The organism is Halomonas sp. 72 (assembly GCF_052379785.1).
Lineage (GTDB): Bacteria > Pseudomonadota > Gammaproteobacteria > Pseudomonadales > Halomonadaceae > Vreelandella > Vreelandella citrativorans.
This window is the reverse complement of record NZ_JBQSYY010000007.1, coordinates 1-57,671: the sequence shown is the minus strand read 5'-3', so window position 1 is coordinate 57,671 and position 57,671 is coordinate 1. Positions and strand designations below refer to the sequence as shown.

53 protein-coding genes and 3 tRNA genes (1 of these 56 running past the window's edge) are annotated in these 57,671 nt (G+C 52.9%); 16 read left to right on the top strand and 40 right to left on the bottom strand.

All coding sequences use genetic code 11. The features are described 5' to 3' along the window. Together ACT3T6_RS09160 and ACT3T6_RS09155 are read left to right on the top strand one after the other, a co-directional pair. Positions 1-1,449: the end of an ExeM/NucH family extracellular endonuclease gene (locus ACT3T6_RS09160; RefSeq protein WP_193055013.1), read on the top strand. The gene continues 3,231 nt to the left of window position 1, outside the view; only the last 1,449 of its 4,680 coding nucleotides appear in the window; its start codon lies beyond the left edge, outside the window; the stop codon is at positions 1,447-1,449. Between the two features lie 191 nt (positions 1,450-1,640). Beyond that, positions 1,641-3,074, top strand: coding sequence for a phosphomannomutase (locus tag ACT3T6_RS09155; protein ID WP_193055012.1), 1,434 nt, complete (start codon positions 1,641-1,643; stop codon positions 3,072-3,074). Positions 3,075-3,522: 448 nt separating this feature from the next. Here the strand turns inward: ACT3T6_RS09155 and aspT are convergent, their stop codons facing one another. The 4 genes from aspT to ACT3T6_RS09135 all read right to left on the bottom strand — a co-directional run bounded on the left by aspT (position 3,523) and on the right by ACT3T6_RS09135 (position 12,126). Further along, on the bottom strand, positions 3,523-5,214 hold the full coding sequence (aspT, locus tag ACT3T6_RS09150) for an aspartate-alanine antiporter (RefSeq protein ID WP_193055011.1): 1,692 nt from the start codon (positions 5,212-5,214) through the stop codon (positions 3,523-3,525). Positions 5,215-5,291: 77 nt separating this feature from the next. Continuing rightward, entirely contained in the window at positions 5,292-7,988 is a 2,697-nt protein-coding gene (locus ACT3T6_RS09145) for a beta-eliminating lyase-related protein (RefSeq protein ID WP_193055010.1), read from the bottom strand. 725 nt (positions 7,989-8,713) lie between these two features. After that, complete coding sequence (locus tag ACT3T6_RS09140) at positions 8,714-11,293, bottom strand: ABC transporter permease (RefSeq protein ID WP_193055009.1); 2,580 nt, start codon at positions 11,291-11,293, stop codon at positions 8,714-8,716. Then, positions 11,290-12,126 (bottom strand): ABC transporter ATP-binding protein, encoded by an 837-nt coding sequence (locus ACT3T6_RS09135; protein WP_407647903.1) that lies wholly within the window; start codon positions 12,124-12,126, stop codon positions 11,290-11,292. The genes ACT3T6_RS09140 and ACT3T6_RS09135 overlap by 4 nt, the downstream gene beginning before the upstream one ends. On the opposite strand from ACT3T6_RS09135, the gene ACT3T6_RS09130 reads away from it, so the two are divergent. After that, positions 12,125-12,796, top strand: coding sequence for an arylesterase (locus ACT3T6_RS09130; protein WP_193055008.1), 672 nt, complete (start codon positions 12,125-12,127; stop codon positions 12,794-12,796). The genes ACT3T6_RS09135 and ACT3T6_RS09130 overlap by 2 nt on opposite strands. 140 nt (positions 12,797-12,936) lie before the next feature. On the opposite strand, the gene ACT3T6_RS09125 is transcribed toward ACT3T6_RS09130, so the two are convergent. Both ACT3T6_RS09125 and ACT3T6_RS09120 read right to left on the bottom strand, forming a co-directional pair. Beyond that, the gene (locus ACT3T6_RS09125) at positions 12,937-13,824 is read right to left on the bottom strand and encodes a DMT family transporter (protein WP_193055007.1); all 888 of its coding nucleotides are present in this window, start codon (positions 13,822-13,824) and stop codon (positions 12,937-12,939) included. Further along, positions 13,821-14,090 (bottom strand): SelT/SelW/SelH family protein, encoded by a 270-nt coding sequence (locus tag ACT3T6_RS09120; protein WP_287077975.1) that lies wholly within the window; start codon positions 14,088-14,090, stop codon positions 13,821-13,823. Before ACT3T6_RS09120 ends, ACT3T6_RS09125 begins: the two co-directional genes overlap by 4 nt. An 82-nt stretch (positions 14,091-14,172) precedes the next feature. Here ACT3T6_RS09120 and ACT3T6_RS09115 point away from each other — a divergent pair, with 82 nt between their 5' ends. The 3 genes from ACT3T6_RS09115 (at position 14,173) to ettA (ending at position 17,850) form a co-directional block, all read left to right on the top strand. Continuing rightward, on the top strand, positions 14,173-15,486 hold the full coding sequence (locus tag ACT3T6_RS09115; protein WP_193055006.1) for an MFS transporter: 1,314 nt from the start codon (positions 14,173-14,175) through the stop codon (positions 15,484-15,486). Between the two features lie 303 nt (positions 15,487-15,789). Beyond that, on the top strand, positions 15,790-15,996 hold the full coding sequence (locus ACT3T6_RS09110) for a PA3496 family putative envelope integrity protein (RefSeq protein ID WP_087107752.1): 207 nt from the start codon (positions 15,790-15,792) through the stop codon (positions 15,994-15,996). A 192-nt stretch (positions 15,997-16,188) separates the two neighbouring features. After that, positions 16,189-17,850 carry an energy-dependent translational throttle protein EttA gene (gene ettA, locus ACT3T6_RS09105; protein WP_193055005.1) on the top strand — a complete coding sequence of 554 codons (1,662 nt, stop codon included), beginning with the start codon at positions 16,189-16,191 and terminating at the stop codon, positions 17,848-17,850. 138 nt (positions 17,851-17,988) lie between these two features. Here the strand turns inward: ettA and ACT3T6_RS09100 are convergent, their stop codons facing one another. From ACT3T6_RS09100 to phaR, 7 genes are all read right to left on the bottom strand, one after another. After that, positions 17,989-18,147 carry a DUF1328 domain-containing protein gene (locus tag ACT3T6_RS09100; RefSeq protein ID WP_018918588.1) on the bottom strand — a complete coding sequence of 53 codons (159 nt, stop codon included), beginning with the start codon at positions 18,145-18,147 and terminating at the stop codon, positions 17,989-17,991. A gap of 196 nt (positions 18,148-18,343) precedes the next feature. Then, on the bottom strand, positions 18,344-18,985 hold the full coding sequence (coq7, locus tag ACT3T6_RS09095) for a 2-polyprenyl-3-methyl-6-methoxy-1,4-benzoquinone monooxygenase (protein WP_193055004.1): 642 nt from the start codon (positions 18,983-18,985) through the stop codon (positions 18,344-18,346). 76 nt (positions 18,986-19,061) lie between these two features. Further along, entirely contained in the window at positions 19,062-19,403 is a 342-nt protein-coding gene (locus ACT3T6_RS09090; protein WP_087107757.1) for a histidine triad nucleotide-binding protein, read from the bottom strand. Positions 19,404-19,454: 51 nt separating this feature from the next. Beyond that, the gene (locus ACT3T6_RS09085; protein WP_087107760.1) at positions 19,455-20,327 is read right to left on the bottom strand and encodes a phosphoribulokinase; all 873 of its coding nucleotides are present in this window, start codon (positions 20,325-20,327) and stop codon (positions 19,455-19,457) included. After that, a complete protein-coding gene (locus ACT3T6_RS09080; protein WP_193055003.1) occupies positions 20,327-20,767 on the bottom strand; it encodes an acyl-CoA thioesterase in 441 nt (146 codons plus the stop codon). Before ACT3T6_RS09080 ends, ACT3T6_RS09085 begins: the two co-directional genes overlap by 1 nt. Positions 20,768-20,829: 62 nt before the next feature. Continuing rightward, positions 20,830-22,116 (bottom strand): phosphoribosylamine--glycine ligase, encoded by a 1,287-nt coding sequence (gene purD, locus ACT3T6_RS09075; protein ID WP_193055002.1) that lies wholly within the window; start codon positions 22,114-22,116, stop codon positions 20,830-20,832. Positions 22,117-22,183: 67 nt separating this feature from the next. Then, complete coding sequence (gene phaR, locus ACT3T6_RS09070) at positions 22,184-22,645, bottom strand: polyhydroxyalkanoate synthesis repressor PhaR (RefSeq protein WP_087107767.1); 462 nt, start codon at positions 22,643-22,645, stop codon at positions 22,184-22,186. 132 nt (positions 22,646-22,777) lie between these two features. Here phaR and ACT3T6_RS09065 point away from each other — a divergent pair, with 132 nt between their 5' ends. Then, positions 22,778-23,491, top strand: a complete 714-nt coding sequence (locus ACT3T6_RS09065; RefSeq protein ID WP_192527954.1) for a 16S rRNA (uracil(1498)-N(3))-methyltransferase — start codon at positions 22,778-22,780, stop codon at positions 23,489-23,491. 10 nt (positions 23,492-23,501) lie between these two features. Here the strand turns inward: ACT3T6_RS09065 and rloA3 are convergent, their stop codons facing one another. The 20 genes from rloA3 to ACT3T6_RS08965 form a co-directional block, all read right to left on the bottom strand. Continuing rightward, a complete protein-coding gene (rloA3, locus tag ACT3T6_RS09060) occupies positions 23,502-24,053 on the bottom strand; it encodes a retropepsin-like aspartic peptidase RloA3 (protein ID WP_172116101.1) in 552 nt (183 codons plus the stop codon). 45 nt (positions 24,054-24,098) lie between these two features. After that, on the bottom strand, positions 24,099-25,277 hold the full coding sequence (locus ACT3T6_RS09055) for a lytic murein transglycosylase (protein WP_412767874.1): 1,179 nt from the start codon (positions 25,275-25,277) through the stop codon (positions 24,099-24,101). A 323-nt stretch (positions 25,278-25,600) separates the two neighbouring features. Beyond that, complete coding sequence (gene mnhG, locus ACT3T6_RS09050; RefSeq protein WP_193055000.1) at positions 25,601-26,005, bottom strand: monovalent cation/H(+) antiporter subunit G; 405 nt, start codon at positions 26,003-26,005, stop codon at positions 25,601-25,603. Beyond that, positions 25,998-26,267 carry a monovalent cation/H+ antiporter complex subunit F gene (locus ACT3T6_RS09045; RefSeq protein ID WP_192527952.1) on the bottom strand — a complete coding sequence of 90 codons (270 nt, stop codon included), beginning with the start codon at positions 26,265-26,267 and terminating at the stop codon, positions 25,998-26,000. The genes mnhG and ACT3T6_RS09045 overlap by 8 nt, the downstream gene beginning before the upstream one ends. After that, positions 26,267-26,740, bottom strand: a complete 474-nt coding sequence (locus ACT3T6_RS09040) for a Na+/H+ antiporter subunit E (RefSeq protein WP_172116098.1) — start codon at positions 26,738-26,740, stop codon at positions 26,267-26,269. Before ACT3T6_RS09040 ends, ACT3T6_RS09045 begins: the two co-directional genes overlap by 1 nt. Further along, positions 26,737-28,332 (bottom strand): Na+/H+ antiporter subunit D, encoded by a 1,596-nt coding sequence (locus ACT3T6_RS09035; RefSeq protein WP_193054999.1) that lies wholly within the window; start codon positions 28,330-28,332, stop codon positions 26,737-26,739. Before ACT3T6_RS09035 ends, ACT3T6_RS09040 begins: the two co-directional genes overlap by 4 nt. Next, a complete protein-coding gene (locus ACT3T6_RS09030) occupies positions 28,329-28,676 on the bottom strand; it encodes a Na+/H+ antiporter subunit C (RefSeq protein ID WP_192527950.1) in 348 nt (115 codons plus the stop codon). Before ACT3T6_RS09030 ends, ACT3T6_RS09035 begins: the two co-directional genes overlap by 4 nt. A gap of 18 nt (positions 28,677-28,694) precedes the next feature. Further along, positions 28,695-29,126, bottom strand: a complete 432-nt coding sequence (locus ACT3T6_RS09025; RefSeq protein WP_087107785.1) for a Na+/H+ antiporter subunit B — start codon at positions 29,124-29,126, stop codon at positions 28,695-28,697. Beyond that, positions 29,119-31,470: a putative monovalent cation/H+ antiporter subunit A gene (locus tag ACT3T6_RS09020; protein ID WP_193054998.1), complete on the bottom strand. Its 2,352-nt coding sequence runs from the start codon at positions 31,468-31,470 to the stop codon at positions 29,119-29,121. The genes ACT3T6_RS09025 and ACT3T6_RS09020 overlap by 8 nt, the downstream gene beginning before the upstream one ends. A gap of 371 nt (positions 31,471-31,841) precedes the next feature. Beyond that, positions 31,842-32,921, bottom strand: a complete 1,080-nt coding sequence (hemH, locus tag ACT3T6_RS09015; RefSeq protein WP_193054997.1) for a ferrochelatase — start codon at positions 32,919-32,921, stop codon at positions 31,842-31,844. Between the two features lie 477 nt (positions 32,922-33,398). Then, complete coding sequence (locus ACT3T6_RS09010) at positions 33,399-33,701, bottom strand: DUF6482 family protein (protein ID WP_172116093.1); 303 nt, start codon at positions 33,699-33,701, stop codon at positions 33,399-33,401. 145 nt (positions 33,702-33,846) lie between these two features. Further along, complete coding sequence (locus tag ACT3T6_RS09005; RefSeq protein WP_087107793.1) at positions 33,847-34,140, bottom strand: hypothetical protein; 294 nt, start codon at positions 34,138-34,140, stop codon at positions 33,847-33,849. Positions 34,141-34,201: 61 nt separating this feature from the next. Beyond that, on the bottom strand, positions 34,202-35,587 hold the full coding sequence (dnaB, locus tag ACT3T6_RS09000; protein ID WP_193054996.1) for a replicative DNA helicase: 1,386 nt from the start codon (positions 35,585-35,587) through the stop codon (positions 34,202-34,204). A 264-nt stretch (positions 35,588-35,851) separates the two neighbouring features. After that, positions 35,852-36,298 (bottom strand): 50S ribosomal protein L9, encoded by a 447-nt coding sequence (gene rplI / locus ACT3T6_RS08995; RefSeq protein WP_172116091.1) that lies wholly within the window; start codon positions 36,296-36,298, stop codon positions 35,852-35,854. 15 nt (positions 36,299-36,313) lie between these two features. Then, positions 36,314-37,165 (bottom strand): hypothetical protein, encoded by an 852-nt coding sequence (locus ACT3T6_RS08990; RefSeq protein WP_087107798.1) that lies wholly within the window; start codon positions 37,163-37,165, stop codon positions 36,314-36,316. Positions 37,166-37,177: 12 nt separating this feature from the next. After that, a complete protein-coding gene (rpsR, locus tag ACT3T6_RS08985; protein ID WP_009097135.1) occupies positions 37,178-37,405 on the bottom strand; it encodes a 30S ribosomal protein S18 in 228 nt (75 codons plus the stop codon). A gap of 33 nt (positions 37,406-37,438) precedes the next feature. Continuing rightward, positions 37,439-37,834: a 30S ribosomal protein S6 gene (rpsF, locus tag ACT3T6_RS08980; RefSeq protein WP_087107800.1), complete on the bottom strand. Its 396-nt coding sequence runs from the start codon at positions 37,832-37,834 to the stop codon at positions 37,439-37,441. 240 nt (positions 37,835-38,074) lie between these two features. Further along, complete coding sequence (gene rlmB, locus ACT3T6_RS08975) at positions 38,075-38,872, bottom strand: 23S rRNA (guanosine(2251)-2'-O)-methyltransferase RlmB (RefSeq protein WP_172116090.1); 798 nt, start codon at positions 38,870-38,872, stop codon at positions 38,075-38,077. 2 nt (positions 38,873-38,874) lie between these two features. Further along, positions 38,875-41,265 carry a ribonuclease R gene (gene rnr, locus ACT3T6_RS08970; protein ID WP_193054995.1) on the bottom strand — a complete coding sequence of 797 codons (2,391 nt, stop codon included), beginning with the start codon at positions 41,263-41,265 and terminating at the stop codon, positions 38,875-38,877. Then, positions 41,262-41,489, bottom strand: a complete 228-nt coding sequence (locus ACT3T6_RS08965) for a hypothetical protein (RefSeq protein ID WP_172116088.1) — start codon at positions 41,487-41,489, stop codon at positions 41,262-41,264. The genes rnr and ACT3T6_RS08965 overlap by 4 nt, the downstream gene beginning before the upstream one ends. Before the next feature lie 33 nt (positions 41,490-41,522). Between ACT3T6_RS08965 and ACT3T6_RS08960 the strand changes: the two genes are divergently transcribed. The 3 genes from ACT3T6_RS08960 (at position 41,523) to ACT3T6_RS08950 (ending at position 41,902) form a co-directional block, all read left to right on the top strand. After that, positions 41,523-41,609 (top strand) — tRNA-Leu (locus tag ACT3T6_RS08960). Positions 41,610-41,687: 78 nt separating this feature from the next. After that, positions 41,688-41,774 (top strand) — tRNA-Leu (locus ACT3T6_RS08955). 41 nt (positions 41,775-41,815) lie between these two features. Next, positions 41,816-41,902 (top strand) — tRNA-Leu (locus ACT3T6_RS08950). Positions 41,903-42,096: 194 nt separating this feature from the next. Here ACT3T6_RS08950 and ACT3T6_RS08945 read toward each other — a convergent pair. Then, a complete protein-coding gene (locus ACT3T6_RS08945; protein WP_193054994.1) occupies positions 42,097-42,960 on the bottom strand; it encodes a DNA/RNA non-specific endonuclease in 864 nt (287 codons plus the stop codon). Positions 42,961-43,041: 81 nt separating this feature from the next. After that, positions 43,042-43,317 carry an Lrp/AsnC family transcriptional regulator gene (locus ACT3T6_RS08940; protein ID WP_172116086.1) on the bottom strand — a complete coding sequence of 92 codons (276 nt, stop codon included), beginning with the start codon at positions 43,315-43,317 and terminating at the stop codon, positions 43,042-43,044. 278 nt (positions 43,318-43,595) lie between these two features. On the opposite strand from ACT3T6_RS08940, the gene ACT3T6_RS08935 reads away from it, so the two are divergent. After that, the gene (locus ACT3T6_RS08935) at positions 43,596-43,910 is read left to right on the top strand and encodes a high-potential iron-sulfur protein (protein ID WP_193054993.1); all 315 of its coding nucleotides are present in this window, start codon (positions 43,596-43,598) and stop codon (positions 43,908-43,910) included. 64 nt (positions 43,911-43,974) lie between these two features. Here the strand turns inward: ACT3T6_RS08935 and ACT3T6_RS08930 are convergent, their stop codons facing one another. From ACT3T6_RS08930 to ACT3T6_RS08910, 5 genes are all read right to left on the bottom strand, one after another. Beyond that, on the bottom strand, positions 43,975-45,537 hold the full coding sequence (locus ACT3T6_RS08930; protein WP_193054992.1) for a SpoVR family protein: 1,563 nt from the start codon (positions 45,535-45,537) through the stop codon (positions 43,975-43,977). A gap of 25 nt (positions 45,538-45,562) precedes the next feature. Then, the gene (locus tag ACT3T6_RS08925; protein WP_193054991.1) at positions 45,563-46,852 is read right to left on the bottom strand and encodes a YeaH/YhbH family protein; all 1,290 of its coding nucleotides are present in this window, start codon (positions 46,850-46,852) and stop codon (positions 45,563-45,565) included. A 40-nt stretch (positions 46,853-46,892) separates the two neighbouring features. Next, entirely contained in the window at positions 46,893-48,815 is a 1,923-nt protein-coding gene (locus tag ACT3T6_RS08920) for a PrkA family serine protein kinase (RefSeq protein WP_172116082.1), read from the bottom strand. 369 nt (positions 48,816-49,184) lie between these two features. Beyond that, positions 49,185-50,240, bottom strand: a complete 1,056-nt coding sequence (locus tag ACT3T6_RS08915; RefSeq protein WP_193054990.1) for a threonine aldolase family protein — start codon at positions 50,238-50,240, stop codon at positions 49,185-49,187. A gap of 144 nt (positions 50,241-50,384) precedes the next feature. Next, entirely contained in the window at positions 50,385-52,406 is a 2,022-nt protein-coding gene (locus tag ACT3T6_RS08910; RefSeq protein ID WP_193054989.1) for an NADPH-dependent 2,4-dienoyl-CoA reductase, read from the bottom strand. A gap of 160 nt (positions 52,407-52,566) precedes the next feature. Here ACT3T6_RS08910 and ACT3T6_RS08905 point away from each other — a divergent pair, with 160 nt between their 5' ends. From ACT3T6_RS08905 to ACT3T6_RS08885, 5 genes are all read left to right on the top strand, one after another. Further along, complete coding sequence (locus ACT3T6_RS08905) at positions 52,567-53,478, top strand: DMT family transporter (RefSeq protein ID WP_172116079.1); 912 nt, start codon at positions 52,567-52,569, stop codon at positions 53,476-53,478. A 47-nt stretch (positions 53,479-53,525) separates the two neighbouring features. Further along, positions 53,526-55,091 carry a bifunctional GNAT family N-acetyltransferase/carbon-nitrogen hydrolase family protein gene (locus ACT3T6_RS08900; RefSeq protein ID WP_193054988.1) on the top strand — a complete coding sequence of 522 codons (1,566 nt, stop codon included), beginning with the start codon at positions 53,526-53,528 and terminating at the stop codon, positions 55,089-55,091. After that, entirely contained in the window at positions 55,081-55,362 is a 282-nt protein-coding gene (locus ACT3T6_RS08895; RefSeq protein ID WP_226913667.1) for a nuclear transport factor 2 family protein, read from the top strand. The genes ACT3T6_RS08900 and ACT3T6_RS08895 overlap by 11 nt, the downstream gene beginning before the upstream one ends. A 176-nt stretch (positions 55,363-55,538) precedes the next feature. Next, a complete protein-coding gene (locus ACT3T6_RS08890) occupies positions 55,539-56,141 on the top strand; it encodes a TetR/AcrR family transcriptional regulator (protein ID WP_193054987.1) in 603 nt (200 codons plus the stop codon). Beyond that, the gene (locus tag ACT3T6_RS08885) at positions 56,134-57,384 is read left to right on the top strand and encodes a multidrug effflux MFS transporter (protein WP_193054986.1); all 1,251 of its coding nucleotides are present in this window, start codon (positions 56,134-56,136) and stop codon (positions 57,382-57,384) included. The genes ACT3T6_RS08890 and ACT3T6_RS08885 overlap by 8 nt, the downstream gene beginning before the upstream one ends. Positions 57,385-57,671: the final 287 nt, after the last annotated feature.

Here is a 57,671-nt window from a genome sequence, read left to right as displayed (position 1 = left end):
CAGGCCATCAAGCTACCTTTTGCCAACAAACAGGGCCTGGAAGCGTTTGAAGGCATGCGTGTCGCCATTAAAGCACTCGATGGCGAGCCGCTAGTGGTTACTGAGCTTTACGAGCTAGGCCGTTACGGTGAAGTTACGCTTTCTGCCAACGGCCGCCTGGAGCAGTTTACTGAGGCCAACGCGCCGAGCGTGGAAGGCTATAGCGCTTGGCTCGAGGACGCAGAAGCCCGCACGATCAAGATCGATGATGCCAACTCGTCGCAAAACCCGGACCCGATTATCTATGGTCGTAACGGTGAAGAGCTCTCTGCTACCAACCCGCTACGCGGGGGCGATATGCTGGACACCCTGGAAGGTGTACTGGACTTCAGCCATGGGGAGTGGAAAGTACAAAACGTTGATGGCTTGGATTTCTACGGCCCCGACCGCCCCGCCACACCGGATACCGATGCTTTGGGCGATGCTGAAATCAAGGTTGCCTCATTCAACGTACTTAACTATTTCAATACTCTGGATGAGAACAACAATAAAACAACCACCCTTGACGGCACTGAGCACTCACCGCGTGGCGCCAATAACGCTGAAGAGTTTTCCCGTCAGGAAGCCAAGATCGTTAACGCAATCAATACCAGCGGTGCCGATGTAGTGGGCCTGATGGAAGTTGAAAACAACGGCTTCGGGGAAGACAGTGCCATTGCGGCCCTTGTTAATGCCTTAAATGCCGATGCCCAGCTAAAAGGTCTTGACGGTGTCACATGGGACTACAGCACTCCAAAGGATGCTGAAGGTAATATCGCAAGCCCTGGTACTGATGCAATAGCGGTGGGTGTGATTTATAACAGCCAAGCGGTGACACCTGCCGGTGACGCTGCCACCAAGACCGACGGCGCGTTTGCCTATGGCAGCCGCCCTCCGGTCATGCAGACCTTCACCGACGATAACGGCGAGCAGTTCTCCGTAGTCGTCAACCACTTCAAGTCAAAGGGCAGTGTGATCAATGGCGAAAGTGCCATTGGTGACGGTCAAGGCAACAACAACCCGACACGCGTTGAAGCAGCCAAGGAGCTCCTTGAATGGCTGGAAAGCAATCCAACAGGCAGTGACGATCAAGACGTACTCATCCTGGGTGATTTGAACGCTTATGCCATGGAAGACCCTATCACGGCGCTGAAAGAAGCAGGGTTTGAGCTGCTCGATGACGACTATAGCTATGTCTTTGATGGCTTCTGGGGGTCGCTGGATCATGCATTGGCCAGCGAATCACTGACCCAGCAGGTTACCGGAACCACGACTTGGCATATCAATGCAGACGAAGCGACTGCATTGGATTACAACACGGAGTACACCTCTGAGCGCCAGGTCGAGAACCTGTACGCACCGGACCCATTCCGCAGCTCTGACCATGACCCTATTTTGGTGGGCTTAAACCTAAGTGCGGCAGAAGCCTAAAGAGTTCCACAACAACCATTCTTAAACGCTCATTATTGATGGCCTCCGCTTGCGGGGCCATTTTTTTACGCCTTCGAATAACTCCCCGGCTACAGCTAATCCATGGCTCCGGCTTTACAGCGTGTTAAATTCATTGCGTAAACTTATTATGCTTACTATTTCACACCGGCTTTTAATTCTGGAGAAACACGTTGAGCTCAACACGTTTAGCAGCGGCCATTATTGCTGACAGCGGCATTGCCTTCGGTACCAGCGGCGCACGAGGACTAGTAGAGCAATTTACTGACGAGGTATGTGCCGCATTTAGCGTGTCATTCATTTCTGCCATGCAGTCAAGCTTTGACGTAAAACGGATTGCAATCGGCATGGACCTCCGCCCCAGCAGCCCAGCCATGGTAGCAGCGTGCACTGGCGCCGCCCACGCCATGGGTGTTGAAGTTGATGACTATGGCGTACTGCCCACCCCTGCACTTGCGTTGCAGGCCATGACAGATGGTATTCCCTGCATAATGATTACCGGTAGCCATATACCTTTTGATCGTAATGGGATTAAGTTCTATCGGCCTGATGGCGAAATTACCAAACAGGATGAGGATGCGATCTTTACCTCAACTGCGCGAATGCCAGCAGAGGTGCATCCAGTACGCAATGTCGTTTCTGATGCAGCCAGCGAGACATACGCCCGGCACTTTACCTCGTGGTTTACCGGCGAGCCGCTAAAAGGATGGCGCATAGGGCTATATCAGCACTCTGCTGCTGGGCGTGATTTAAACGTCCATATATTGGCCGAGCTAGGTGCCGATGTGGTTATACTCGGTCGTAGCGAAACCTTTGTTCCAGTGGATACCGAGGCAGTAAGCGAAGAAGATCAGGCAAAGGGCAGCGCATGGGCAAAACAGTACCAGCTGCATGCCCTGCTCTCTACTGACGGTGACGGCGATAGGCCTCTGGTCGGCGATGAGACAGGTACTTGGCAACGTGGTGATGTGGTGGGCTTACTGTGCGCGCGAGCGCTGGGGATTGAAGCACTTGCTGTTCCAGTAAGCTGTAATACAGCCATTGAAGCATGCGGTGCGTTTAAAAAGGTTGAACGAACACGCATCGGTTCGCCCTATGTATTGGCCAATATGGCAACGCTCAGTAAGCAGTTTGATCGAGTCGCAGGCTTTGAAGCCAACGGTGGCTTTTTGCTAGGTAGTGAGCTGGAAGTAGACAACCGTGCACTAGCAGCACTCCCCACCCGCGATGCACTTTTACCCGCGTTAACCCTGATGATAACAGCTGCCCAACAAGGTATCAGGCTGTCGCAGTTATTTGCCAACCTTCCTTTACGATATACCGCAAGCGACCGACTTAAGGGCTTTCCTACCTGGCAGAGCAATGCTCTGTTAGCAACGTGGCGAGAAGCCCCTAAAGAGATGCAGGAAGCTTTAGGCTTCGCAGCGCCCATTAAAGATATAACTACAATTGATGGCTTACGCATAACGCTGGAAAACAACGATATTGTGCACTTGCGCCCTTCCGGCAATGCCCCGGAACTGCGCTGCTACTGTGAATCAGACTCACAGGCAAAAGCATCTGCCTTGGTTCAGAGAAGCCTGGCTAGCCTCGCTGCCCTTGCTTAAGCCAATCGATTTACAGTAAGAAAGCAAAACGAGAGAGGCTCCTTAGAGCCTCCCGCGCGTTGCGGCCATCCATAGCCGGAGAACCATTTGTTCAGTATAGCGATTTATAAAGCCGACAGCGACCACACACCACTGTCGCGTTCTTTATCACCCACAATTCAATTCAGGAAAGAAATCAGACCGCTATCATAACGCAGCCTGAGGTGACTTTCATCGCATCCGCGTCAGGTACTGCATGAATGCCGTTCATGGCGACTAGATCAATTGCTTTGCTGGGTTGAGCTTTCGTCAGTTCTCTTACTATGGATTGTTGACGTTTCATGTTACTCGCCAAAAGATCCCACTCGCCTTGGCAGCACCGCATCTTAATTAAAATTAACACCTTCTAACAGATCCGACAGCGATATAGCTCTACTTTTCACACCCCCTGCGCAGGGCCACGTCGTCGCTATGATAATAATATAACGATAACCATGCCCCACAGTGTTAAGAACGTATTACTGACAGCGTAGGGCACGGTATATCCAAGCATGGGCACATTGCTTTTTGCTTGTTCAGACACCATAGCGACAGATGCCGTGCTCGTTCTCGCTCCACCGCAACAGCCAAGATTAACAGCAGGATCGAAACGAAAAATATATTTACCAATCAGTGGGGCGAGGATCATCGGAACAGAGGTTGCAAATAGCCCCCAAAAGAATATCTCGAAGCCGACTTGTTGAAGCCCAGCAATAAACGTGGGACCCGCCGTAATCCCCACTACAGCAATAAATATATTTAAACCTACCGAATTCATAAACCATAGCGTTGCACTTGGTACTGTACCCAGCTTCGGTATAAAACTACGTAACCAGCCAATAAGAATACCCGCAATCAACGCGCCGCCCGAAACGGAAAGCGTGATCGGGACTCCATCGATTGGAACAGTTATAGCACCAATTAAACCGCCCAAAACGATACCGGCACCCACTAACACCATATCCGTAATACTGGTAGGGCGATCAGCAAAGCCATATTCACCAATTATGTCGTCAATATGTTTCTTCGTACCGTTAATAGTTACGATATCACCACGATGTATTTTAGTTTGCGCATATAAAGGGATATCTACGCCCATTGAGCCTCGCCGAACACGTGTAACGTAAACACCTCGAGCCATAGGCTGCTGAGCGAGCTCAATGAGTTTTTTCCCATTTGCTTTTTTATTGGTAATAAAAACATCAACCGATTCAACAGGTATATTCAAAAGCTCTGGATCAGCAACTTCCTTAGCCCGATTGCTCCACTCAACTAACGCTTCATGATTACCTGAGACAGCAACAATATCGCCTACTTGTAGAACGGTATCGCCATCAAAGGGAATAATCTTTTCTCCACGGCGCAAGTTTTCCAGGAACAGGCGCCCATCAACACTGGCTTCTGCTTCTGATACCGTTTTACCGGCAATCAAGCCGGGCGTGCTAAGTTCATAAGCTCGAATGATGTATTTATGCCATGCGGAATGCATACCATCTTCGGAAGCGCCGACTGACATCTCTTTTTCGTAGCGCTTACACTCTTCCTGTAGGTTAATGCGTAAAAGCTTTGGACCCAGAAAAGCGATGATCCACCCGGTACCCACTGTTCCAAATAAATACGTAACGGCATAGGCGACGGGGATGAGATCTAATTGCTGCTGAATTTCCTCAGGTGAAAGGTCAAGTTGACTTATCGCATTAGTCGCAAGGCCTATTGAGGCGGAGATAGTTTGTGTTCCTGCAAGCAAGCCTGCCGCCAAGCCCGGACCATACCCTGAAATAGAAGCGGCGATATATACAGAAGCCAGGCACAGCATCGATATTACAATGGCAAAAATTGCCTGGGGAAGTCCATCACTTGCAATACCGCGTACAAACTGAGGGCCAACACCAAACCCGACAGCAAAGAGAAACATAATAAAAAAGATGGATTTAATTTGTGAGGATATATCAATACCTAACTGCCCGATAAGCACTCCCGCTAGCAGCGTTCCCGTGACAGCGCCCAAGCTGAAATTACCAAGCTTAATCCCGCCTACCCAATAACCGATTGCTAAAGCTAAAAATATTGCTAGCTCCGGACTTCCTCTTAGAATAGCTACTACCCATTCCCAAGTCGCCATATCAAACAAGCTCCGAAAGTTCGCCCCTTTCATCTATTATGAAAGGGGCGTAGTCAAAGAAATACGTAGAAGAAATATTAGGGGGTATCAGATGAAGAAAGCTTTAAAAGCTGAAGACCTCTGTTGGCTTCATAGCCGTGCACCTCTTTAACATCCAGCTTGCGCATGAAAGATATTGTTTCTTTACTAATAACTTGCCCTGGAACCAATATAGGGAAACCAGGCGGATAAGGGATTACCAATTTCGCTGACACCATGGGCGGGCCATCTTGTAAACGACGGTCACATTCGTCGCTAAATAAACCGACATATTCGCAATTCTCGGGGCTCCAGCTTTTGAAAAATGCATCACGAATATCTCCCTCAACCGCCACACCTGCAACGTCGTTTCGGTATGTTTCGTGAAAGTAGCTAAAATTAGGCAGGTCAGGCACATCACTCATCAAACTGTAGACGCGTTCGTTAAAGCTTTTTTTACCCTCTTCCCCTAAATGACTTAGTTTCTTCCCAAGTTCCGTTACAATTTCAAGTAAAACGTGTACCAGTTGCGCTACATCGCTTCTCGTATTATTGATATTGGTTTGTAAAAGCACCGAGTTACGTGATGTTTTGTTAACCTGAATTTCATATTTATCGGCCAGCAAACTCTTGAACTGTGTTCCATCGAACCCAGCTGTGCCGCAAATTAGAGTGATACGTGTAGGGTCCAAAAAGAATTCATCGTCGCGAATGGCGAGTACTGCATCGCTCCAATTGATGCCTTGGGCTAAAAAGTCCTCAAAACCGCTCGAGCGAAATTCTCTCGGAATCATTTCATCGGCACCTAGTACGCGGAAGTATTTCGATATTAACGGATGTTTATTTATTTGATTGCGAATATCTAACGCCATTTGAATCGAATTACTGACTAACCCGTACCCCTCCAACTCCATTTGCCTGCGCGCAACGTCCATTGATGCAATTAGCTGCTGGTTGGGGCTTGTTGTCGAATGAGTAAACACAGCTTCATGCAGCTGGGGTTCAATACCGTAGAAATCCACGTCTTTAACAAGAATCATGGACCCTTGTCGGATCGCTGACATCGACTTATGCGTAGAGTTCGTTTGATAAACACGCAGCTTCACTTTACGAGGATCAGGTATTAAACGCGTATTGAGTAATGCCTCATCATTAGGTTGTTCTCCTAGCTCCTCCTGCTGTTGCTCGTAGGCGGTGATTGAAGCAGGATCGTCCAGCCATGCTTCAATATTGCTGGCTGCTCCCATCGCCGTGCGCGGGCGCAAGAAAGGCGACCAGTGAGCAAAACCAAACCAAGCTTCATCCCATAGGAACACAAGGTCGGGCTTAATGGCGAGACACTCTTCCATCACGCGTCGTGTATTATAAACGTGACCGTCAAATGTACAGTTAGTCAAATCAACGACACGAACACGGTCTAACTTCCCTTCTGCTTTTAATGACAACAGTGCTTGTTTGATGGTCCGTAACGAAACAGCGCCATACATCGAATACTCTTTCATGGGAAAGGCTTCGACATAATAGGGCAGTAATCCGCCTAGCACAGCGCCATAGTGATGCGACTTATGGCAATTGCGGTCAACAATAATAATGTCACCTGGCTGGGCAACGGCCATTAGTACTATTTTGTTTGAGGTGCTGGTGCCATTCGTGATGAAGTAACAGTGATCCGCCCCAAATGCCCTTGCTGCCTTTTCTTGTGCGCGCTTAATATTACCGGTTGGCTCTAGCAAACTATCTAAACCGCCTGTTGTTGCCGACGATTCAGCTAAAAATAAGTTGCGTCCATAAAACTGCCCCATGTCGCGAATCCAATCGGAGTGAAAAACCGATTTACCTCGTGCAATGGGTAACGCATGAAAGGTGCTAACAGGACGTTGGGCATAACGTTTTAAATTGTCGAAAAAGGGCGTTTCGTAGCGAACGCGTACCCCTTCAAGAATGGCCAGATGTAACTCAATAGGCTCTTCGACCGCATAAAGAACGCGACGTATACAGATTGAACGAGGGTCACTTGCAATATTTTGGGGACGTTGATCCGACATCAGATAAATATCAAGCTCTGGCCGATGTGCTGACAACGTTGTTGCTAACTGTAGCGCCAAATGATCGTCATCCTCATGTATATTGAGGTCTGACATCATTCTTTCTAGCTGCGGTACAGGCTGGTGGCTCGCGAAATCAAACCCGTCGAAAATAGCGACTGCACAGATATTACTATTTACCGCGATAGCACAAAATGCGTCTTGAAAATTATTGACAACGAGTGGCTCGTAAATAAACTCATCTTCTTTTTGGCGCTGGCTGCGCATCAGCCTGATATTACGATTGATGAGATCGCCGTTGTCAGGCGCTACCACTAATACTTCAAAATAGGGGCGATCCGCTGTCGTTGTGGACGATGTATTCCGGTCAATATCTTTCTCAGTGTGAGGTAAAACCTCCCATTCGTGGGGGTCTTCTTTGTAATATCGAGCTAAAATTGAAAAAGAGATCCGCCCGACCAAAGCATTAAATGCTTCCTTTTGGTCGGTCTCAATATAAGCCGCCAGCGCTTCTATTAATTGTGCACCTGGGTATGCATGTAGCATTTCGATAGCGCTCAATTGATCAAACACACGTTTCACTTGATCGACACTCGCTTTGTCTGATGACCACTTTCGTGCTACCGCGAGTAACTCGCGCCAGTGATCTGATCGCAGCCCACTCAGTGTAAAAATTTGATCAATATTTGAGTATGTAACATCAGTATGCATTTTCTAGTCCCCTTACTGGCTTTGTTTGAGGTATTGATACGCTTCGTGCCTTGGGTGCACTAGAAAAGCCGTGACCCGTCAGAATAAGAAATCTTTAAACAAGACAAACACTGTCACCTAAAAACTTTACTCTAACTTATCAACCGCTTACTGAACTTTATGATCCTTCAAGCAAGACCCGTCTTTTTTTTGATACGTAAATTACTATGTTCTTGTTTTTTTAATACGCTTCAGCTACTAGCTCATAGCATTAACAAACATTAGAAAAAATTCACATTTAGCTAAAAGTAAACGATCTTTTCAATTTGCGCAATTCCTCTTCAGCACTGTAAAAAGCAGTCACTGCAGTGGTTTAATAACGCCGGACGTACACTCAAGTGGTAACATTACTATCCTAATAAAAATATAGAATGATCAGTCAACGGTGTAGTCTTACGATTGAATTTAAACAGGAACTTTCCAGCCCGATAGTGGATCGAGAGTAAATCTGTTCCCGGCCATGTGCCTCATTGGGTTTCAGTGATAGCACTGAGTATTCGCTAACGGGTCGAAAACAACTCCCAGCGGCTGTCGCTGCCGATAGCGTTGTCGACTATATTCGATATAAACCTGACACATTCGCTTTAAATTAATCCTCATGTTTTCCGCTGTTAATAGCGGAGACACTTCATGGCCGCCATGAAGTGAAAGCTCCTCTGGCTACCCGTGTAAAACTTCAAAATCCCCTAGGCCTCCCCAAGCAACCCCAGGCTCGCTGCGGGCGCCTGACGGCGTAGCCCCCGCGATAGCGCATGGCCGATAAATCCGATCAGTAGCGCGCCTCCAAGGGGTAACGCTAACCATAAGGTGAGGTGAAAGCGCGGCGATAGCTCTAGCCAGTAGAGATAGAGTGCGGCGGTCGCGACTTCAGCCAGTACAGCGCCCATTAAACCGCTGGTAAAACCCAACAGGGCATACTCAGCCCCTTGGACCCGGGAAATCATTCGCTGGCCTGCTCCAAAGACACGCAGTAGGCCACTTTCATGGGCGCGTACCGGCTGGCTTGCGGTCAAGGCAGCATAGAGCACGCTGACACCCGCCAACAACACCAGTACCAGTACAAGCTCGATGGCACGCGTCACCTGAGTTAGCACATCACGTACCTGGCCTAAAATGGCATCAACGTTTATTAACGATACACCGGGGAAGTCGCTCACCAGTTGGCGAATTAGGCCTTGCTCCTCGTCAGGCAGATGAAACGCAGTGATATAGCTATGTCCAAACGACTCCAACACGCCCGGCGGGAAAATCAAAAAGAAGTTGGGCTTAAAAGTGTCCCAATTGAGGCTGCGCACGCTGGTGATACGTGTTATCAGCTCATCACCGCCCACAGAGAAGGTGAGCGTATCATTGAGTGATAGTCCCAGCCGGTCAGCCAGGCCTTCTTCAATGGAAACAGGCACAGTATCGTCAGATACTGCATCAACCGCGCCTAGCCAGCCTTGTGGTTTATAAACGGAAAGCTCATCAACGGGTGCTTCACTTGTGAACCACTCCCCCGCCACTATCTGGTTATCTTCCGGTAGTTCGGCCTGCCAAGTCAGGTTCAGTTCGCGGCGCAGAGAGCCGTCGCCTCTGGCATCCTCAGGTACCGCTTCCATGGGAGGCTGCTGATTAATAGCGGTAATACGGCCACGTACCATGGGATACAGCGTGCTTTGGATATCAACACGGGGCGCCACGGCTTGCTCAAAGGGGTCTCGCTCATCAGGTTGGATATTAATGGCGAAGTAGTTGGGCATGTCATCGGGCAACTGGGCCTGCCAGGTTGAAAGCAGGTCACCACGCACCAGAACGATCATCGCCATGGCAAAGAACGTGACAGAGAATGCCAGTAGTTGGCCCACGCCTGCCTGACGGCGACGCGCCAGTTGGCGCCCGCCCAGGCGCAGCGCCTGTATCCACTCGCTTGTACCCGTTAGCTTTTTTATGCCGTAAAGAATGCTATTGAGTAGCAGCGCGCTGATGCCCCAAAGCGCACTAAGCATGATACCTCCCCCCAATAGCAGAGCGACCGCCAAAGGCGCACTACCGGAATAGAGCCATAGCAGGCCGCCAAATACGGCAGCGGCAACACCGGCTACCCACCAGGCGGCAGGAGGCAAAGGGTCCAACTCTCGACGCAGCACTTTCAGCGCACTGACCTGTTTAATGCGTAATAGCGTTGGCCCGGCAAACCCTACCAGCACCGCCATCGCCGTTAATACGCCCAGCCATAGCGGCATAATGCCCGGCGGCGGTAGCGTAATAGGTAAAAAGCTGGTCAAAAGATGCAGCAACAGCGCCTGTCCCGCTACGCCGAGCAGTGCGCCAAGCAAGGACGCCGCCAACGCCAGCCCGATCAGCTGTAGGCTAAACAGCATGACAAGCTGTTGCTGGCTAGCGCCAAAGCAGCGGAGCAATGCTGCCGTGTCCAGATGGCGTTCAACATAGCGCTTTGCTGACATAGCGACCGCGACCCCGGCCAGCAGTACGGCGGCAAGCCCTGCCAACCCCAGGTAGCTGTCTGCACGTTGCAGTGCGTTACCTAGTTGCGGCCGGTCCACCCGAACATCACGCACCTCGACCCCTTGCTGGCGCAACTCGGTGAGTAATCCTTGCACGTTGTCGATGGCTTGAGGAGGCCCGGCCGCCAATAATTCGAACTCGACACGCGAGCCTTCCTGAACAAGACCGGTTGCTTCCAGGTCCGCCGTATTGAGCATCAAGCGGGGATTAAAATTACTAAAGCCAGCGGATTGATCCGCTTCGCGTTCGATAATGCCGCTGATGGTTAACTCGGTTCGCCCTACCTGTACACGGTCGCCAAGCTCTATCTCAATCAACTGTGCCAAGCGCGGGTCTGCCCATGCCTGGCCCGCTGGTGGCCCCGAGGCTATCTGTTCGGCCCCCTCCCCTAAATCGACACGCGATACGCCATAGTGCGGGTACACGTCGTCCACGGCTTTAAGGCTAGCGGGTTGAAAACGGTCCCCCAAGCTGATCATGGAGACCAGCCCGACCTGGTCGCTTAGCGTAAAGCCTGCCTCTTCCAGCGTCGTGCGTAGCGCTTCTGAAAAAGGGGTGCGCTGCTCCAATACGATATCCCCTCCCAGCATTTGCCCAGCCTGACGCTCAAGGCCGCGCTCTAGCCGGTCGAGAAAAAAAGCGATCATGGTGGAGGCGGCAACCGCCAGCACAAGGGCGACAAAGAGCGCACGAACATCCGCCGAGCGTAAGTCACGCCTTAAGCTTCTGGCGGCCAGCCGCCATGGCATATCGCTCATTGCCCCTCTCCTGCCACGCTGGATTCAGCAGGTACATCAGCAGGTACAAAGGGGATTAGTTGCCCTTGGGTTAATTGCAGGCATCGATCACAGCGGCGTGCCAAAGCGTGGTCGTGGGTGACCAGGATAAGCGTTGTTCCAACCTCATGATTCAAGGTAAACAGCAGGTCGATCACCTGAGCGCCGGTATCAGGGTCGAGGTTGCCGGTCGGCTCATCCGCAAACACCAGTTCAGGATCGGTGACAAACGCCCGGGCAATCGCCACTCGCTGCTGCTCGCCGCCCGAAAGCTGCTTGGGTAGATGGTCTACGCGTTCACCCAATCCCACTTTAGCAAGCCATGTTTGGGCAATATGGTCTTCTCCGGCGCGCGGTGAAAGCTCCAAAGGCAGTAACACATTCTCTAGCGCGCTTAAGGTGGGTAGTAGCTGAAAGTTCTGGAACACAAAGCCCACGCGCCCAGCTCTTAACGCCGCACGGCCATCCTCATCCAAACGACTAAGCGCCTTACCAAACAGCGTGAGTTCGCCATCGCTGGGGGTATCCAACCCGGCGAGCAGGCCCAACAGGGTTGATTTTCCAGCCCCGCTTTTACCTAAAATGGCGACGCTTTCCCCAGCTGCTACGCTTAACGACAGTTGATCCAGAATAGTTAGCGTGCGTTCGCCACTGGTCACTTTCTTCGATAGCATTTCTGCATGCAGTACAGGCCGACTCAACGGGGCATGGGGAACCTTGCCCTGTGCAGTGGCGTCGGTAATAGAGTGGCTGTCTGCTTGTGGCGATGCATCAGCGTTGGACGAGTATGCAGCTTTATCTGAGGAGTAAGGCATGAAGCGAGGCATCCCTGTGGCATGGCAAAAACGTAACGGTATGGTAACTGGCTACCTAGTGGTTCTGATAGTCACCTTAAGCGCTCCTGCGATCAACGCAAGCGAGCCCCCTACCGTACTCATTATGGGCGATAGCTTGAGTGCTGCTTATGGTATCGAACATGAGCAAGGCTGGGTCACCCTGCTGGAAGAGCGCTTGGACGACCAGGCAACGGTGGTAAACGCCAGTATTAGCGGCGAAACCACCTCAGGGGGATTACAGCGGTTTAGCGCCATTTTGGAGAAACAACAGCCTGATATCGTGCTATTGGAGCTGGGTGGCAACGATGGTTTGCGTGGCCTTGCGCCCAATCAAATGCGTTCAAACCTGGCCAGTATGATTGAGCAAAGCCAGGAGATTGATGCTCAGGTACTGCTGTTAGGTATCGATATTCCCCCCAACTATGGCCAGGCCTACCGGGATGCCTTTACCGGCGTTTACTACTCCCTGGCCGAAGAGTATGACGTGCCGCTGTTGCCGTTCTTATTAGAGGGCGTGGCACTTAACGAACAGCTTATGCAGGAGGATGGCATCCACCCCACGGCCGAGGCACAGCCCCTGATTCTAGATAACGTGTGGCCTGAGCTTGAACCACTTTTGGGCGGTGGTTATCAGGCATCGGCCAACTGATCACAAATGGTCTTCGCCGCCCAAGGTTGAGGCAAGGAAAGCTACGCTGGCCACAGAGGCTCCGACACATAGAGCGGCTTGATGGCGCATCATGCTTTTCCTGTACCCAACCCATGCGCAGCGGGCGATAAAAATGGGACTTATTGCTCGACAGCAACAGGCTTCACCTGAAGCTGCTGAAGTGCCAACCCAAATAAAATCAATCCCAATCCAATAAACGTAGAGAAAAGCAGAGGCTCATCAACCACTAAATAAAGCAGCATCAGCGAAACCGGAGGCGAAAGAAAAATCAGGGTCGAGACTTTCGCTGTGCGTGAAACCTTATGAACGGCCATTTGCCACAGGACAAACGCGATCCCCATTTCGAACAGCCCAACATAGACCCCGGCACCAAAACCTTTCCAGCCATGCCATTGAAGCCCAGGCCCCATAAGCAATAAAACGGTTAACACCGGTAGTCCAACGGTAAAGTTCTGCCACTGCCCGACGATAGGCTTGCGACAATCACGTGCATTAAACAACCAGTAAAGCGCCCATAACAGAGTCGATGAAAGCGCGAACAGCACGCCAACAGGGTCCGCAAACGACACATTGAGTACCGCGCCCCGTGTCGCAATTACCCATACGCCCGCATAGGCCACCACACCTGCCAAAACATCCACCCGAGTTAACCGCTGCCCCAGTATGGGAACCGCTAGGAATGCCATCGCTAGCGCCCATGTATAATTAAGCGCCATCGCTTCCTGGCCAGGCAGGCGATCATAAGCAGCAAACAGCACCAAGTAGTAAGCCACGGGATTCATGATCCCCGCCCATAAGGCGGTTTTCCATCCGCTGGTTAACGCCTGCCTCATAGCACCTTGTTTAAGCACCAGAGCGCCCATTAAAAGCCAGGAAACCAACGCCGCAAGCCACATTAATTCAACTGGCCCCATCAAACCCAGGCCGACTTTAAAAGCAGTCGCCACCGTTGACCACAGCGCCACAGCACCTAACCCGTAAAGAATAGCCTGACGATCCTGGTTCATCGGTCGATATGCCCCAGGTCACGGTGCGGCTCGATCTGGTCGCGAACGCGCTGTTTCAGCACTTTGCTGTCCGGAAAGCCACTATCACGCTTGCGTTCCCAAATTAAGGTGTCATCACACCAAATTTCAAAGGTACCGCCATGCGCAGGTGCAAGGGCCACCTCATCTAAATCCTCCCCAAACGTGGAGAGTAGTTCCTGAGCATACCAGGCACTGCGTAAAAGCCATTGGCATTGCGTGCAATAGCGAATCTGGATCCGTGACACTTTCGGTCTCCTTACCCATATAATGGTGGCATTCTGTCGCTGCATTTTGTCATTCCAGGAGTATAACCGCCAAGGAGCTGTCATGGCTGGACCCAATATTTCTCAAGCGCGTGTTTTTGAGTGGCTAACGGGCGATGAGGACAGTCGACTCTGTGCTGATATTCCGGAGCAGGCCTGCGCCGAACAACCACGTAATTTTTTTCTGCACTTATGGGCCTCCCTGGGGAATAAGCTTGCTGACGAGCTATCCAGCGCACGCTTGGTGCTTCCCTGGCTAATGGGGATTATCGGCACACCCATCTGGATGGTGGGGCTGTTGGTGCCTATCCGTGAGTCTGGTGCCCTGTTACCCCAGATATTCGTGGCGGGCTTTATTCGTCTAAAACCCAAGCGTAAAGGCGTTTGGGTTTTAGGTGCGCTGTTCCAGGCACTTGCCGCATTTGCACTTGCTGTTTTGGCACTTGTGGGGAGCGGAAGCCTGGGTGGCGCTGCGGTGTTAGCTGTACTTGTGCTGCTCTCCTTGGCACGCGGGCTTTCATCAATTGCCAGCAAAGATGTCATGGGCAAAACCATTGCCAAACGCCGCCGAGGCGCCCTGATGGGGTGGAGCGGTAGCCTAGCGGGCGGCGCAACCCTGGCGGCGGGTGGCGTGCTGATGTTGCTGGGTAATCAACCAGGCAACCTCGCCCTCGCTGTACTTTTAAGCATTGCCGCCTTCAGTTGGCTACTAAACGCGCTCTGTGTTGCACGTATTAAAGAAGTACCAGGTGCAGTGGAAGGTGGAGAGAGCGCTTGGGACAGCATCAAGCTTGGCTTATCGCTCTTAAAAAAGGATCGCACGTTTCTACATTTCAATGTTGCCAGAGCATTGCTGCTCTCCAGCGCACTGGCGCTACCCTACATTGCGCTACTCGGCCAGCAGCAAAGCGGCTCTGATTTGGGTGGGCTTGGTCTGCTTGTCGTGGTATCGGGTCTTGCAGCAATGGTGGCAAGCCCTATCTGGGGTAAATTAGCCGACCAATCCAGCCGCCGTGTAATGCGTAATGCGGCTATTGGCACCGTTACCTGCTGTTTACTAGGTGCTGGCTTGGCCTGGCTACCCGGCACTTGGACTCAGAGTGTTTGGCCATATGCCTTGGTGTATGCGTTGCTGGTGATCGTCCACCACGGTGTCCGCCTGGGGCGCAAAACCTATATTGTAGATATGGCGAGTCAGGATGACCGGGCTCTGTATGTTGCTCTTTCCAATACCTTAACCGGCCTGCTCATGCTCGTCGTCGGCGGCGTTATTGGCGGGCTGGCCCAATGGCTAGGTAGTGCGGCGTTGCTGTTGCTTTTGGCGCTTACGGCGGCTGGGGCGGTGCTTAGTGCGCTGAAACTGCCAGAAGTGGAATAACAAACATGATTGCAATGCAACGCTCTCCACAACGCCCGTTTTGATGAAACAGGCCACCTGGTGTATTTCATCGGCGTACAAAAAGATGTTACTGAGCGCGTGGAGGCACAACTGGCTTTGGCTGAATGACAAAGCAGTGATAACACCGCTCATCAAGCACAGGACTCATTAATTAACAGCTAGCTCTTGACCTTCAGCCCATGTAGCGTTATATAGCGGCTAGGCGCTGCTACAGCGTTTGGCGCTTCTTTCAAAAGAAGCCATCGTGACGCCGGCCTGCCGGCTTGGGTTGGAGGGCATACCATGAGCCGTGACCCCTTAAATCGTGAGAACTACTCAGCAGAAAACCTTGAAGCTGACGAATTCGATAATCTTGATGCCGTAAACGATGATCAATACGGCAAGCATAAACCAAGCAAAGCCGACTCGTTACGCGCCCGCCGACAGGTAGAAGCATGGCTTGAAGAGCGTCGTTTACAGCGTGCCATTGAAGATGATTGGGATGCGTAAATAGCTCCTGTAAGTGGGCAGCGAGCCAGTTGCCCTCTTCGTCACCATCCAACGCATCACAAAACCCACGCTTTCTTTTTATAGCCATTGGATGTTGCCCGGTGGCATCTTCTGGCCTTTCCAAGCACAGAGCACTATCATCTGAGGCTACTCAGCACTTTGCTGTCTCATTCATCAACCTAACGGATTTCCATGGCGCAATACGTATTCACCATGAACCGGGTTGGCAAAGTTGTGCCACCCAAAAAACAAATTCTCAAGGATATTTCGCTATCGTTTTTCCCGGGCGCCAAAATCGGCGTTTTGGGTTTAAACGGTGCCGGTAAATCCACACTGCTGCGCATTATGGCGGGTGTCGATAAAGAGTTTGAGGGTGAAGCTCGTCCGATGCCGGGTATCAATGTCGGTTATCTCCCCCAAGAACCGCAGCTTGATGATGAGAAAAATGTCCGCGACACCGTTGAAGAAGCACTAGGCGCTATCAAGGAAGCGCAGGAGAAGCTGGACGCTGTTTATGCTGCCTACGCTGAGCCTGATGCCGACTTCGATGCACTAGCAAGCGAGCAAGCACGCCTTGAAAACATCATTGAAGCCGCCGATGCCCACAACCTTGAGCGTAAGCTTGAAGTCGCCGCCGAAGCGCTTCGCCTACCGCCTTGGGATGCCAAAGTGGGCAATCTTTCAGGTGGTGAGCGGCGCCGTGTCGCGCTTTGTCGCCTGCTGCTTTCAAGCCCGGACATGCTGCTTCTGGATGAGCCCACCAACCACCTGGACGCCGAATCGGTTGCCTGGCTGGAGCGCTTCCTGCATGACTATAACGGTACCGTTGTGGCGATTACCCACGACCGTTACTTCCTGGACAACGTAGCGGGCTGGATTCTGGAGCTCGACCGTGGTCAAGGCATCCCGTTTGAAGGCAACTACTCTCAGTGGCTAGAGCAAAAAGAGCACCGCCTGACCCAGGAAGCCAAGCAGGAAGCATCGCGGCAAAAAGCCATCAAGCAAGAGCTTGAGTGGGTGCGTAGTAACGCTAAAGGTCGTCAGGCCAAAAGCAAAGCGCGCCTTAACCGCTTTGAAGAAATGCAGTCCGGCGACTTCCAGAAACGCAATGAAACCAACGAGATCTATATTCCGCCTGGCCCGCGCCTGGGTGATAAGGTCATCGAGTTTCATAATGTCTCCAAGCGCTTTGAAGACAAGCTGCTGTATGAAGACCTTTCCTTCACTATTCCCCAAGGTGCGATTGTCGGCATCGTCGGCGGAAACGGTGCGGGTAAATCGACCCTGTTTAAACTCATCACCGGTAAAGAGCAGCCAGACACGGGTGAAGCGGTCATCGGGGACACGGTTGAGATCGCTTATGTTGAGCAGCTACGTGATGCACTTGATGACAAGCAGACGGTTTGGCAGGCGGTGTCTGGCGAGCAGGACATTCTCAACATCAACGGCTACGAAGTGTCTTCACGTGCCTACGTTGGTCGCTTTAACTTTAAAGGCAATGACCAGCAGAAGCGCCTGGATGAGCTGTCCGGCGGTGAGCGTGGACGCTTGCAGCTTGCCCAAACGCTCAAACAGGGCGCCAACGTACTCCTGCTGGATGAACCTTCTAACGACCTTGATATTGAGACACTGCGTGCGCTTGAAGAAGCCCTTCTTGCCTTCCCAGGCTGCGCCATGGTGATTTCTCATGATCGCTGGTTCCTGGACCGTATTGCCACGCACATTCTGGCGTTTGAAGGTGATTCTGAAGTCGTCTTCTTCGACGGTAACTATACCGACTATGAAGAAGATCATAAAAAGCGGGTAGGTAACGATACGCCCAAGCGCATGAAGTACAAGCGTATTGATGCCTGATTTTTAGCGTTCCATACCCGGTAACAGTACGGCTGACCCGTATGCAAAAAGCCCCAAACGGGGCTTTTTGTTTAGCTGGTTCTATCCAAAGTCTTTATGACAAGTCTTTATGAAAGGTCTCTATGAGCAGCCCTTATGCTAACGGCGTCGCCCTGTAAATAGCGATACCACAAACAGGATGAGAAACAGAACGAATAGAATTTGCGCGATGGTTGATGCAACCCCCGCGATTCCCGAAAACCCAAGCACACCGGCGATAATCGCAATAATCAAGAATAGCATCGCATTGCCTAGCATCGTCTTTCTCCTTTTCCCTGGTGACGCTTTTCTGCTTTAGAAAACGTACGCTACCTTACGTACGATTAGCATTGACCTGATTAAGCGTTGGCGATAACTCGCCATTCGTCAAGAGATTAAGGAGAATTTGCTTTCCTTGCTGACGCTTTTCATCCGCGATGCCGGTATTCAGCAATAGCACGTCAGAAATAGCACATCAGAAATAGTAGGCACCTTTAGTGGCACTTTGAGCGACAAACCGTAACCCCCATTTAATCGGCGCGGGGAAACGCAGGCCACCCGACTCTATCGCTAAATGCGCCTGGTGCGCTTCATCGGCAGCCATTTGGCGAAGCAGCGCAAGCGAGCGCTGATCATCTGCCATCAGTCTGGCCTGTTGCTCTTCAAAGTGTTTGCCCGAAAGCTCACAGGTAGCGGCAATCATGCCCAGGCTTAGACGCTCACTGGTGATCCCAGAGACAGCCCCAACCCCAAATGCAGCGGCATAAAAAAAGAGCGTAAAGTAGCTGGTGCGACTATTCAGTTGCGCCAGCCGCTCTTCACACCAGGCCAAGTGATCAAATGCCTCCACAGCGGATTTCTCCATTTGCACACGCGCATGGGGGAGCGCTGCGGTAATACTCTGGCCCTGATACAGCGCCTGATTCGATACACCAATCACATGATTAACACGCATCAGGCCTGCGGCATGACGTCGTTGGTGGCCATCAAATGCCCTATCCTCAAGCTTACTGGCGGGATGGTTACGCTGTGATGTAGCGGCGCGAGGCATCAGCGACCGTAACGCTGTATCAAACTGATGAATTAAGCAATCAGACCGACTAAGCTGGCGCTTCATGGCTTACTCCGCTTAACAGCAAACTGTCTTAAAGTCTGCCTTAAAGGTAGCTTGAAGATATTTCGAAGGCCGTCTGTTAGCCCGCAGGCCACGTAAACTGACGACCACCTAATAAATGCATATGTATATGGTAGACCGTCTGACCGCCCTTTTCGTTGCAATTCATCACGACACGATAACCGTCTTCGGCAAAGCCCTGCTGCTTGGCAAGCCTGGCAGCAGTGAACTGCAAACGGCCGACCAGTTCAAGATCATCTGCTTCAATGTCGTTTAAGGTGGCGATGTGCTTTTTGGGAATAATTAGCTGATGAGTGGGCGCCATAGGGCTAATGTCGTTAAAGGCGAGAACGTGCTCGTCTTCATAAACGATATCAGCCGGGATCTCACGATTGATGATTTTACAGAATAAACACTCCATACCCACTCCTTGTTATCGTTGCAGCTTGTCGCCCCGCATTTGCAAACGCGGTTAACGAAAGCGGCGCTGGGATAATAAATGGCGCACCAGGGGTGCCAAAATCAGCTCCATGGCTAATGACATGCGCGCGCCAGGCACGACCAGCGTATGTGGCCGCGTCATAAAGGCATCCTTGATCATTGCAAGAAGCCAGGGAAAATCAACGGTTGATGGATCACGAAATCGTATCACCACAAACGATTCGGCATCTGTGGGGATATCCTGCACTTCAAAGGGGTTGGACGTATCGACGGTAGGCACCCGTTGAAAGTTGATATGGGTGCGGGAGAATTGCGGCTGAATATAGCGCACGTAATCGTTCATGCGGCCCAGAATCGTATCGATCACCGCTTCCTGGGAGTAGCCACGCAGCTTGGTATCACGGTCAATTTTCTGAATCCATTCAAGATTCATGGTCGGCGCAACGCCTACCAACAGATCCACATGGCGAGCAATGTCGTACTCCTGGGTTACCAACCCACCATGTAAGCCTTCATAGAACAACAGGTCGGTACCACATGGGAGCGACTGCCACTCCGTAAAGGTGCCTACGCGGCACCCTGCTTCGATTTTCTGCTTGTCTTCCGCGTGGATATAGTGCCGAAACGTGCCCGTACCGTGTTCGCCATACTCGACAAATACCCCTTCAAGGCGGTCAAGCAGGTTGGCTTCTACTGCAAAATGCGAAAGCTCATGCTTACGCTCGGGCTCTTCACGAAACATGCGGTGAAGATCATCACGTGTATACCGGTGAAAAGCGTCACCATCCACCATGGCCGCATGTACATCTTCGCGTAGAAACATGCGCTCAAAGCTTCGTCTGACGGTCGTTGTGCCCGCACCCGAAGAGCCCGTCACGGCGATAATGGGATATTCCCGCGACATTAAGCACTCCTCGCTTGGGCCAAGGCCTGCTTGATGGGCTCAGGTATCGCCACCGGCCGCCCAGTATTGACGTCAATGAGCAACTGGTTAACGCGGGCGGTCGCCACGATATGTTCGCCGTCGCGCTGCAAAATACGCTGGTAAACGGTTAATGCCTTGCCCTGCGGCTCAGGCACCGCCGTTTCAATGATCAACGCATCAGGCCAACGCGCTTCACGTTGATACTGCACGGCCAAGTCGGCCACCACGCTTGGATAGCCGTGCATGTCCCATTCCGATAGCGCCAGGGCGGAAAAAGCGTGAACGCGGGCTTCATGTAGCAGCGAAACCACTGTGTCATGCCCCAAATGCCGACCGTAATTCATATCGGTTACCCGCACCGTTAAAGGGTGACGATGAATAACCGCGTTAGCGGGAAAATCCAGCGTGACACGTTCCATACCTGTTTCCTTTCGGTGGTGATAAGTGGCCCGCCCCTTGCGCTACGGTATCAACGCGCTTATTACGCTTTTTCTCTCGCAATAGCACGGTAAGCGATATCACGGCGATATTCAGCGCCCTCCCAGCGAATCTCCTTGACGCCTTTGTAAGCCTGCTGCTGTGCGCTAAAGACACTCTCACCCAGTGCCGTCACACACAGTACACGACCGCCGGAGGTCGTTACCTCGTTGTTCGCGTTCAGCGCGGTGCCCGCATGGAACACCTTGCTGTGCTGCTCGGCTTTTGCCAAACCATCAATGACATCGCCTTTACGGTAGCTGGCTGGATAACCGCCCGCCGCCATGACCACACCCACCGCGGCACGTGAATCCCAATGGCACGTTTTACCCGCCAACTGCCCCTGGGCACCGGCAAGGCAAAGCTCAGCAAAATCAGACGTCAGGCGCATCATGATGGGCTGAGTTTCGGGGTCACCAAAGCGGCAGTTATATTCAATCACTTTGGGCTGCCCGGTCTGGTCGATCATCAACCCGGCATACAAAAATCCGGTATAGGCATTGCCTTCAGCGGCCATCCCTTTAACCGTGGGTACGATGACCTGTTCCATGATGCGGGCATCAACGTCTGGCGTCACGACCGGTGCAGGTGAGTAAGCGCCCATGCCGCCTGTATTTGGGCCTGTGTCGCCATCGTAGGCGCGCTTATGGTCCTGGCTTGTGGCCATGGGAACGATGTTTTCGCCATCGACCATGACGATAAAGCTCGCTTCTTCGCCTTCAAGAAACTCTTCAATGACAACGCGAGCACCGGCATCGCCAAAGGCATTGGCTTCGAGCATATCGCGAATGGCGGCTTCGGCCTCCACTTCACTCATGGCAACGATCACGCCCTTACCTGCCGCCAAGCCATCTGCCTTGATGACGATAGGCGCACCGACCTTGTGTAAATATGCCAACGCAGGCGTTACCGTGGTAAACGTCTGATAAGCCGCCGTTGGAATAGCATGGCGCGCCAGGAAGTCCTTGGTAAATGACTTGGAGCCTTCAAGCTGGGCCGCGGCCTGGGTAGGGCCAAAGATGGTCAGGCCAGCCGCTTGGAAGCGATCAACGACGCCTTCGACCAGAGGCGCTTCCGGACCGACGACGGTCAAGCCAATACGCTCCTGGAGCGCAAATGCTTCCAGCCCGGCCAAGTCGGTGGCCGCAATATCGATATTGGTCAGCTTATCTTCGGTCGCCGTACCGGCATTGCCGGGCGCTACGAATACCTGCTCAACATTATCAGATTGCGCTAATTTCCACGCCAACGCATGTTCGCGGCCGCCGCCACCTATCATCAAAACCTTCATGTTCTTCCTTCTCGAACGGGAGAGCGATTATGCGCCGCATTATGCCACAAGGTGACCACTCGTGGCGTTAGGAGGATTTATCCTCATCCTTGTCGCTGGTGGAGGGCGGCTGGTTCAAGGTGTTTTGCCAAAAGCGCATATTTTCTTCGGCCAGCTCGCGCATAAACTCCATCGGCGTATGGCGCATGGCCTGCTGCCATTGGCTTTGTAAACGCTTTTGCTGCTCCAGCATAAGCTGCGTGCCTTGTTCAAGATAACGCGCCAGCGGTAAAGGCGACGACATATCATAAACCCGGATGAGCTGCGCCAGCAGGTCGTTAGAGAATACTTCGGCTTCGTTATCCGACTGCTCCTGCTCAATAATGATGGAGAGCAGAATGGTACGCGTCAGGTCTTCACCGCTTTTGGCATCCTCAACCCGAAACGGCGCTTCTTCAATAATAAGATGGCGCAGATCTTCAAGCGTGACATAACGGCTTTGCTGAGTGTCGTACAACCGGCGATTGGCATACTTACGAATTACGCGCACAGCGCATCTCCTTAAACGCGATAGGGGTGTTCCCCAATGCTATTATTGTGCCTGCACCACGCGCCCATGCAAGCCATGTGAGTAGAATATTGCGCAACAGCGTGCCCACCCTTCGACCAATAGATGCCGATTATGAACTTGATTTTGCTTCACCCCAGCGACCTCGACCACCAGGGCCATGCGTGTATAACAGACGCACGCAGATTAGCGCATTTACGCGACATCCATCGCGCTGCCCTCGGTGACCGGTTAACGGTGGGTGTTCAGGGTGGCTTAATGGGAAAAGCACAGCTGGTCGAATTAACCACTGAGCTTGCCGTATTTGCCCTTGACCCGTTAGCAGACGTGCCTCCCCCCGCTCTTCCCGTGCATTTGGTACTCGCGCTACCTCGACCACGCATGCTGGCGCGAACGCTTGAGCATGTGACAGCGCTAGGGGTGAAGGAAATTACTTTACTGCATACCAAGCGCGTAGAGAAAAGCTATTGGCAATCACCAGAGCTTCTTCCCGAGAAAATTCATCAGCACCTGGTGCTGGGTCTGGAGCAATCACGTGATACCCAACTACCGAGCGTGACACTGACCAAAGGCTTTCGGCCCTTTCTTGAAGAGCAACTGCCTGCTTTACTTCGCGGTCGCCGTGGCCTTGTGGCTCACCCGGGCATGCCGATGGCCTGCCCACGTGGCATCAGCGACAATACGCTGCTGTTGGTCGGCCCAGAAGGTGGGTTTATCCCATGGGAAGTTGAGAAACTGCTGGACGCGGGCTGTGAGGGGATGCATCTTGGGCCGCGCATTTTACGCGTTGAAACAGCCGTCACAGCGTTGCTGTCACGGCTGTTTTAGAGCTCAATACCTAGGCTTGCTGGTCTTCTGGATCGTGAGGCACTACCTCAGCATCGTCACTGCAGGATGGCTCTTGCTGGAATGTTTCGCGCACGTCCAGCAAGCCTAAATGGCTGATGGTACGCCGGCCAAGCAGCAGTGGATAATGCATTTCTTCGCGATCACGTAGGCTAAATTGCTCTTCGTAAACCGTATCGCCCATGCACACATTCATTAATACAACGGGGCGCTCATCACGTCCGCCCGCACCGCGCACTGCCAACTCACGATAGAGCGGCCGTTCAAGACGGTCGCTAAACACTTCGTCGTTCTGCTGGTCTGTTAGCTTTAAGCGAAAGCGCACCCACTCCTCGCCCTCTTTCTCAAACACTTCGATATCACGTGCATCCAAAGATGACGTCAGGGCACCACTGTCAAGCTTGGCCTTCACCATAATGCCCCAGGGCTCTATGGTGGCATTTTCAACCCAGCCAAACACTTTATCATCATCGCTTGCCACTGCGCTGGCGGCTAATGCACTTACCAGCACACTACTTAACAGCGTTTTTGCCACAAATCCCATAGCATCATCCTTGGTGAAATAAGTGATTAATCGTTAACTACGCACCTAGCGCAGCCTTTCAAGCAGCGCCTGAGTAGCGAAGCCATCCGGCGTTAGCCCTTGGCTGCGTTGAAAGTCACGCACGCCTTGGCGTGTATTGGGTCCCATCACACCGTCAGCCCCGCCTACCGAATAGCCCGCTTCATTCAAGCGCCGCTGGAGTTCTTTGACATCGTCGCGGGTTAAAGGTGTCTGCCCTCGCGGCCATGCCTGGCGTATTCCCTCACGCCCGGCAATTTTATCAGCCAGCGTCGCCACGGCCAGGGCGTAGCTGGTGGCGTTGTTATAGCGCAAAATCGCTCGAAAATTAGCGCCTACCAAAAAGGCGGGCCCTTCCGCCCCGGCCGGAATGACGATGGCCGCGCTCTCGAAATTGGGCAGTTCACCCTGCAGGGCGCGTACACCTTGACTCGCCCACTCAGCGCTACTGCGGCGCTCGGTCTGTGAATAATCAAACGATGCAGGAAGCGCTAACTCAACCCCCCAGGGTTCGCCTGCTTGCCAACCTGCCCGCGCCAGATAGTTGGCGGTGGAGGCCATCACATCGGGGATACTGCCCCAGATATCACGGCGGCCATTATTATCACCATCCACGGCATAAGCTTCAAAGCTACTGGGGATAAACTGGGTATGCCCCATAGCACCCGCCCAGGAGCCTTTCATTTGCTCGGCTGCGATATCGCCCTGGTCAATAATACGTAACGCCGCAAGCAGTTCACCGCGTGCGAAATCCCGGCGACGCCCGTCGTATGCCAGGGTAGCGAGCGCCTCAAGGGTTGAGAAATCACCAAAATTGCTTCCGTAATTGCTCTCGATGCCCCAAATCGCCACGATGATTTCTGAGGGCACGCCGTAGCGTTGCTGCATTTCTAATGCCGTCTGGCGGTGGGCGTCAAGTTTCTCACGGCCTGCATTGACGCGCGTATCGGAGGCGGCGGTGTCGAGATATTCCCAAATAGGCCGCACGAATTCCGGCTGGTAGCGATCCAGTTCAATCACCCGTTCACGGTAGCGCACGCTGTCCAGTGCGGTGGCTAGCGTTGATTCACTGATCCCCTGAGCAGCTGCATAACGACGGAACTCATTGCGCCACTGTTCAAAGTTGGCATAGCGTAGCTCTTCGGCACCGCGTGCATCCACTTCTGTCATCAACTGCGGGTTAGCGTAGAGGCTTCCGCTAAACATTACCGATAGCACCCCGGCAGTAACTACCAGTGATGTATGACAAAAAGCGCGACGTAATGGCAAATTAATCTTGGGCAACATGGTGTCTCTTCCTAGGCTGTCCTTGGCATGCCTGATGATGGCCTGGAAAACAAGCAGATACCAGAATTTGTACGAAAACAACGCGTGCTTAGCCGTTGTGGCGTAAACCCTGCCTACCAACCTTTCAGCAGGTAAAGTCACGGCGCTGACATTTCCTGCTGATACATTGTGTTATAAAAAACCACCCGAAGGTGGCTTCTTACCGATTAGTTATTTACTAGCCGCTAAATTAGTGCAATACATCAATCGGGATCCGTCGCTCGTGGCTGACGTTTAGCATTTTCATTCGTTTCCATACCGCTTTTTAATTCATGGGTTAACGGGTCGTAGTTGGGACGAAGCTCATCCTTGACCGTACCACTCCAAAGTCGAGAGCCCACAAAGTAACCCGCCCGTCCTATCACATGCGCCGCAACGGGGGCTGTCATCAGGATAAACACGATAATCGCAAAGGAGCGAGCGACCACGCCTACCTCAGAAAAATGCATTGCCGATGCCAGCATGATCAAAATAACGCCTAATGCCGCCGCTTTGGTAGTGGCATGCATACGCGTTAGTAGATCCGGCAAACGTAGCAAGCCAATAGCCGCCAGGAGCATAAATAAAGAGCCTGTCAGCAATAGCGCACCTTTAATCGTTTCAATCATCGCGAGGCCCTCCCCGTTCCAAAAAGCGTGCAAAGCCAATCGCGGCCAGAAAGCCCATTAGCGCAATAACGATCGCGGCATCCAGAAAGCTGGCTACCCCGGATTGAATGGCGTAAACGCCTACCAGCCCGACCACCGTAGTAGAAAAAAGCTCAAGCGCCACCACTCGGTCAGGCAGGCTTGGCCCGCGCACCACACGCACAAATGTCAACACTAGCGCCAGCCCCATAATGATCTGGCTAATCAAGAGAACCGTATCCATTAGCGAAATAACTCCAAGGCTCGATGCTCCATTTCTTTTAAGTTGCGTCTTAGCTCTTCTTCATCATCAAGAAACATGGCATGGATATAAAGCACCTTTCGGTCATCAGAGACGTCCAGGCTCAGCGTTCCCGGGGTTAAAGAGATCAGATTCGCCACCAGGGTAATTTCCATTTCAGTGCGTGCGGAAAGCGGCATGGCAATCACGCCTGGCTGCATGTGCCAAGGCGGCGTCACAATATCAAACGCAACACGCAGGTTGGCTTGAACAAGCTCCTTTAGAAAAAAGCCCAGAAAGCCAATAATGCGCGGAATCCTGGCCGGGTAGCCTTTTAATGCGCTGACTTGCGGCTCAATCATCACCAGCGCGATATAGCCGAAAATCATGCCTACCAGCAGGTTTAAGCCAGTGAAGTCGCCGCTTAGCAGCACCCACGCCAATCCTAACAGCAGGTTCCAAATAGCACCGGTCATGGCGCGTCCCCCCCGCCTATTATTTCTACCTGCAACTCGCCTGGCACCAGTAGCGCATCCTCAGCACTCGCGGACACGCCCAACACCGCATCAATATAGCCTCTGGGGGCCAGCAGTTGATCACCAATAGTGGTCATCACACTCATGATGGGTTCAGCAAACACCCCGATTAGCACTGAAAACAGAGCCAGCACCACCACGGGCAAATACATCATCCACAGGCTAGGTTTAATAAGCCGCCCGTCATCCCCAGAGGGGGTATTCGATACAGGCACCTGGTTATCGTCTGGTAAGGACTTCCAGAAGACTTCGTTCCATATCTTGACCATGGAGTAGAGCGTTAATAACCCCACACCCAAGGCAATGGCTGTAATCACATACGCCTCGGCTTCAATACCTGCCCGCACAATGACAAACTTGGCGAAGAATCCGGATAACGGAGGAACCCCCGCGAGGGAAAATGCTGAGATAAAAAATGCAACGGCAAGCCAAGGGCGCTCTTTATAAAGCCCACCCATCTTTTTTAGCTGATACGTGCCCTGCAAGCGGTGGGTGATACCGCTAATCAAAAACAGGTTCGTCTTGACAATAATATTGTGCATGATGGCAAACACGCCGCCAGCAATCGCCAAGGGGGTATACAGCGCCAACCCCAGAATCATATAGCCGATCTGGCTGACGATATGAAACGACAAAATACGCCGAAACTCATATTGAGCGGCCGCACCCAGCACCCCGGTCACCATGGTAAGCACCGCCCCCCACAACATTATCTCCTGCAGGTAGCCCATCGTCTGGTCAAAGATCAAGGTAAACACACGGAACAGTGAGTACACGCCTACTTTGGTGAGAAGGCCTGCAAAAAGCGCTGAAACGGCAACTGGCGGCGTATGGTAAGACGCAGGCAGCCAGAAAAAGAGCGGAAAGGCTGCCGCCTTGATCCCAAAGGCCACCATAAACATCACCGCGAGCACCTCGACCATCCCGTTGTGCTCAACGGCATTCATGCGCAGTGCGATATCGGCCATGTTAAGCGTACCGACCGTGCCGTACAGCAGCCCCACCGCTGTCAGAAAGATCACCGACGCCAGCAGGTTAAGCGTTACGTACTTTATTGCTCCCTCCATCTGGGCCCGCTCGCCGCCCAAAATAAGTAGCGCAAAAGAGGCCACCAGCATTACTTCAAACCATACATACAGGTTGAAGATATCGCCGGTCAAAAAGGCTCCCGCCACCCCGGCTAACAACAAGTGCATTAACGGATAATAGCCAAATTTCTCATGGCCACGGCCGGTCGTCGCCAAGGAGTAAATCCCCATGGCAAGGCCGATGATACCGGTCAGCAGCACCATCACCGCACTTAACATATCGGCGATGAGCGTAATCCCAAACGGTGCAGGCCAGCTGCCCATTTGCATGGTGACATAGCCTTCGGAAAGGGTTGTCGTAAACAGCCAAAGGCTAACGATCAGAAATGCTATATTTCCAGCAACGGCGATAAAGCGCTGCATTGGCCTTGAACGCCAAAACAGTAGTGAAATAGCCCCTGAAAGTAAGGGTAAAAGGACGGGAAGAGCAACTTCAGGCCTCACGTATCAGTATCCTTCATCTTATCCAGGTCATCCGCCTTCACCACTTCATAGGCACGACGAATCAATACAACAGCAAAGGCCAGCACACCAAATGCGATAACAATAGCCGTCAGTACAACGGCCTGGGGCAATGGGTCAGCGACATCGCCCATAGGCTGAACCATGCCTTCTGGAATCAGCGGTGGCGCGCCCCGCGTCATTCCGGCAGTAGTAAAGATCAATAAGTTAGCAGCGTTGGAAAGCAGCAGTAGCCCAATAACCAGTTTTACAATGGAGCGTCGCAGCATCATAAAAATAGCGGTGGCATACATAACCCCAATCGCTAGCGCCATTACCGGTTCCATGCGTATCCTCCTGCTATGTTAAGGCTCATCCTTATCCACCTCCATCAACGCCATCACCATGCCAATCACCGCCCCCAACACCGCCAAGTAAACGCCAATATCAAAAATCAGCGGGGTGGAGGCTTTAAAATCAATAACCGGAATGGTCCACCACTGCGCGGTTAAAAACGGCTGACCCATAAACCAGGCAGGTACAACAGAAATCATGCCTAACAACAGCCCCACGCCAATCAAGTCGCGAGGGTCGACCATCCGTAATACCTCTTTTGTGGCACTGACGCCAAACGCCAGCAGGTACAAGGTAAACGCCCCCGCCGCCACTAACCCTGCAATAAACCCACCGCCGGGCTCGTCGTGTCCACGAAGCAGCAAAAATATCGAAAACATGAGCTGTAGCGGCATTAGAAAGCGGGCCGCCGTGTTTAAAATAATCGTTCCCGATTTAACCATCGTACGGCTCCCTGCTATCAGTATTCCCGCGGTCATTGGTGGGCTTAGCGCTTTCTGGCTCATGGCGCAGCTTCAGCATAGCGATAACGCCAATGGCGGCTAGCGCCAGTACAAACATCTCGCCCAACGTATCCAGTGCCCGGTAATCCACCAAAATGACATTGACGATGTTGCGGCCAAAAGCGAGCGGTGCGCTGTTTTCAACCATATAGGTAGAAATGGACTCGAACTGGTTAATACTCCAGGCCGTCATGATCAGAAGGAAAATCAATATCCCCATCATCGCAGCTACCGAGCCATCGCGAATGCGCTCCAGGCTGGTCGAGAGATGCGAGAAGCGAGGCAGCCTGAACAGTACCAGCACCAGTAAAATAACCGTGAGCGTTTCAACCAGAAGCTGGGTGATCCCAAGGTCAGGGGCGCTGAAAAGAATAAAGACCAGCGCGATTGAGAACCCCATAATGCCCACTGACACGACGGCACCCAGCCGGGAACGGGTGATCGTTGCATACAGGGCACCCATCACCATTGTGCCGACGACGATGGCCTCATGAAACCGTACATCAAGTTCAAAGGCTAACAGCGGAGAGTGGCGTACCAGAATGGAGTTGCCCAACAGCGTAATCAGCACGACCAGCATGACTAAAATATAGTTGCGCATATAGCCATTTTGCAGCACACGGGTTTGCCATTCCGCAAACCGAACCAGGCCATTTAACAAGCCTTCATAGCCCGCTTCCGGGCCGTAACGCATAACAGGGGCCAGCAACGTTAGCTTGCCTCGCACGCTGTCCCAGTACTTGAACAGCAAAAAGCCCAACCCCAGGCTAACAACAGACATTATCAGCGCCGCATTAACGCCGTACCAAAGTGACAACGCCACCTCGCTCGGCTGCCCCGCCACCGCACTTGCCGCTGACGTTAAAAGAGCGTCAACGCCAAACATGGCGGGCGCCAGACCAAAAACCAGCGAGCCTACGCTTAGCAGTGCGGGCCCCATTAACATGCCGAAAGGTGCTTCATGCGGCGTTTTTGGGGTTTCGTGACGCTTGCCGTAGAAAGGCCGTAGCGCAACAATCGCCGCCACGGCGATAGTCATAATCGCGCTGACAAATGCGAACACGACGAGCAAGCCTTGAAAATCCCCTGCGCCCAGCACCGCTTCAAACTTAAGCTCTTTGCCAATAAAACCAAGCAACGGCGGCACCCCTGCAAGTGATAGCGCCGCTATCAATGCAATGGTGGCCGTCACCGGCATCAAAGACCTTAACCCGCCCATTGCGGTGACATCCTTGGTGCCCGTTTCATGATCGAGAATACCGGCCACCATGAACAGCGCTCCCTTGTACAGGGAGTGTGCGAGCAAAAAAGTTACAAACGCTGTCATGGCGTACTCGGTGCCAATGCCCAGCAGCATCGTCAATGTGCCGAGCGCCATAATGGTTGAGTAAGCCAGCAGCTTTTTAATGTTCGTGTGATGAAGCGCCAGGAAAGCGCCCAGCAGCAGCGTGATAGCACCCACCACAGAGAGGATGCTTATCCAGAGTGCCGTTCCACCCAGTTCAGGCTGAAGCCTTGCCATGAGGTATATACCGGCTTTCACCATGGTGGCGGAGTGCAAATAAGCCGAGACAGGTGTAGGGGCTGCCATGGCGTTGGGTAGCCAGAAATGAAAGGGAAACTGCGCTGATTTAGTGAAAGCGCCCAACAGCAAACAGATAAGCATGGGCGTATAAAGGGCATGCTCTCGCAGGTCGGTTTCCATTGCGCTAATATCGGTTAACGACCACTGGTCGCTGGCGATGCCCAGCAAGATAAGCCCGGCCATCAACGCAAGCCCACCCGCAAAAGTGACAAAAAGCCCTTGGCGAGCCGACTTACGCGCCTGCATATCGGTATGGTTAAACCCGATCAGCAGGTACGAAGTAACGCTGGTTAACTCCCAAAAAATAAACAGCGTGATCAGCCCATCGGCCAACACTAGCCCCAGCATGGACACCATAAAAGCCATCAGTGCGATATGAAACCGGGCGATCTCCGGGTGGCCTTTTAAGTAACTCCCCGCATACACCAACACGCACGCGCCAATAACGCTGATTAACAAGCCGAACAGTAAGGACAACCCATCCAGCATAAAGGTGAGGCTGATACCTAACGAAGGCACCCACTGCCACTCCATTAGCAGCGGGCCGTCATTGATGATGGTGGGTGCTTGAGAAAACAGCCACGCAGCGATGAGGGCAGGAAAAAGGGCCAATACCAAACTCGTACGGTCTGCAAACCAGCGCTGCATAAGTGGTGCCAACGCGGCTAATACAAACCCCATCAAAACGGCGAATTGCATCTAGCGATATCTCCTGTGTATCTGCCCCATGATGAAGCGGGTTCGTTGAGCATCAATACCTCTCGCGGTGAGTAGCGATCATCATCCCTGTTCACTGCTCTCTCTTAACTGCTCTGTCTCAAGCACTCTCTCAAGCACTCTGTCTTAAGCACTCTGTCTTAAGCGCTCTGTCTTAAGCGCTCGGACCAGATTTTAACGAGCACGCTGAAAGCCGTAGAGTAACAGCGCCTATTTTAAACACGCGAGGTGATCATAAAGTCGTAGACTCTATAACAGGCCACTGCCTGTTACCAGGCAATCATTCAAAATCAAATAGATAGCGTGCTTACCGTTACTTCATCGCCATTTATAACGCCTTGATTATCGGTTCATTACGACAGTGGAAGCCAACCCAAAAGCTCGTTATTTACGATGTCCAGCAGCGCCTTTATGTGATCATTACGATCATTTAAGCAGGGAATGTAACTAAACGTTTCGCCGCCTGCTTCCATAAAGCTATCGCGGATCTCCTCCTTGATTTCTTCTAGCGTTTCCACACAGTCGGAGGAGAAAGCAGGCGATAGAATCGCAATATGTTTATGGCCCTGCTTGGCAAGCGCGGCTACGTGCTCAACCGTTGCAGGCCCCACCCACTTTTCAGGACCAAACTGTGATTGAAAGGTGGTATCCACTTCCTCCTGACTAAAACCTAGCGTTTCGCCCAGGAGACGCGTGGTTTTCTGGCACTGGCAATAGTAGGGGTCGCCTTGCATCAAATAGCGCTCAGGCACGCCGTGGTAGCTGGCAACTAACTTGGTGGGCCGCGTCTCAAGTTCGGCGTAAACATCTGTTACTGAATTAGCCAGTGCCTGTAGATAAGCAGGGTGATCAAAATAGGCGGGCACCGTACGAATAGAGGGTTGCCACTTCATCTTCATTAAGGCGCGAAACGCCTCGTCATTGGCGGTTGCAGTGGTCGGCGAGGCGTACTGTGGATAGAGCGGAAAGAAAACAATCTTCTCACAGCCCTTTTCTTTCATCTGCGTTAACACGCTGCGCGTTGAAGGATTGCCGTAGCGCATACAGAAATCCACTTCAACGCTGTCGCCGTATAAGGCCTTAAGCTGCTCCGTCAGTTTTTCGGTTTGCGCCCGCGTGATCGTGAGTAGCGGGCTTTCGTTTTGTTCGGTGTTCCAAATGCTTTTATACGCTTTACCCGACGAAAAAGGCCGCTTGGATAAAATAATCAGTTGCAGAAGCGGCTGCCACTTCCAATCGGGATAATCGACTACCCGCTTGTCGGAGAGAAACTCACTTAAATAACGTCGCATCGACCAATAATCAGTGGCATCGGGCGTCCCCAGGTTAGCCAGAACTACACCTACTTTTGCCCGCGGCACGGCCGGATGATCACTGGATGCATGGGCCAAGCGGCCTTCGCCCGGCTGGTCCACCACAACGCTATCGGTCATTACGCTTACTCCAAAGACGGCTTCTAATTATCAAAAATCTTAACACTTTTCGATAAGGCGCGGCATAAAGTTATACTATCAACATCATTTGTATAACCACCGGTAAAGTGGCACTCCGCCGCCCCACGCCTTACTTCAAATACGCTTTAAGCGCAGATCGAAGATACTTAAAAAATAGCCGCAAGGTGGTCAGAAGCAAAGCACTTGGAAAGCACCTGGAAAGCACGGCGAATAGAGGCAAGTTAAGCGGTTAAAGCAGTGCGCTGACCAGGATGCAGCCGGGCCACTATATAAAGATTTGGGCGTCCGGCGGCTGGTAGGGCTTTGTTGCTTACCGAGCCTGCAAGAAGAGATGAATGCAGGCTGCTGTTTCTTTGCCTGTCACCGCATTAGGGTTTAGGCGAGGGTGGGAAAAACGTTACGCTAACTGTTGTGTGTGCATTCAGTAAATACACAGAGTGGTTCATCAACCGCTTTTTAAAAAACCAGCGGCATTCGTGAGGCTAGCGGCTCGCTGTAATGCGCGTCACGACCAATAACTTCGTCCTGAGGCACATGTTGAACTAGGTACGCGCGATGAATACCCGCACGTTTTAGTTCCAAATACACATCATCTAACGAGCGAAACAGCATGGGCTTCCCACGTTGGGTGAGCATATGCCGCGCGCCTTCTACATCTTCAAGTTCAAGCTGATAAAAACGACTACCCGAATGCGTAATAACGCGAATTTCGAAATTATCGTGGCTATCGACGAACTGTTTAAGTGCTTTCAGTTCCATGATTCCCTCCTGTTATTGGATACAACAATAGGACCCAGCATGACTGCGTCCTATTACATTCCTGTTACCTTACATTGGCACTTATTGACCAAGAGGGCAACTCTTCAGGAGGTTTCCAGGCTATCAGTTTATTAACACAGCCAAGCTACTGATATTCAGAAGGATCAATCGCCTTACCAAGCGAGTTACGATCAATCCAGTTACCGCCCTTGGTCTCTTTGTAGCGAAATACCACGTTATCGCCGATAGCGACCGGAAGCTCAGCATCTTCTGTTTGATAGCTGTACTTCTCACCATCAACGACCAGCTGATAGCGATAAAGGTCTGGCATACCCAGCCACTCTTTAAAAGGCCCTTCGCGCTCTAATTCCTGAAGTTCTCCGCGCCCTTGAAGCTTGGGAAGACGCTGACGATTACCACGCCGAAAACCACCTGCCATGAATTACTCCCGTTCGTTCTCTTCTATATGATCAATATGTTAAGGGCGTCACACCCTCTTTCTAGTCACCAAAGGCTTCGCCATAGCTGTCGGGAGCCAAGTCTTCAAAACGGGTATATTTGCCGATAAACGCCATATGCACCGTTCCGATAGGCCCGTTACGCTGCTTACCGATAATGAGTTCAGCCAAGCCCTGATTATCTGGATTATCCTGGTTATACACCTCATCACGATAGACGAAGGCGATAACGTCCGCATCCTGTTCGATGGCGCCTGATTCCCGCAAGTCAGACATAACCGGGCGCTTGTTGGGGCGCTGCTCCAGCGAGCGGTTAAGCTGAGAAAGCGCCACTACCGGACATTTAAACTCTTTCGCCAAGCCTTTTAGCGAGCGCGAAATTTCCGATATCTCCCCCGTGCGGTTTTCAGAAAAACCGGGGATCTGCATCAGCTGAAGGTAATCGATCATGATCAGCGACATATTGCCGTGCTCACGCACGACACGGCGCAAGCGCGAGCGCATTTCATTAGGTGAAAGCGCAGCGGTGTCATCGATAAAGAGCTGCTTGTCTTTAAGCAGATTGACCGCCGACGTTAGGCGCGGCCAATCCTCATCCTCCAACTGTCCCGAACGCACGCGAGTTTGGTCGATGCGCCCAAGCGATGACAGCACCCTGAGCATTAGCGATTCAGCCGGCATCTCCATGGAGAACACCATCACGGGCTTATCGCTGGAGATAACCGCGTGTTCGACCAGGTTCATCGCAAACGTGGTTTTACCCATGGAGGGACGCCCGGCAATGATGACCAGGTCCGAAGGCTGAAGCCCTGACGTCATCTCATCCAGATCACGAAAGCCGGTTGATAGCCCCGTCATTTCGCCCTTCAGGTTGAAGAGCTCATCAATGCGATCAACCGCTTTGGTCAGAAGCTCGCTCATCCCAATCGGGCCACCCGTTTTGGGGCGCTCTTCGGCAATCTGAAAAACCAACCGCTCAGCTTCATTAAGCAGCTCATCGGCTGGCCGCCCCTGGGGGGCAAAGGCGCCTTCTGCAATCTGATTCGCCGCTCGAATCAGCTTTCTAAGCGTTGCCCGCTCACGCACAATATCCGCATAGGCGCGAATATTGCTCGCCGAGGGCGTATTGCGGGCAAGCTCCGCGAGGAAAGCCAAGCCACCCACGGTATCCAGGTGATCTCGCTCTTCAAGCGCTTCAGACAAGGTGATGACATCAAAGGGTTGTCCAGACTCCGCCAGGTGAATCATGACGTTAAACACCAAACGGTGCTCATAACGATAAAAGTCATCGGCTACCAGGCGCTCGGAAACCGTATCCCACGCCTGGTTATCCAGCATTAGCCCGCCTAACACCGACTGCTCCGCCTCCAGCGAATGCGGCGGCAGCTTCAGCGCTGCCGTTTCCTGATCAGCAGAAGGCTGGTCCATAGCGAGCTCCTTTCAATAGTGCAGCATAGCCGACAAAGACCACTATCTTAATCGGACAAACCGTTAGCAACCACCGCTAGGTCAGCGCATAAAGGGTTATTTCTAAACGCTCAGGGCTTTCAACAAACCACTAGCCGCTTGAAAATAAGCCTTCGTTAAATAGCAACGGGCTTAAATAACACAGGGTTTAAATAACACAGAGCTTAAATAACAAAGGGCGCGGGAAATCCCGCGCCCTTTTGGCGTAAATAGCAGCAGCAAAGTTTACTCTGCGACGACTACCACGCGAACAACGGCGTCCACTTCTGCATGCAGGTGGAGGTCGATGTCGTATTCGCCAGTTTGACGAATCGGGCCTTGCGGCATACGCACTTCGCTCTTGGCAACCTCGATGCCAGCAGAGGAAATAGCGTCGGCCAGATCACGCGGACCGATAGAACCAAACAGCTTGCCTTCGTCGCCAGCTTTAGACACAAGCGAAAGCTCGATGTCGTTCAACTGCTCAGCGCGGGCTTGGGCTTCTGCTTTACGCTCAGCCGCTTGAGCTTCAAGCTCAGCACGCTGTGCCTGGAACGCGTCAACGTTCTCTTTGGTGGCCGGTACGGCTAAACCGTAAGGCACCAGGTAGTTACGACCATAACCAGGCTTAACAGTGACCTTGTCACCCAGGCCGCCCAGCTTACCAATGTTGTCGAGCAGAATGACTTCCATCTCGTAAACCTCTTGTCAGTTGCCGCGGGCAAGGCGTGCGCGAATGTTCGCGAATGTATCAATCAGCCCCAACAGCAGCACAATGAGAATCGTGGGCCAGGTCGTGATCAGCAGCACATAAAATGCTACCAGCCACAGCCCGTTCATCCCCTTTAATCCAATATAACCATGCACTAACGCAATGCCGGCAACGAGTAGTGGTATCCAGCCGAGTACTGCTAACGCATGCCCCCCAAGCATCATGCCGACCACACAAAGCACCGCTAACACGGCAAGCTCTTTAGGTGCGAGTCGTAACGCATGAAACTCTTCACGAAACCCGCCCGGGTTATATAACCCCGCTTGCCAGCTTCGCGCCAAGGCTAAACATGCAATCGACGCAATCAGAACCACAAGCCCCGTAACGCCCCCTACCACAATGGCAGCCAGCATTTGGGTATCGTACCCCTGATTAGCCAACTCTGTGAGCATACGATCAACGTCCGGAGAGCCTTGTCGTAGTTGCTCAAGCATTGGCCCCATGTCGCCTGGCAGGCTAAAGATGCCGAACTGTACCATTGCTGCAGCCACGAAGGTGCCCGCCAGCAACGCTTCACTCCAACGCATCCTTTCACGCAAGACAACCGCCATCAGCGTTACCAGCAATACGCTGGCCAGCGGGATAACGTCGCCTTGCGACCACCAAAAACCGGCGGGTAGCGCCGCTGCGATAATAACCGGTAGCGCAGGTGCAAAGCCTTTACGCAGGGTTACCAAAGCAGCAATAGCAGCACCTAACCAAAACAGCCACGGCACTAACGTGGCCAGCGCTGCCCCGCCTACGGCGTAAGGCAGCCCTCGCATTAGCCATCTTGCCAGTGCCAGCATCACGTTAAACGCTTACTGGTGGCTATCGGAGTAGGGCAGCAGCGCCAGGTAGCGCGAACGCTTGATAGCAGTCGCCAGCTGACGCTGGTAGCGTGCTTTAGTGCCGGTGATACGGCTCGGAACGATCTTGCCAGTTTCAGTGATATAGGCTTTCAGGGTGTCCAGATCTTTATAGTCGATCTGCTTGACGCCTTCAGCAGTGAAGCGGCAAAACTTACGGCGACGGAAAAAACGTGCCATGGATTAGCTCCTTAAAACGTGCAGTGGATAGAATCAGGCAGTTTCGACGTCTGAATCAGACTCGGACTCATCAGCGCGCGACTTGTCTTCGCGACGCGGACGCTTCTCTTCTGCCGGCTTCATCATCGGAGAAGCTTCAGTAACCGCTTCCTTGCAGCGTACAACCAGGCTGCGGATGATGGCATCGTTGAAGCGGAAGATGTTCTCGATTTCTTCGAGCGTCTCGCCAGTACATTCAACGTTCATCAGCACGTAGTGGGCTTTGTGAATCTTGTTGATCGGGTAAGCCAGGTGACGACGGCCCCAATCTTCAAGACGATGTACAGTACCAGCGTTTTCAGTAACGATGCTGGTGTAGCGCTCGACCATAGCCGGCACTTGCTCGCTCTGATCCGGGTGGACCATAAACACGATTTCATAATGACGCATGAGATCTCCTTGCGGTTTGACAGCTTCCGGTGTGTGCCCCGCACAAGCGAGAACGACGACAGGGAAGCAAGGAGTTACTGAAATGCACCTAACTTACCGCCAAACGGCAATTTAAGGCATTAAGCAGAACTGGTGTTCAACTAACGTACGGTATCTAACCAACGTACTGGCATTTAACCAACGTAAACATCTGCGCCCGCCTGTAGACAAACGGGCGCAGGTATTCTAGTGGGCACAGGGTTAACTTGCAAGCTGGCGTTGTCGTACTGCCTCAAACAAACAAATCCCGGTAGCCACAGAGACATTAAGGCTTGAAACCTGCCCTGCCATAGGTAGCTTGGCCAGGTTATCGCAGGCTTCCCGGGTTAAACGCCGCATGCCCTTCCCTTCTGCTCCCATTACTAGCGCAGTAGGGCCGGTCAAATCGATGTCAAATACACTAGCCTGGGCTTCACCTGCTGTACCGGTAATCCATACGCCGGCATCTTTAAGCTTGGCAAGCGTACGCGCCATGTTGGTGACCTGATAAACCGGCACTACCTCGGCAGCACCGCAAGCCACTTTACGCACGGTTGCATTTAGCGGTGCGGCCTTGTCTTTTGCCACAATAACGCCATGTGCCCCAGCGGCATCGGCGCTGCGCAAGCAGGCACCAAAGTTATGTACGTCTGTCACGCCATCCAGCACTAGCAAAAGTGGCGGCGTTGGCGCCTGCCAGGCACGCAGCTTTAACCACAAGGACTCTTCGCCTTCAGGCGTAAGTGGCGGGCAGAACGCCACCACTCCCTGATGCGCAGCCCCTTGAGTCAACTGGTCCAGCAGGTCACGCGGCTGCTCTTTAATTCGCGCACCACGCGCTTGCGCCTGAGCAACCACTTCGGCCAAGCGACTACCGGCTCCTTGCTGAACCCATAGCTCGCGCGGCGTTTCACCGCGCTCCAACAAACTTTGCAAGGCGTGGGTACCATAGACCTGGTCCAGCCCATCCGGCGTACGTACCGTAGTACGTGCACCACGTCGAGACGACGCCGATTTCATACTTAACTTCTCCTGGGCGTTGACTGACGCGTACGTCGCGGGCCACGACGCGTAGATGGCTTATCTTTCTTGGGCGCAGCGTCGCTCTTGGGAGCGGCCGCTTCATTAGTGTCACCACTGCGGCGTTTACGCGGCTGGCGGCGCGGGCGAGGCTTATCGTCGGTCAAACTGAAATCAATTTTCCGGTCGTCCATATCGACGCGCGCCACTTGCACCGTCAAGCCATCACCCAAGCGATAGGTGGTTCCGGTACGCTCGCCTTTCAGGCGATGCTTCTCTGCCTCATAGTGATAATAATCCGACGGCAGCGACGTCACATGCACCAGGCCTTCGACATAGAACGCATCCAGACGCACAAACAAGCCAAACTGGGTAACCGATGCAATCGTGCCTTCAAAGGTTTCGCCCAGCTTGTCGGACATAAACTCGCACTTCAGCCAGCTTTCTACATCACGGGTCGCTTCATCGGCGCGACGCTCAGTCATTGAGCAGTGTTCGCCAAGTTCAAGCATCTGCTCAAATGTATAAGGGCACCATTTGCTCGGCGGATCGACCGGCGCTCCGTCAACGCGCACGACGGTATTGGTTTGACGCGGCCCCCGAATGACCGAACGAATGGCACGGTGCACGAGCAGATCAGGATAACGACGAATCGGCGACGTAAAGTGCGCATACGCCTGGTATGCCAAGCCGAAGTGACCTTCATTCTGCGGTGAGTACACCGCCTGGTTCATGGAGCGTAGCATGACCGTCTGGATAATATCGGCATCAGGGCGATCAACAATTGCCTCACGAAGCGCCTGATAATCCTGCGGGGTAGGCATATCGCCGCCACCCACGGAAAGGCCCAGCTCGTTCAGGAACAAGCGCAGCTTATCCAATCGCTCAGGCGTTGGCCGCTCATGAATACGGTACAGCGCGGGCAGATCGTGCTTATCAAGAAAACGTGCGGTCGCAACGTTCGCGGCCAGCATGCACTCCTCAATTAACTTGTGCGCATCGTTACGCTTACGCGGCACAATTTTTTCGATCTTGCGCTCGTCGTTGAAAATGATCGCCGTTTCAGTGGTATCAAAATCAATCGCGCCACGCGTTTCACGAGCCCCGCGTAGCAAGTGATAAAGCTCATGCAGGTTTTGCAGCGGCTTCACCAGCTCGCGGTGTTCCTCACGCAGCGCATTACCCTCTTCGCTCTCGTTATCAAGCATCGCCGCCACGCTGTTATAAGTGAGGCGAGCATGAGAGTTCATCACGGCTTCATAGAAGGAGTAGCGGCTAATCGCCCCAGTCTTGGAGATATTCATCTCGCAGACCATGACCAGACGATCCACGTTCGGATTGAGCGAACAAAGACCGTTGGATAAAAGCTCCGGCAGCATGGGCACCACCTGCCCCGGGAAATACACCGAGTTACCCCGCGTGCGGGCTTCATTATCCAGCGCCGTCCCCGGACGCACATAGTGAGAGACATCCGCAATCGCGACGAGTAGCTTCCAACTGCCTGACTTGGTTTGCCAGGCGCACACGGCATCATCAAAGTCCTTGGCAGACTCATCATCAATCGTAACCAGCGGTGTATCTCGCAGGTCAACGCGATGCTTTTTATCTTCCTCCAGCACTTCCGCTGAAATGCCGCTGGTTTGATCCAGCACCTCAGGCGGAAATTCAGCAGGAATATCGTAGCTACGAATCGCAATATCGATTTCCATGCCAGGGTCCATACGCTCACCCAACACTTCAATCACTTCACCCACAGGCTGCACGCGGGTAGCCGGCTGCTGAACAATTCTGGCCGAAATCACCTGGCCATCCTTCGCCCCAGCGCAGGCACTGTGAGGAATAATAACTTCCTGAGTAATACGCGGATTTTCAGGAATCAGTATGCCAAATTCCGGCGTATTGCTGCGATATACACCCACCATTGTTTGCGTATTGCGGGCGATCACATCGGCAATGGTCGCTTCGTCGCGGCCACGGCGGTCTGTGCCGCTGATACGGACCAATACATGGTCACCACTGAACACCCGACGCATCTGGCGAGGAGGTAACAACAGATCCGGTTTTTTACCATCATCACGAATCAAGAAGCCAAAACCGTCCCGGTGCCCCAGTACGCTGCCCTTGATCAAATCAAGCTTATCAATTAATGCATAAGCGCCGCGACGGTCACGCAACACTTGACCATCACGCTCCATGGCCGCCATCCGGCGGCGAACGGCTTCAAGGTGATCTTCGTCCTCGATGCCCAGCATGCGGCTCATATTTTCATGGGTAATCGGTTTACCGTACGTTTCCAACGCCGCTAACAGATACTCACGACTAGGCGCCGGATTATCATATTTTTGCGCCTCGCGCTCGGCGTGCGGATCATCACTCAACGTCCAATACTTCATGCGATCGACATCCTTAATTGCATTTGCGGGAGGCGGACAAAAACAGCAGCGGATAGTCGCTGCAGGTAGGGATAGTCAGCGACTGCGTTAATAGGCAGTAAGCTGAAAAACGTCATATTTTGTTTGGTCATGGGGCCAGTATAGCGCTGCATGTTCCATGACCCAACCACCTTAAGCAGCAATTGTGCGATTTGCGCCATAAAATTATCTTTCAGGTCTTGCATTTAACCAGCACCCCGGTATCATACGCGCCACTTGCCCAGATGGCGGAATTGGTAGACGCGCTAGCTTCAGGTGCTAGTGTCCGTATGGACGTGGAGGTTCAAGTCCTCTTCTGGGCACCACGCTTTCTCATGTTATTCTCTTTTCATGAGTAGCGGGTGCAGTGGCAAGTTGATGTGGTTGATGCTTGATATGTATTCGCCCAGGTGGCGGAATTGGTAGACGCGCTAGCTTCAGGTGCTAGTGTCCGTATGGACGTGGAGGTTCAAGTCCTCTCCTGGGCACCATACGAATACAATCAGCAAAATACCCGCAGTACAAATGATGCGCCCAGGTGGCGGAATTGGTAGACGCGCTAGCTTCAGGTGCTAGTGTCCGTATGGACGTGGAGGTTCAAGTCCTCTCCTGGGCACCATTACGTTGGTCCCGTCCGCATCATTGAACGATCCTTTCTATTATTAATCCCCATATTTTGAATATTGCGCCTACGTTTGCGCTGTTTTACTACGTTGTATTTAGCCTCCTTATTTCGTCGATGTCACTGAGGGCTTTCCCGCCCCCAGCTGAAGCACATTAAATAGTCCATTTACGCTAATCAAAAACGTTACGCTACTGAAAACGCCCAGGTCGCCGTGCGACCTCCTCCAGTGCCCATCCTTGCGTACGCAACTCACCTTCCAGCACGGTTTCCATTTCGGGTGTCAGGTCCGGGAAAAAATTAAGCCCGGTACGCGCTTCTATGTCATTAATAGTGACCAGGTAATCATCTAACGGTTCGTTGCCGCGAACGTCCTGGGGCATGATGAACGCCAGCGCGAGCGGTGCCTCATCGTGTGGGGCAACAATAATCTTATAGAACGCCTCTGGCACTTCGACAAAACCCACCCGATTAAACACATTATCCATAAAATGCTCAGGGAATATCGGCCCGGTAATCACCTGTACGCGATCAAAACGCGGCGCAAAGTGATTGATCACCGACTCTTCCAACCGCTGCCATAGCTGGCGATTTAGATTAGGCCGCTGCGGCGTCATGTTACTCATCAAAAACGTATCAACCTGGGCATCGCGCCCGTGCACTGCGGCAATGGCATAGTTAGGTGCCATATGTCCCCGGTCATAGCCACTCCGGGCATAGCTGTTGGTTTTTACCGGCCAGAGGGTCCGCCAATCCGCTTGAAAACTGGGCCGTGAGCCAATCTGGGTCCCTTCCGGCACCGCCTCCAGCTGGTAACTCACCCACAGCGGGTTAACACGCACATCCGACCAGCCAACTAAATAGCCCTCATTGCGTAATACGCGGTGAAACGTGGTGGGATGAAAACTCTCCCACGTGGGAACGCCCATCCAGGTATACGCATCCTGATGCTGACGCTCCTGAAACTCCCATAACCCCGCCCCCGCGACCACAAACAGCAAAGCGACGCCCAGACGTCGCCCCTCTCGACGCCAGCGCCAAAACGATATCCCCACGTTCCCCTACTCCCCACACGCTAATTTTTATCGCCCGCTTATGACACGCGGCCATTGCGGTGGCCGGTGCCTATGTCCACATTACCAGCCTAGTGAAAACATGGTTTCAAGGTCGTGGCGTGAATGTACCTGCATGGCGTTAAGCGTTTCCGTATCGCTGATCCCCTCAACCTCGTTAAGGCGCTCGGTCACCAGCTCAGCCAGGCTTTCAAAATTCGGGGTACGCGCAATGGCTACCAGGTCATAACGCCCACAGGTGGAGTACACCTCGCTAATGCCTTCCACGTCCGCTAAACGCTCTGCTACTGCTTTGACCTGGCCTTTTTCGGTATTAATTAAAATAACTGCGTTTTGCATAGCGCCCTCACTAAAAAAATTGTAAGTGATACCGAGGCCTATCGTCATTTTACTCACACCGTCTACACCTGTTTAGTGGCGTAATACGCAAGAAAAACGTCAACAGCCGCCAAAGCGTGGAGTATAACAGGCCTGGTTAAATCCGCAGCCTGGGCACGAAATCTCTCTAAATCCTTGCCTTGAACGAAGAAGTCGCGCGCCACGCATCTATTCGTTAGCATGGGCGGATAACAACGCGATATTTAGGGTCAAATGAGAGTGACCTATAAGGAGAGACCATGGCTAATCAGAGCCGCCGTCATTTTATACGCACCAGTGTATGGGGACTGGCAACCCTCCCCTTGGGCATCGGTATTTTATCGAAAACGGCCTTTGCTCAATCGCTACCTCGCCTTGACCCTTCCGTACCGAGCGCCCAAGCGCTGAGCTATGTTGAAAAGGCGAGTGACGCCAGCGACCACCCTGCTTATACATCAGGTGAACGGTGCGACAACTGCATGTTTTATACCTCTGCTAATCAAGGCTGCCAGCTGTTTCCTGAAAACAGCGTTGAACCTGGTGGCTGGTGTCAATCCTGGGTGGCTCAGGGGTAAGGCTGCTAAAAATCCCTGCCAAACGCAGGGCTTTATACATTACTCACCGGTAAGCTGTGACCATTTACGGGTTGTCTTTACATTCCTCCTCTATGGGCCAACGGTAGCGGTGCGTCACCCGCCCTTCATCCATGGAAACCAGGCGTACGGGGAACCCCCAAAGCTCATGCAGGTGCCGAATAACCGGGTAGACACTACGCCCAAGGGGGCGGCGACCGTCCTGCACGTGGTGCAGTGTTAATGAGCGGTCGCCCCGGATATCAGCCTCAACCACTTGAATATTTGGTTCTTTCACCGACAGCGCGTACTGAGTAGAAAGCGCATCGCGCACCCGGCGATAGCCCTGTTCATTATGAATAGCCGCCACTTCGAGCGTTTCCGCCTGATCATCATCCACAATTAAAAACAGCTTAAGGTCGCGCATTACCTTGGGCGACAGAAACTGCTGAATAAACGACTCATCCTTAAAGTTGCGCATAGCAAATTCAAGCGTACTGCGCCAAGGCGTACCCGCAATATCAGCAAACCACTGATAATCCTCCTCGGTCGGTGCTTCGCATATCCGCTTGATGTCCATAAAGATGGCAAACCCCAACGCATACGGATTGATGCCGTTGAAGTAAGGGCTATCAAAGTCAGGTTGATTAATGACAGCGGCGTGGGACTGCAAGAACTCAAGCATCAGACCTTCATCAACATCGCCTTCGTCATACAAGCGGTTCATCAACGTGTAATGCCAAAAGCATGCCCACCCTTCATTCATGACCTGAGTTTGGCGCTGGGGGTAAAAATACTGTGCCAGCTTACGCACAATACGCACTATTTCACGCTGCCAAGGGGCCAATAACGGGGCATTTTTTTCAATAAAATAGAGCAGATTTTCCTGGGGCTCTGGCGGATAAATTCCGCCGCTGTGCAGGCCTAGCGGGTCGTTGTCGCTGTTAAGGCCACCAGGCAGCGGAGACGCATTGCCAGGCGGCTCAGGAATCGTACGCCACAGCATATTAACCTGCGTTTGCAGGTAGGCTTCCCGTTCATCCTGACGCTTGGCCTCCTCTTCAGCCGAGATCGGCGAAGGTCGTTTATAGCGGTCAACGCCGTAATTTTGCAGTGCGTGGCACGCATCCAACAGTTGCTCAACCGCATGGACGCCGTGGCGCTCTTCACATTTGGCAATGTAGTGACGTGCAAACACCAGATAATCAACGATCGATTCAGCATCGGTCCAGGTCCGAAACAGATAATTGCCCTTGAAGAAGGAATTATGCCCATAGCAGGCATGCGCCATGACCAGCACCTGCATCATCAAGGTGTTTTCTTCCATCAAATAGGCAATACAAGGGTTGGAATTAATCACCAACTCGTACGCCAGGCCCATTTGGCCGCGTTTGTAAGCTTGCTCAACGGCCAGAAACTGCTTACCAAATGACCAGTGATGGTAGCCCACCGGCATACCCACGCTGGCGTAGGCATCCATCATCTGCTCGGTGGTGATGACTTCCATTTGATTGGGGTACGTATCTAGGCGGTACTCATCAGCAAGCACAGCGAGCTTGTCGTTAAAGCGCTCTAGGACGCTAAAGCTCCAGTCAGAACCGGTCACAATGGGCTTTTGGGATGCATTCATAGCGCACTCCTCAACACGCACGCGTTTAGCGCGCTTGGTTCAAGCGGCGTTTAAACAGCTCACGAAAAACAGGATAAATATCGCTGGCTTCGACAATTTGGCGCATCGTAAAGCGTTCAGGAAAGTGCTCAGCAACGCTCTGATACTCATGCCAAAGCGACTGATGATCGTGAGGGGTGATTTCTACATATGCGTAGTACTGAAGTTGAGGCATCAACTTTTTAATCAGCAAATTGCGACAGGTACTGGAATCATCGTCCCAATTGTCGCCATCCGATGCCTGGGCCACGTATAAATTCCACTGCTCGGCGGGATAGCGCTTTTGAATAATGTTATCCACCAGCGTGAGTGCGCTTGAGACAATGGTGCCGCCCGTTTCGCGGGAGTAAAAGAACTCCTCCTCACTCACTTCTTTTGCGGCAGTATGGTGGCGAACAAACACCAGCTCGACCTTTTCGTAGTGCTTCTCTAAAAAAAGGTAAAGCAGCAGAAAAAAACGCTTCGCAATGTCTTTATGGTTCTGGGTCATGGAGCCTGAAACATCCATGACACAGAACATTACCGCCTGGCTTGAGGGCTGAGGTTGCGCGGCCAACTGGTGATAGCGCAAATCGTAGGTATCAATAAACGGCACTGCCTCGATGCGTTTCTTTAAACGCTCGATGTCAGCTTTCAGTTCAGCCACCCGTGCCGGATTACGTAGCACGCTGTCTTTGCGCTCTTCTGCCTCCAGCGCTTGCTCAGCTTCTTTTAGCGCTCGCTTGATCGGTGCTCGCATGGCAATACGGCGGGCGTAGGCCTCCCGCATGGAGCGCGTAATACTGATACGCGAGGGCACGCCATCCCGGGAAAGGCCCGCGCGCACCATTTTCACTTCTTCCAATGATTTAAGCGGCTTACGCTGCAGGTGAGGAAGCTCCAGGCCATCGAAAACAAACTCTAAAAACTCCTCTCGGCTAAGCGTAAACGCAAACTCATCGTTACCCTCGCCTTGGTCAGAAGCGCTCCCTTCACCCGCACCGCCTCCGCCGCCTTGGCCACTGGGGCGGCGAATCCTGTCACCCTGTAAAAACTCTTTATTACCCGGCGAAACGATATTGCGCGCCCCGCCGGGGCCATGCTGAAACACCGGCTCAGAAATGTCCTTGGTGGGGATAGAGATGTTTTCACCGCGCTCCATATCGGTAATGGAGCGGCGGTTAACCGCCTCTTCAACAGAGCGCTTGATATGCTGACGGTAGCGCTCCAAAAAGCGCTGTCGGTTAACCGCGCTCTTATGTTTAGCGTTAGGTCTTCGATCAATAAAGTAGGTCATACGACCTCCTTAACCCAAAGGGCCTTTGCAGTACCGGCGCTTACTGCGACTTACGCACGCGCAGGTACCACTCGGAAAGCAGGCGCACCTGCTTCTCGGTATAGCCGCGCTCCACCATCCGAGCGACGAAGTCCTCGTGTTTTTTCTGGTCCGACGTTGAGGCCTTGGCATTAAACGAGATGACCGGCAAAAGCTCTTCGGTATTGGCAAACATCTTGTGCTCAATAACCCCTTTAAGCTTCTCATACGACTGCCAGCTGGGGTTCATGCCGTTGTTCTGGGCGCGCGCTCGCAGCACAAAGTTCACCACTTCATGACGGAAGTCCTTGGGATTGGAAATGCCCGCTGGCTTCTCAATTTTTTCAAGCTCTTCATTAAGCGATTGGCGATTCAACTGCTCGCCAGTATCCGGGTCGCGGTACTCCTGGTCTTGAATCCAGAAATCGGCATAGGTCACATAGCGATCAAAAATATTCTGCCCATACTCACTGTAGGATTCGAGATAAGCCGTTTGGATCTCTTTGCCAATAAACTCCACATAGCGCGGCGCCAAAAATTCTTTAATAAAGCCCAGATAACGCTCAAATACTTCAGAGGGTAGTTGCTCACGCTCAAGCGCTTGCTCCAACACATACAGCAGGTGTACCGGGTTAGCGGCAACCTCGGTGCTGTCAAAGTTAAATACCTTGGAAAGAATCTTGAACGCAAAACGGGTGGAGAGGCCTTGCATACCTTCGTCCACGCCTGCAGCATCGCGGTACTCTTGTATCGATTTGGCACGCGGATCGGTATCTTTTAGATTTTCACCATCGTACACGCGCATTTTGGAGTAGATACTGGAGTTCTCAGGCACTTTTAACCGAGACAGCACCGAGAATTGCGCCAGCATGCGCAGCGTATCGGGTGCGCAGGGTGCGGCATTGAGGGAAGAGTCTTCCAGTAGCTTTTGATAGATTTTGATCTCTTCAGACACTCGCAAGCAGTAAGGCACTTTGACGATATATACGCGGTCAAGAAAGGCCTCGTTGTTGCGGTTATTGCGAAATGCCTGCCACTCGGATTCGTTGGAGTGCGCCAGGATAATGCCATCAAACGGAATGGCGCCCATTCCCTCCGTTGGGTTGTAATTCCCCTCCTGGGTGGCGGTCAACAGCGGATGCAGCACCTTGATCGGCGCCTTAAACATCTCAACGAATTCCATTAACCCCTGGTTAGCGCGGCAAAGCCCGCCCGAGAAGCTATAAGCATCCGGGTCATCCTGGGAGTAAAGCTCAAGCTGACGGATATCGACTTTACCCACTAACGAGGAGATATCCTGGTTATTCTCGTCACCCGGTTCCGTTTTAGAAATTGCTACCTGGTGCAGCCGCGAAGGATAAAGGCGCACTACACGAAACTGGGAAATATCGCCGCCGTACTCTTTTAAACGCTTGGCGGCCCAAGGGGACATCACACTTTTCAGATAGCGCGGCGCAACCCCATACTCTTTTTCAAGCAGTTCGCCATCCTCTTCAGGTGAAAACAACCCAAGCGGCGACTCATAAACGGGTGAGCCTTTAATGGCGTAAAACGGAATACGCTCCATTAGCAGTTTTAAGCGCTCCGCAAGTGATGATTTACCGCCACCCACCGGCCCCAGCAGATAGAGAATCTGCTTGCGCTCCTCAAGCCCCTGGGCGGCATGACGGAAGTAAGCCACTATCTGCTCAATGGCCTCCTCCATACCATGAAATTCAGTAAATACCGGGTAGCGGCGTATTACCTTATTGGAAAAAATACGCGATAAGCGCGGATCTTTTGCCGTATCAATCACAGCAGGCTCGCCGATGGCGTCCAGCATGCGCTCCGCGGCGCTGGCATAAACCGTTGGGTCACGGCGACAAAGCGCCAGATACTCTTCCAAACTCATGTCTTCTTGCTGTACACGGGCAAAACGGTCTTGAACGTGGTCAAAGATGCTCATGGAACCCTCCTATGGCCATCCCCAGGCAATCACCACCCGGATGAATATTTTATCGTGGTGAGCCGAACGAGGTGTCGCTCTATTAGCGTAGCCAGCATTAGCAAAATGTGATGACTAAAACTTCAACGCTAACATGTGATACGCATAGGCATACGCCAGAAAAGTCCCGCACTTCAAAGGCAGGATGTTGATACAACAGGGTTTTAACCAAAAAGCACTTCATCAGAAACGTTTAACGATTCTCTAATGATCAACATTTGCATGGCGGGCCAGGCGTCACGCCTTTTTATTGAGCGTCTACAAAAAAACCGCCGCTGCGTGTGCAGCGGCGGTATAAAAAGCGATACGCCTAAAACCTCCAGAGTCTTGCTACCCAGAGTGCTGCTCAAGCGCGACGCTGACATCCGCGATCAGTAAATCCAGTAATTCAACGGTGGTATTCCAGGCACATACAAAGCGTGCCCCTCCGGCGCCAATAAACGTATAGAAGGTCCACCCCTTGGCTTTTAGGGCGCTAATTGCATGGGCTGGCAACTCAACAAAGACGCTGTTTGCCTGAGCAGGAAACATCAACGACACACCAGGCAGCGCTTGCAGCCCTTCCGTTAAATATTGTGCCATTGCGTTAGCATGTTGAGCATTGGTGAGCCACGCCCCGCTCTCCAAAAGGCCCAGCCACGGCGCTGATATATAGCGCATTTTGGATGCCAACTGACCTGCTTGCTTGCAGCGATACGAAAAATCTTCTGCCAGCTCGCGATTAAAGAACAAAATCGCCTCGCCCATCGCCAAGCCATTTTTAGTCCCAGAAAAACACAGTGCATCAACGCCTACCTGCCAGGTCAGCTCGGCAGGCGTAGCATTCAAGCTGGCACAGGCATTGGCAAAGCGGGCGCCATCCATGTGTAGGCGCAAATCATGCTTATCGGCAATCGCGCGAATGGCCAGCAGTTCTTCACGGGTATATACCGTTCCTACTTCGGTCGCCTGGGTCAGCGACACCACTTTAGGTTTTGGGTAGTGAATATCGCTACGCCGCGTCACCAGCGCCTCAATCCCCTCAGGGGTAAGCTTGCCATTCGCCCCTGGCGAGGTCAGCAGCTTGGCGCCATTGGAGAAGAACTCCGGGCCGCCGCACTCGTCAGTTTCAATATGCGCCAGCTCATGACAAATCACGCTATGGTAACTGCGCCCCATCGCAGAAAGCGCCAGTGAGTTAGCCGCAGTACCGTTAAAAACAAAAAACACTTCGCAGTCATAATCAAACATTTGACGAAAGCGGTTCGCCGCACGCTCGGTCCAATGGTCATTGCCATACGCCAGGTCATCAACCTGATTAGCGTCCAGTAGATACGCCATGGCTTCCGGGCAAATACCAGAAGTGTTATCGCTGGCTAAAAAACGGGGGGTACACTCCGACGTCATGACAATTATCCTTATACTTCATATTGTTACAGCGCCAGCTGGGTGCCACTAGCGCCTTTAACATCACGTTATGCTTAATAAGGTGATGGATCAGTCAGTCTATCGTCATTTATGGACGAGCGTCACCCGCCACTATCAACGCGGTTAAAGCTGGGCAGCCAAGCGCATTCCCTGATCAATAGCGCGCTTGGCGTCAAGCTCTGCCGCCTCATCGGCACCGCCAATGATATGAATCGGTTTACCGAGCGCTTCAAGCGGCGCCACTAAATCACGCACTGACTCCTGCCCCGCGCATACCACCACCGTATCCACACCCAGCACGCTGTCCTCGCCATCGCGGCGAATATGCAGCCCATCATCATCAATTTTAAGATACTCGCAGCCCGTTAAGGTTGAAACGCCGCGCGCCTTTAGCGAAGCCCGGTGTACCCAGCCAGTGGTTTTACCCAGGTACTTGCCAGGCTTAGAGGTTTTACGCTGTAGCATGACAATGTCACGTGAGACAGCGGGCGCCACAGGGGCTTTTAAACCGCCGCGTTCGCTAACGGCCAGGTCAACGCCCCACTCGTCGCACCAGGTATCAACATCAAGGGCCGGATGCTCTTCATGGGCCAAAAGCTCGGAAACGTCAAAACCAATACCGCCTGCCCCGATAACGGCAACCCGGCGACCTACCCGCTCGGGGGATTCAATGGCATCGGCATAGCTCAGCACACTGGGGTGTTCAGCGCCGGGCAGCGACAGCGTGCGCGGGCGTACGCCGCTGGCGATGATAATATCGTCAAACTCAGCCAGCGCTTCTGGAGTGGCACGGGTGTTCAAGCGGACCTCTACCGCGTACTTTTCCAGCATGACGCGGTAGTAGCGTAGGGTTTCGTTAAACTCCTCTTTGCCAGGAATCCGACGCGCGTAATTAAACTGCCCGCCCAGCGTGTCACGCTGCTCAAACAGCACGACGTGATGGCCCCGGCTGGCGGCGGTAACGGCCGTGGCAAGCCCCGCTGGCCCACCGCCCACCACGGCCACGCGTTTAGGCGTGATAGCGGGTTCAATCACAAGTTCGGTTTCATGGCAGGCGCGCGGGTTAACCAAGCAAGAGGTTAGCTTGCCTGCAAAGGTATGATCCAGGCAGGCCTGGTTACAGGCAATACAGGTATTGATTTCATCGGCCTGCCCCGCTTCGGCTTTACGTACCCACTCCGGGTCTGCCAAAAACGGCCGCGCCATGGACACCATATCGGCGTGGCCTTCGGCCAGCACCTGTTCGGCAATCTCTGGCATATTAATCCGGTTGGTGGTGATCAGCGGCACCGAAAGCGCTGCTTTTACTCGCTGAGTCACTTCGGTAAAGGCCGCACGTGGCACGCTGGTGACAATGGTGGGCACCCGCGCTTCATGCCAACCAATCCCGGTATTGATGATATCGGCACCTGCGGCTTCCACCGCTTGGCCAAGCGTGACGATCTCTTGCCATGTGCTGCCGTCTTCCACCAGGTCAATCATCGACAGGCGAAAAATCACCACAAAGCGCTCGCCCACTGCCGCTCGAATGCGTTTAACAATTTCCAACGGAAAGCGCATGCGATGCTCAAAACTACCGCCCCAGGCATCGCTGCGCTGATTGGTCCGCTGGCAAATAAACTGATTAATCAGATAGCCTTCCGAGCCCATTATTTCGACGCCGTCATAACCTGCCTGTTGCGCCAGGCATGCGCAGCGCACGTAGTCGGCAATTTGCTGCTCAACGTCGTCACTACTTAGTTCACGGGGAGTAAATGGATTAATGGGTGCCTGAATTGCCGAGGGCGCCACCAATTCAGGCGAGTAGGCGTAGCGCCCCGCATGGAGAATCTGCATGCACAGGTGCCCGCCTTCCGCGTGAACAGCCTCCACCACTTGGCGATGCTCTGCCAATTGGGTCTCATCGGTTAGCGCGTTGGCGCCCTGAAACACCGCGCCTTCCGGATTTGGCGCAATCCCCCCGGTGACGATTAAACTTACCCCGGCCCGCGCACGCTCAGCATAAAAAGCCGCTAATCTTGCAAACCCATTGGGCGTCTCTTCCAGGTTGGTATGCATGGAGCCCATTAAAATGCGGTTGGGCAGCGTTAAATGGCCAATCGTAATTGGCTGGAAAAGATGCGGGTAAGCGGGCGCACGGGTCATCACGGTTCTCCTTGGCGTTATTCAAACAAGCGTATGACATCCAATCGCCGTCGTACAGCCCTTTACGACTTACCAGGGAGATCCAGAGCCATCGTTTCTCAGTCTTGCTCATTGCGTTAAAGCACGTAACATTATTCGGCTAACGATAAGGAAAACCGCTATGCCGTTGATTTACTTTTTGCCACCACTAGCCACCGTGCTGATCTGGTCGGGCAACATGACCATTAATCAGTTGACCGTAGGCGCGATTGCGCCGAGCAGCATCGCTTTTTTACGCTGGCTGTTGGCGCTAGCGGTGATGACGCCCTTCGTGCTTCCGGCCGTGCTTCGTCATCGTGCAGAAATACGCCGTAACTGGCCGAAACTCGCCTTACTGGGTCTTTTAGGTATGGGGCTATGGCAAGGGTTGGCCTATGTTGCAGCGGAAACCACAACGGCTACCAACATGGGGATTCTAGCTGCGATGGTGCCGCTTTTAACCGTGCTGCTGAGTGCGCTTATCCTGCGTGAGCCGCCAACCCTGGGCGGCGTTATGGGCGGCGTGCTGGCCTTTATCGGCGTCACCGTGTTGCTGGGCCGCGGTAATCCCTTATCGCTTCTTCAGCTTGAGGTTGCCCATGGCGATGCGCTAATGGTGGTGGCAGCAAGCTGCTACGCGCTCTACGGCGTTATGCTAAAGCGCTGGAAAATGAACTTACCGCCTTGGGTAATGCTCTATGCTCAGGTATGTTTTGCGGTACTGTTTTTGCTGCCGCCCTATTTGATGGGGCCAATGACGCCTGTAGATAGCCAAAACATTGGGCTTATTCTCTATGCAGGCATTCCTGCCTCCGTCATTACCACATTTTTATGGATGCGCGCGGTCCGCCAAATTGGCGCTAACCAGGCGAGCATTTTTATCAACCTGATGCCTCTGTTCAGCGCACTGATTGCCATGGCGATGCTGGGCGAGCAAGTGGCAGGCTTCCACTTTACCGGTGGACTTCTGATTCTGGCGGGCGTCATCATGGCGCAAACCTTGACGCGCCCACTGGTGGGAAACGTGTCGGTGAATAAGCCGGGCAGCGCCTAGCCATCATGTACTAGGCTGTTTTCTTTTTTATTCTGGAACCCCCTGATATGTCCCTGGAAGACCTGCATCTAAATGTGCGCAACCTGACGAGCGATGATTACGATCAGCTCAAGACATTGATGGACGCTGTCTATCATAATATTGGCGGCGCCTGGCCCCGCCACACCATCGACAAGCTGATTCAGGAGTTTCCCGACGGCCAGATCGCCATTGAAGATGACGGCAATCTGGTAGGCGTCGCGCTAACGGTTCAGGTGGATTACGACGAGTTTTCCAACCCGCATAAATATGACGACCTGATTGGCCATCGTGAGATTATTCTCAACGATGAAAATGGCGATGCGATGTACGGGCTGGATGTGCTGATTCACCCGGACTACCGCGGCTACCGCCTGGGGCGGCGCCTTTACGAAGCGCGCAAAGAGCTGTGTCGTTCGCATAACCTGCGCGCCATTTTGGCGGGCGGGCGCATTCCCGAATACTATCAGCATGCCGATGAGCTAACGCCGGCCCAGTACATCGAAAAAGTCTCTCGCAAGGAGATTTACGATCCCATTTTGTCGTTCCAGTTGGCTAACGACTTTCAAGTAAAACGCCTGCTGCGCAAATACCTGCCCGAAGATGAGCAGTCCAAAGGCTACGCGACCCTGCTTGAGTGGAACAATATTCTCTTTGAGCCTGCCGAAAACGTGCTGGATACGCGCCCAACCCAAGTACGTGTTGGCGCCGTACAGTGGCAGATGCGTGAGTTTTCCTCGGTAGAAGCCGCCCTTCAGCAGATTGAGTATTTTGTCGACGCGCTTTCAGATTACCAGAGTGACTTTGCGGTTTTCCCGGAGCTCTTTTACGCGCCGCTGATGGGCTTACAAGACCGCGCCGCCCAGCAGGACCAAATGGCAGCGATACGCTTCCTGGCAGGCTTTACCGAGCGCTTTAAAGCCGAACTTTCACGCATGGCGGTCTCCTACAATATCAATATTGTTGGCGGTTCAATGATTGAAGTGGGCGAAAATGACCGGCTCTACAACGTTGCCTACCTCTTCCACCGCGATGGTGAAGTCGACAAGCAAGCCAAGCTGCATATCACTCCTCAGGAGCGTCGCGATTGGGTAATCGAAGGCGGTGACAACTTGCAGGTGTTTAACACCGATGCAGGCCGCGTGGGCATTTTGATCTGCTACGACGTAGAGTTCCCAGAACTCGGCCGTCTACTGGCCGATCAGGACATGGATATCCTGTTTGTGCCGTTCTGGACCGACACCCAGAATGGCTACCTGCGGGTTCGTCATTGTGGCCAGGCACGTGCCATCGAAAACGAGTGCTACGTGGTACTCTGCGGTAGCGTCGGCAACCTGCCCTCGATTGAAAACCTGGATATCCAGTACGCGCAGTCTGCCGTCTTTACCCCTTCTGACTTCGCCTTCCCCCACGATGCAGTGCTGGCGGAAACCACACCCAATACCGAGATGATTTTCTTCTCGGACCTGGATTTGACTCGCCTAACCGTGGTGCGCGCAGAGGGCTCAGTGACGAACATGAAGGATCGCCGCAAGGATCTGTTTGATCTACGCTGGCGGGACTGGTCACTGAAATCAGGTTCCATTGAAGTATAAGCGCGAACCGGAAGTACCGGATGGCAAAGCGTCTTTCGTGGATTACTTTGCAGGCTGCTTCAAGGAAACCCCGGACTACCAGAGCGAGATCGTGCGTAGTGTGACCGATGGTGACCTGGTCTGGCTGCATGTTCACTCTACCAATGGTGATGAGGATCTCGGTGAGGCCGTTGTGGATATCTTCCGCGTTGAAAATGAAATGATCGTCGAGCACTGGGATGTCATCCAGTCTGTGCCGGAAGAAGCGGCCAACGACAACACGATGTTTTAAATTAGACAGCTATGTTTTAAACCGGATAGCAGTCAATTTTATTTGGCCCGAAAGGGCCTTTTTTACAAACCGAAAAGCTACCTACCGGTCGGTAGCTTTTGTGTTATAATGCATCGCTTGGGTTTGGCATGTTTGACGCATACACCATTAAGTACTTCATGTTTGGAGAGCAAGAAATGTTACCCACAACGACACCCGCATTGCGCCGGGTGCTCAACGCAGCCGTTGCCCAGTTTGCCCAGCATGGTTATGAGGGCGCTTCATTGTCGGGAATTGCTGCCGACGCCGGTATTCGCAAAGCGTCGCTTTATTCGCATATCAAAAATAAGGACGCGCTGTTTTCGGCGGTGTTTGAAGATGCCTTGAAAGTTGAATCGCAATTTGCTCAGGAATGCTTTGAGCACTCCAATACAGGACTGCCAGGCCAGCACTATTGCGAATCGTTGTTGGCACGCTACGCCGATTCTGAGCACTTTCGGTTTCTGCTACGCACCTCGTATATTCCGCCCGAGTCGCTTTTTCATGAGCTTCAGGAAGGCTACGAAACTTACGTGCAACAGCTGTTAGCAGATTTCACGACAGCGTTGCGTCGCCATGTGGGAAAGGCACTTTCCGATCAAGATGCCCTGGTGCTAGGCCACGCCTACATGGGCATGGTGGATAGCCTCCACGTGGCGCTTATCTATATTGGCACCGAGCGCTTTGAGGCGCGTCTCAACGCACTTGAACGCCTCATGGGCGACAGTATCGCAAGGCTTGCAGGAGAGCATCATGACTGAACAGGTCATTCGTGAGAATACTCACCAAAGTACAGTGGGTATGGCGCTGGTCATTCTGCTGGCCCTTTTGACCGCACTCGATGCCATGGCGATTGATATGTATCTGCCCGGCATGCCGATGATTGCGCAGACCTATGAGGTCTCGGCGGGCAGCGTGCAGCAAACGCTATCGGTCTTTTTGGCAGGACTAGCGCTGGGGCAGTGTCTTTATGGCCCGCTGCTGGAGCGTTTTGGGCGGAGAATGCCGCTTCTGGTGGGGCTTGTAATCTTTGTGGTGGGTTCGGTGGTCGCGGCCATGGCACCCACGCTTGAATGGCTGCTCGCCGCCCGCTTTTTACAGGCCATCGGCGCGGCCGCAGGCCTAGTCGCTCCACGTGCCATTGTGGCCGATCTTTGCGATGTGAAAAGCTCTGCCAAAATCTTTTCGCTATTGATGCAAGTCATGATGATTGCACCCGTCGTGGCGCCCATGATGGGGGGCTTTCTGCTTGAGCACGGTGGCTGGCGCGGTATCTTCTGGGCACTGGCCGGCTTGGGCGTCATCGGCTTGGCATGGAGCCTGATAGGTATTCCCGAGACGCTTGACGTTAGGCAGCGCACAGCACTTAGCGTAGGCAGTGTTGTGCGTGGGTATCTGGCTCAGTCGCGTCGTCGGGTCTTCATGGCGTATACGGCGGCCGGTGGCTTTGTTCTGGGGTCGCTTTTCACCTATATCAGCGCCGCAGCGTTTGTGTTTACCGACCATTTTGGCATGACCCCGACCCATTTCAGCTATCTGTTTGCCGCCAATTCTGTCGGGCTGATTATCGGTGGCATGCTGTCCAATGCGTTGTCTGCACGCGGTATGACGCCTGCCGGGGTAACTTATATCGGGCTTGGTATACATGCACTGGCGGGTGCGCTTTTATATCTGGTCGTCACGACGGATATGGTCACGTTCGAAACGTACGTGGCGCTGCTGGGGGTGGCGATTGGGGCGCTCGGACTGGTGTTTGGTAATTTGACCGCGCTGACCATGAACGCTGGCGGGACGCAGGCCGGTGTGGCGTCGGCGCTGATGGGTACCCTGCACTATGTGATCGCGGCGGCCGTCGGCTATATTGCCAGCCTGGCGACCCAAGGGCCTCACTTGATGCCACTAACACTTACGCTGTGTGGCGTGGCCGCGTTATTGCTCTGCCGGCTTGCCGGTGCCATGACGAAAAAAGCACAGGACGTTCACCTCGATGGGGCACGTACTTAGCGCTTTTCAGAAAGGAATAAATAAACGTACAATCGAGTAGGAAGGGGAGTCGCCTCCCCTGTCCTCTCACACCACCGGGCATACGGTTCCGTACCACGGCGGTTCATGAACAACGTTTGAGCCATCTGACCGTATCGAGTATCGAGATCAGGCCCAGATCGTAAAACCACTTTCTCGGCAGGGCCTCATTCATGTGCGAGGCTCCGGCGTTCCACCAAGGCCCTCGCCCATTGCCCGCCGATTTCCAAGCACGGCACGCGTCCAGACCCAGGCCTCGGAGTTTCCGA

Coding starts and splice junctions, on each gene's coding strand:
- aspT (WP_193055011.1), bottom strand. CDS start 5,214: ATGGCGACTTGGGAATGGGTAGTAGCTATTCTAAGAGGAAGTCCGGAG.
- ACT3T6_RS09145 (WP_193055010.1), bottom strand. CDS start 7,988: ATGCATACTGATGTTACATACTCAAATATTGATCAAATTTTTACACTG.
- ACT3T6_RS09140 (WP_193055009.1), bottom strand. CDS start 11,293: ATGAGCGATATGCCATGGCGGCTGGCCGCCAGAAGCTTAAGGCGTGAC.
- ACT3T6_RS09130 (WP_193055008.1), top strand. CDS start 12,125: ATGAAGCGAGGCATCCCTGTGGCATGGCAAAAACGTAACGGTATGGTA.
- ACT3T6_RS09135 (WP_407647903.1), bottom strand. CDS start 12,126: ATGCCTTACTCCTCAGATAAAGCTGCATACTCGTCCAACGCTGATGCA.
- ACT3T6_RS09125 (WP_193055007.1), bottom strand. CDS start 13,824: ATGAACCAGGATCGTCAGGCTATTCTTTACGGGTTAGGTGCTGTGGCG.
- ACT3T6_RS09115 (WP_193055006.1), top strand. CDS start 14,173: ATGGCTGGACCCAATATTTCTCAAGCGCGTGTTTTTGAGTGGCTAACG.
- ACT3T6_RS09110 (WP_087107752.1), top strand. CDS start 15,790: ATGAGCCGTGACCCCTTAAATCGTGAGAACTACTCAGCAGAAAACCTT.
- ettA (WP_193055005.1), top strand. CDS start 16,189: ATGGCGCAATACGTATTCACCATGAACCGGGTTGGCAAAGTTGTGCCA.
- ACT3T6_RS09100 (WP_018918588.1), bottom strand. CDS start 18,147: ATGCTAGGCAATGCGATGCTATTCTTGATTATTGCGATTATCGCCGGT.
- coq7 (WP_193055004.1), bottom strand. CDS start 18,985: ATGAAGCGCCAGCTTAGTCGGTCTGATTGCTTAATTCATCAGTTTGAT.
- ACT3T6_RS09090 (WP_087107757.1), bottom strand. CDS start 19,403: ATGGAGTGTTTATTCTGTAAAATCATCAATCGTGAGATCCCGGCTGAT.
- ACT3T6_RS09085 (WP_087107760.1), bottom strand. CDS start 20,327: ATGTCGCGGGAATATCCCATTATCGCCGTGACGGGCTCTTCGGGTGCG.
- ACT3T6_RS09080 (WP_193055003.1), bottom strand. CDS start 20,767: ATGGAACGTGTCACGCTGGATTTTCCCGCTAACGCGGTTATTCATCGT.
- purD (WP_193055002.1), bottom strand. CDS start 22,116: ATGAAGGTTTTGATGATAGGTGGCGGCGGCCGCGAACATGCGTTGGCG.
- ACT3T6_RS09065 (WP_192527954.1), top strand. CDS start 22,778: ATGAACTTGATTTTGCTTCACCCCAGCGACCTCGACCACCAGGGCCAT.
- rloA3 (WP_172116101.1), bottom strand. CDS start 24,053: ATGGGATTTGTGGCAAAAACGCTGTTAAGTAGTGTGCTGGTAAGTGCA.
- ACT3T6_RS09055 (WP_412767874.1), bottom strand. CDS start 25,277: ATGTTTAGCGGAAGCCTCTACGCTAACCCGCAGTTGATGACAGAAGTG.
- mnhG (WP_193055000.1), bottom strand. CDS start 26,005: ATGATTGAAACGATTAAAGGTGCGCTATTGCTGACAGGCTCTTTATTT.
- ACT3T6_RS09045 (WP_192527952.1), bottom strand. CDS start 26,267: ATGGATACGGTTCTCTTGATTAGCCAGATCATTATGGGGCTGGCGCTA.
- ACT3T6_RS09040 (WP_172116098.1), bottom strand. CDS start 26,740: ATGACCGGTGCTATTTGGAACCTGCTGTTAGGATTGGCGTGGGTGCTG.
- ACT3T6_RS09030 (WP_192527950.1), bottom strand. CDS start 28,676: ATGGAACCGGTAATGGCGCTAGCGATTGGGGTTATGTATGCCACCGCT.
- ACT3T6_RS09025 (WP_087107785.1), bottom strand. CDS start 29,126: ATGGTTAAATCGGGAACGATTATTTTAAACACGGCGGCCCGCTTTCTA.
- ACT3T6_RS09020 (WP_193054998.1), bottom strand. CDS start 31,470: ATGCAATTCGCCGTTTTGATGGGGTTTGTATTAGCCGCGTTGGCACCA.
- hemH (WP_193054997.1), bottom strand. CDS start 32,921: ATGACCGATAGCGTTGTGGTGGACCAGCCGGGCGAAGGCCGCTTGGCC.
- ACT3T6_RS09010 (WP_172116093.1), bottom strand. CDS start 33,701: ATGGAACTGAAAGCACTTAAACAGTTCGTCGATAGCCACGATAATTTC.
- ACT3T6_RS09005 (WP_087107793.1), bottom strand. CDS start 34,140: ATGGCAGGTGGTTTTCGGCGTGGTAATCGTCAGCGTCTTCCCAAGCTT.
- dnaB (WP_193054996.1), bottom strand. CDS start 35,587: ATGGACCAGCCTTCTGCTGATCAGGAAACGGCAGCGCTGAAGCTGCCG.
- rplI (WP_172116091.1), bottom strand. CDS start 36,298: ATGGAAGTCATTCTGCTCGACAACATTGGTAAGCTGGGCGGCCTGGGT.
- ACT3T6_RS08990 (WP_087107798.1), bottom strand. CDS start 37,165: ATGCTGGCACTGGCAAGATGGCTAATGCGAGGGCTGCCTTACGCCGTA.
- rpsR (WP_009097135.1), bottom strand. CDS start 37,405: ATGGCACGTTTTTTCCGTCGCCGTAAGTTTTGCCGCTTCACTGCTGAA.
- rpsF (WP_087107800.1), bottom strand. CDS start 37,834: ATGCGTCATTATGAAATCGTGTTTATGGTCCACCCGGATCAGAGCGAG.
- rlmB (WP_172116090.1), bottom strand. CDS start 38,872: ATGAAATCGGCGTCGTCTCGACGTGGTGCACGTACTACGGTACGTACG.
- rnr (WP_193054995.1), bottom strand. CDS start 41,265: ATGAAGTATTGGACGTTGAGTGATGATCCGCACGCCGAGCGCGAGGCG.
- ACT3T6_RS08965 (WP_172116088.1), bottom strand. CDS start 41,489: ATGCAAGACCTGAAAGATAATTTTATGGCGCAAATCGCACAATTGCTG.
- ACT3T6_RS08940 (WP_172116086.1), bottom strand. CDS start 43,317: ATGCAAAACGCAGTTATTTTAATTAATACCGAAAAAGGCCAGGTCAAA.
- ACT3T6_RS08935 (WP_193054993.1), top strand. CDS start 43,596: ATGGCTAATCAGAGCCGCCGTCATTTTATACGCACCAGTGTATGGGGA.
- ACT3T6_RS08930 (WP_193054992.1), bottom strand. CDS start 45,537: ATGAATGCATCCCAAAAGCCCATTGTGACCGGTTCTGACTGGAGCTTT.
- ACT3T6_RS08925 (WP_193054991.1), bottom strand. CDS start 46,852: ATGACCTACTTTATTGATCGAAGACCTAACGCTAAACATAAGAGCGCG.
- ACT3T6_RS08920 (WP_172116082.1), bottom strand. CDS start 48,815: ATGAGCATCTTTGACCACGTTCAAGACCGTTTTGCCCGTGTACAGCAA.
- ACT3T6_RS08915 (WP_193054990.1), bottom strand. CDS start 50,240: ATGACGTCGGAGTGTACCCCCCGTTTTTTAGCCAGCGATAACACTTCT.
- ACT3T6_RS08910 (WP_193054989.1), bottom strand. CDS start 52,406: ATGACCCGTGCGCCCGCTTACCCGCATCTTTTCCAGCCAATTACGATT.
- ACT3T6_RS08905 (WP_172116079.1), top strand. CDS start 52,567: ATGCCGTTGATTTACTTTTTGCCACCACTAGCCACCGTGCTGATCTGG.
- ACT3T6_RS08900 (WP_193054988.1), top strand. CDS start 53,526: ATGTCCCTGGAAGACCTGCATCTAAATGTGCGCAACCTGACGAGCGAT.
- ACT3T6_RS08890 (WP_193054987.1), top strand. CDS start 55,539: ATGTTACCCACAACGACACCCGCATTGCGCCGGGTGCTCAACGCAGCC.
- ACT3T6_RS08885 (WP_193054986.1), top strand. CDS start 56,134: ATGACTGAACAGGTCATTCGTGAGAATACTCACCAAAGTACAGTGGGT.